We start from the raw sequence: 57508 nt of genomic DNA, 5'->3' as shown, positions 1-57508 counted from the left end.
TCGCGCCCTTACCGGTGGAAGCGCTGTAGAAGAGGGTGTCCGGCTCGACCGCCTCGCCGGCGACCGCGTCGACGACGAGCTCGCCGTTCTGGTAGACCGCCACCTGCAGCCCGAGCTCGGTCCCGGCCAACTCGTCGAGGCGCTGCTGCACCTGCTCCTGGAGGTCAGTCGCGCTCGTCATCCTGTCTGTGAGAGGTCAGTCACCACCCAGGTCGGAGCCACTCGGCCGCTTTTGACACACCTTGTCGAAGCGGCCCTGGGTGCACGTGGGCTGACAGACTGCCCTCGTGGAGTTGCGGCAGCTGGAGTACTTCGTGGCGGTGGCGCATGAGCGCAGCTTCACGCTGGCGGCTCGGCGGCTGCATGTGGTCCAAAGTGCGGTCAGCGCTGCGATCGCCGCGCTGGAACGCGATCTGAAGGTCACGCTGTTCGAGCGCAGCGCCCAGCGGGTGGTGCTGACGGAGGCGGGTACGGCGCTGCTGCCGGAAGCGCTGGCCGTGATGGACGCAGTACAGGGTGCTCGTGATGTGGTCGACGAGCTCGGCGCGGGGATGCGCGGGTCGGTGCGGGTCGGGCTGTTGCCGGGGCTTGGGCTGATCAACCTGCCGGCGGCGGCCGGTGAGTTCCGGCGGCGGTATCCGAACGTCGAGCTGCAGTTGCGGGCCGAGGCCGAGGGGTCGGCCGGGGTGATCGCGGGGCTCCGGAACGGCGACATCGACTGTGGGTTCCTCGGGATCGCGGCCGGGAGTGCGCCGCGCGACCTCACCACGTGGGAGTTGCTCCGGGTCCCGCAGGTGCTTGCGGTGCCGGTCGGTCATCGGCTGGCGCGGCGGCGGTCGGTGACGCTCGCCGATCTGGCGGACGAGGCGTTCGTCGACTTCCCGCCCGGATCTGGGACGCGCACTTTGATCGACCAGAAGTTCGAGGCGGCCGGGATCGAGCGGAAGGTCGTGGTCGAAGCGCTCGGGATCGAGGGCGGGGTCCAGTTCGTCGCGCATGGCGTCGGGCTGGGGATCCTGCCCGGGTACGCCGTCGCCGAGATCGACTCGATCCGCGCGATCCCGGTCTCGGACGAGACGTTCCGCTGGACGCTCTACCTGGCCACGCTGAAGAAGCGCAAACCCTCCGCCGCCCTCCGAGCCCTCCTCGGCCTCGTCGGCACCCACCTCCAACACCCACCGGGCACCGAACTGGGCGCCGACGTGGATCAACAGAACTGATCCACCCATCCCCCTCCAACCCGCCCGAAGGGCGGTGCCTTGGATCAATCAAATTGATCTACCCATCGAGTTGATTCGTTGGACTTGATGCATCGCTCGCAGGAAGATTTTTGGTGTCAGCAAGAAACCGAAGATCTGAAGGAGCGGGACGATGAACAACACCACCACCGAGCGAGTCGCGATCGTGACCGGCGGATCGAGTGGGATCGGACGCGAGGCCGCCGCCCGGCTGGGCAAGGACGGCTACGCGGTGGTGATCGGCTACGCCGGTAACCAGGCCGCGGCCGAGGAAGCCGTCAAGGAGGTCGAGCAGACCGGCGGCCGGGCGATCGCGGTCCAGGCCGACGTCGCCGACGAGACCGCGGTGGCGGCGCTGTTCGACCGCGCCGAGCAGGAGTTCGGCGGCGTCGACGTGGTCGTGAACGCGGCCGGGATCATGCCGCTGTCGCCGCTGGCCGACCTCGACCTGGACGTCTTCGACCGCGTCGTGCGGACCAACCTGCGCGGCACCATCGTCGTCGACCAGCAGGCGGTACGGCGGCTGCGCTCGGGCGGCGCGCTGATCAACGTGTCCAGCTCGCTGACCAAGCTGGCCCGCCCGGGCTACTCGGCGTACTCCGCGACCAAGGGCGGCGTCGAGGCGATCACGCTGATCCTGGCCCGCGAGCTGCGCGGCCGCGACGTCACCGTCAACACCGTCGCCCCCGGCCCGACCGCGACCCCGCTGTTCTTCGAGGGCAAGCCGCAGGAGCTGATCGACCGGATCGCCGCCGAGCCGCCGCTCGAGCGCCTCGGTGAGCCGTCCGACATCGCCGAGATCATCGCCTTCCTGGCCGGCCCGGCGCGCTGGATCAACGGCCAGGTCATCTACGCCAACGGCGGCTCGGCCGCCTGACCATCCACCACCACCCTCTTGATGTGAAAGGACACCGACCATGAGCAAGACAGTTCTGATCAGCGGCGCCTCCAGCGGCTTCGGCGCCCTCACCGCCCGCGCCCTCGCCGACACCGGCCACATCGTCTACGCCGGGATGCGCGACCTCGCCGGCCGGAACGTGGCCGCGGCTGCCGACGCCAAGCAATACGCGACCGAGCACAGCGTGGACCTCCGTCCGGTCGAGCTCGACATCAGCTCGGACGCCTCCGCCCAGCAAGCCGTCGACACCGTGATCAGTGAGCAGGGGCATCTCGACGTACTGATCCACAACGCCGGGCACATGGTCACCGGGCCGGCCGAGGCCTTCACGCCGGAGCAGCTCGCCGAGCTGTACGACACCAACGTGCTCGGCACGCAGCGGCTGAACCGGGCCGCGCTGCCGAAGCTCCGTGAGCAGCAGGACGGGTTGCTGCTGTGGGTCGGCAGCTCCAGCACACGTGGCGGCACCCCGCCGTACCTGGCGCCGTACTTCGCGGCGAAGGCGGCGATGGACGCGCTGGCGCAGAGCTACGCGCTGGAGGTGTCGCGGTTCGGGATCGAGACCACGATCGTCGTGCCGGGCGCGTTCACCCACGGGACCAACCACTTCGCGCACAGCGGTTCGCCGGCCGACACCGACGTGGTCACGGCGTACGAGACGAAGTACGCCGGCCTGATGGAGCAGGTCAGCCAGAAGCTCGCCGAGCTGGAGCCCGAGTGGGCCGACGTCGCCGACGTCGCGAAGGCGATCGTCACCGTGGTCGGCACCGAGAAGGGTCAGCGCCCGTTCCGGGTGCACATCGACCCGTCCGACGACGGCGCCGCCGTGGTGAACGCGGTCGCCGACCGGGTCCGCACCGAGCTGCTCCGCCGCATCGGCCTCGAGGACCTCCTCCACCCGGTCGCATCATGACTTTGTTCGACCTCCACGCTCACTTCCTGCTGCCGGAGTACGTCGCCGCGGCGGAGCGGGCGGGACACCTTCGGCCAGACGGGATGCCCGGCTGGCCGGAGTGGTCTGTCCGCCGCCACCTCGAGGTGATGGACCGGAACGGGATCGACACCGCGCTGCTGTCGGTCTCGTCGCCCGGTGTGCACTTCGGCGACGACTTCCGGGCGCGGGTGCTCGCGCGGCGGGTCAACGAGAGCGCGGCCGAGCTGGGCCGGGACCACCCTGGGCGCTTCGGGTTCTTCGCCAGCCTGCCGTTGCCGGACGTCGAGGGCGCGTTGGTCGAGCTGGACTACGCGTACGACGTCCTGCACGCGGATGGCGTCGTACTGATGAGCAACGCGGGCGGTCTGTATCCGGGGGAGCCGTCGTGGGAACCACTGTGGCGAGCGCTGAACGCCAGGTCGGCTGTGGTCCTGCTGCACCCGACGTCGCCACCGCAGTGGCGTCAGGTGGCGCTGGACCGGCCGCGCCCGATGATCGAGTTCCTCTTCGACAGCGCCCGCGCCGTCACCGACCTGGCCCTGACCGGAATCTTCACGCGCTACCCGGCCATCAACTTCATCGTCGCGCATGGCGGCGTACTGCCTCTGCTCGGCGACCGGCTCGACCACTTCCGCCGTACCTATGCCCCCGACGCCCAGCCCAGCGTGACGCCCCAACTGGAAAACCTCTGGTACGACGTCGCCGGGACCCCGGACGCAGTCGCCGGCGACCGGGCCCTCTACGGCAGTGACTACTGCTTCACCCCACCAGACGCGATCGCCCGCCAACTAGCGGCCCTCGACACCCGCTCCCCAGACTGGCGCGAGCGCGTCCGGGCCAACGCACAAAGCCTCATCGGCGCCAAGGTCGCGACCTGAGAGAGACCCCGGCGGGCCCTGACAGCACCGCCGGGGTGACTGTTGATCTCTCAACAGCCACCGGATCGTACGCGGTAAGCCCTCTCCTGAGGAGGGCTCGTCTCAGGAAAAGGCAGCAGGCGGTGATCGGTCGCTGACGCAGCGGCATTATCGTTGGGTCCTGCAACCAGATACTGGCTGGGTGAGGACGGCGCTACAAGCTGAGCGACGGCCGGCGGACCGCCGACCACCTCAGGCAGACTGCGGCGGCCGAGGCGGACCAGTTGCTCGCCGAAGCCCGGTCGGAGGAGCACGAGATCCGCGAGCGGATCGCCGAGCTGGAAGCGGTCGAACGGCGCCTGCTCGGGAACATCCGCGACGGCCTGTCCGGCACCCCGATCCCGCGTCCGGCGGGCAACGGATACCCGGAGGTGGAGGTCGAGGCGCGCCAACCGTTCGGGTGATGATCGGCCTGTCGGCGCTGGATGGCATGCTCTCGGCGTAGAGGTGTCGTCGAGCGAGGAGTGCCGTGGGGCCGTGGGATGTGGATCAGGTGCTGGGGTTGGCGCCGGATCCCGCGTCCGCCAAGGCAGCCCAGGCTCAGGCGCGTCCGACGAAGTGGCCCGAGTCCGGCGCCTCCGAGCGAGCCGTCTGGGGGCTGTGTCAGGGGAGCGGCAAGCAGCCGTACCAAACCACGGTTGATCTGAGCGGGCCGGCGTACAAGTGCTCCTGCCCGAGCCGGAAGTTCCCATGCAAGCATTCGCTTGGGTTGATGCTGCTCTGGGCGACCGGCGAGGTCCGGTCAGGTGATGAGCCGGACTGGGTGAAGACCTGGGTGGACCAGCGCGCGGCCCGGGCCGAGCGACCCGAGCGGAAGCCCGGTGAGGTCGCAGATCCGTTGGCCGCTCAGCAGCGGGCGTCGAGGCGGGCGGATCGGGTCTCCGCGGGCATGGCCGAGCTGGCGAGCTGGCTCGACGACCAGGTCCGGCAGGGGCTGGGCGGCTTCGACCAGCGTGCGTACAGCGAGCTCAGTCGGCTGGCTGCGCGCATGGTGGACGCCCAGGCGCCAGGCGTTGCCGGAGCGGTACGGCGCGCCGCGGGTGTCGTCGGCCGTGGTCACGGCTGGCCGGGCGAGCTTTTGGAGGAGCTGTCACTCATCCACTTGATCGTGTCCGCGCACGGTCGGTTGGCCGACCTCCCGCCGTCGCTGGCCGACACTGTCCAGTCCAGGATCGGCTGGACGGTCGAGACCGCGCGGGTGCTGGCCGAGGGGGAGAAGGTGGAGGACGACTGGCTGGTGCTGGGTCGGGTGATCGAGCCCGACGACCGGCTGACGGTCCGCCGTGTCTGGTTGCGCGGAGCAACAACCGGCCGACTCGGCCTCATCCTCACCTTCGCCGCCGCTGGGCGTCCGCTCGACCCGCTCCCGGCCCGCCCGGGTGAGTACGTGCCCGGCGCGCTCTCCTACTACCCCGGCGCGCTCCCGATGCGCGCACTCCTCACGCAGACCGCTCCACGCTTGCCCGCACCGCGGCCCGCCGGACTCACCGCGCGCCAGGCGCTGGCGTCGTACGTCGAATCCGTCGCCGCCGACCCGTGGAACGAACGCTGGCCGCTGGTCCTGCAGGACGTGCGACCGGCCCGGTACGGCGAGGGCTGGGCGCTGGTGGACGCTGCGGGTGACGGGCTCGAGATCCTGCCGGGCCTTGATTCGGTGAAGCTGCTCGCGGTCTCGGCCGGTGATCCGGTCACGGTCGCAGGTGAGTGGAACCGGGCCGGGTTCCGGCCGATGACGTGCTGGCACGGCGACCGGCCGGTGATCGTGTGAAGGGCTGGGACGGGCTGGTCAGCTCGGCGCTGCTGGGGACCGATCGGCGGCCGGTGCACTTCGAGGACCTGCCGGAGCGCATCCAGGAGCGGTTGGGTGATGGCGGCCTGCTGGACGCGGCCGCATTGGCGACCGTCTACAAGCGCGCGGGCCGCAAGCCGTTGCGCGAGCTCGAACCGTTGCCTGCGGCCCCTGGTGAGGATCGTCCGCTGCCCCGGCCGGTCGCGATCCGCCGGCTGGCCGCGATGCTCGGTGGATTCCAGACGACCGCGCTCGGCGAGTGGTTGCGTGCGGCGGACGCCCGGGGGTGGGGTGTGCCTCCGGAACATCTGCCGGCGTTGGCCGACTACGCCCGGCACCGCGCGGAGTACCGGCCGCTCGTCATCGCCGCGGCCGGACGGCGAGCGACCTGGCTGGCCGACCTCAACCCCGAGTGGAAGTTCCTCCACGCAGCGGTTGCCGAGAGCAATGACATCGCGTTGTGGACGCACGGCACCTCACTCCAGCGACGTACGTGGTTGCGCACGACGCGCCAGCAGGATCCAGCCGTCGCACTCGAAGCCTTGCAGGAAGTCTGGCCGACCGAGTCCGCCGCGACCCGGGCCGAGTTCCTCGCAGTGCTCGCCGACGGCTTGTCGCTGGCCGACGAGGAGTTCCTGGAGACGGCGCTCGACGATCGCTCCAAGGACGTCCGCCGAGGGGCGGCCCGCCTGCTCGCCCAACTCCAAGGATCGCGGTACGGCGACCGCATGGCCGAGCGACTGTGGTCGCACCTGGTCGTCAGCCAAGGCGTGCTGGCAGTCGACCTGCCGAAGCGCCTGAGCGCGTCGATGGAACGCGACGGCCTCGACTCGCAGAACCCGGAAGGCATCGGCAAGCGGGCCTGGTGGTTCCTGCAGATCGTCGCGAACACCCCGCTCGCGGTGATGGATCCGGCCTGGCTCCAGCTGCCGGTCGAGGGTTGTGCACCTGAGGTCCTGCAGGCGGCGTGGGCCGAGGCCGCCGTACGGGAACGTTCGGAAGTCTGGGCGCGTGAGCTGCTGAAGGCGAATGCCTCGACTGGCACTCGCAGTGCGGCCGAGCTGCTGCGCGTCCTGCCTGCCGAGGAATGGGTCCGAGCCGTGCAGGCGCTGCAGGAGACCATCGACCTGGCCGACTTGGTGGGCGGGTTGCCGGTGCCGTGGCCGGCGTCGCTCGGCTCGCTCATCCTCGACCAGTTGGCCGCTGCCGGGACCGCCCGGTCCTCGGCTCGGCTCGCGAGTATCGCGGCCCGGGCCGTGCCACCCGACGTACTGAACCATCCGATCACCCGCGAGCCGACCGGTGAGGAAGACACCTGGCGACGGCGGCTGGTGGAGACCCTGACCTTCCGCCGTGAGATGTACGAGGAGCTGTCATGAGCACAGAAGTACTGCGGCCGCACGCCGAGGAGGAGTACGCCGGTGAGCTTGCCGCGCTGCGGGCAGCCGACGACCGGCCGCGTCCGCCGGCCTGGCGGCTCTCGCCGGCGGCGGTTGTCACCTACCTCCTCGGCGGACGCGCCGGCGACCTGGAGATCTCCCCCAAGTACGTCGGCCCGCGTCGGCTGATCGAGGTCGCGGTGGCCACCCTGGCGACGGACCGTGCGTTGTTGCTCCTCGGCGTACCGGGAACGGCGAAGACCTGGGTCAGCGAGCACCTCGCGGCCGCGATCAGCGGTGACTCGACCCTGCTGGTGCAAGGGACGGCGGGCACGGCCGAGGAGTCGATCCGGTACGGCTGGAACTACGCCCAGTTGATTGCCCAGGGCCCCAGTGAGGCGGCGCTGGTGCCGAGTCCGGTGCAGCGGGCGATGGCCGACGCGAAGATCGCCCGGATCGAGGAGCTGACCCGGATGCCGTCCGACGTCCAGGACGCGCTGATCACGATCCTGTCCGAGAAGGCACTGCCGATCTCCGAGCTGGGCACCGAAGTCCAGGCCCGCAAGGGTTTCAACGTCATCGCCACCGCCAACGATCGCGACAAGGGCGTCAACGAGCTGTCCAGCGCGCTGCGGCGGCGGTTCAACACCGTCGTCCTGCCGCTGCCGGACTCGGCCGACGACGAGGTCGAGATCGTGTCCCGCCGGGTCGCCCAGCTCGGGACGGCGCTCGAGCTCCCGCAACCGGACGACGCGCTGGAGGAGATCCGCCGAGTGGTGACGATCTTCCGCGAGCTCCGCTCCGGCCGCACCGAGGACGGGCGGACCGCGGTGAAGTCGCCGTCGGCCACGCTCTCCACCGCCGAGGCGATCAGTGTCGTCACCGGTGGGCTCGCGCTGGCGGCCCATTTCGGCGACGGCGTGCTGCGGCCGACCGACGTGGCCGGCGGCATCCTCGGTGCGGTGATCAAGGACCCGTCCGCGGACCGGGTCGTCTGGTCGGAGTACCTGGAGACCGTGGTCCGGGAACGCGACGACTGGGCGCCGTTCTACCGGGCCTGCCGAGAGATCACCGGATGACCGTTCACCTGCTGGGGATTCGGCACCACGGGCCGGGGTCGGCGCGCGCGGTCGCGGCTGCGCTCGCGGAGCTCCGGCCGGACGTGGTGCTGATCGAGGGCCCACCGGAAGCCGACAAGGTGGTCGAGTTGGCGGGGTCGGAGGAGATGGTTCCGCCGGTCGCGCTGCTCGCCTACGCGGTGGATGACTCGACCCGGGCCGCGTTCTGGCCGTTCGCGGTGTTCAGCCCGGAGTGGCGGGCGATCGAGTACGCGCTCGGCGCCGGCGTACCGGTGCGGTTCTGCGACCTGCCTGCCGCGCATCAGTTCGCGTCGTCCGGTGGTGAGGGGCGGCGTGGGTTGTCGATCGATCCGCTGGCCACGTTGGCGAACGCGGGCGGGTACGACGATCCCGAGCGCTGGTGGGACGACGTGATCGAGTCCCGGCGCGAGGGTGCCGAGCCGTTCACGGTGATCGCCGACGCGATGCGTGAGCTCCGGCACGGCGAGGAGGCGACTGGCCGGGAGGCGCAACGCGAGGCCTACATGCGGACGGTGTTGCGGAAGGCGATCCGTGAGGGGTTCGAGCGGATCGCGGTGATCTGCGGTGCCTGGCACGTGCCCGCCTTGGAGGTGCCGTTGCCTCCGGCAACCCATGACGCACGGATCCTGAAGGGCTTGCCGAAGCGGAAGGTCGCGTGCACCTGGGTGCCGTGGACCCACGGCCGGCTGGCGGCGTCGTCCGGGTACGGCGCCGGGATCACGTCACCCGGCTGGTACCACCACCTGTTCACCGCGCCGGACCAGATCACCGCACGCTGGTTGTCGAAGGTGGCGCAGGTGCTGCGCTCCCAGGACCTGCCGGTGTCCAGCGCCCACGTGATCGAGGCGGTCCGGCTCGCAGACACCCTGGCCGCATTGCGAGAACGGCCACTGGCCGGGCTCAGCGAGGTCACTGAGGCGACTCGGGCCGTGCTGTGCGGCGGGAACGACGTACTGCTCGACCTTGTCACTCGGGAAGCGGTCGTCGGCGAGCTGCTGGGATCGGTGCCGGGGGAGACGCCGCAGGCTCCGGTCGCCGCCGATTTGGCGGCGCAGGCGCGGCGGCTGCGGATGCGTCGGGACGCGACCGAGCGGGTGGTCGAGCTCGACCTGCGGAAGCCGAACGACCTGGAGAAGTCGCGGCTGCTGCACCGGCTGCGGATCCTCGGGGTGCACTGGGGTGTGCCGACCGCCGACGAGCGACGCGCGCAGGGCACGTTCCGGGAGATCTGGCGGCTGACCTGGGATCCCGGGCTCGAGGTCGAACTGGTCGCCGCGGGGGCGCACGGCACGACGGTCCTCGGCGCCGCGACGACCGTGATGCTGCGGGTCGCCGACGAGTCGTCCACCCTCGCCGACGTGACCGCCGCACTGGAGAAGTCGCTGCTGGCGGATCTCGCGGAGGCGCTGCCTTCCTTGCTGCGCGGTGTGGACACCCGGGCGGCGGCCGATGCGGATGTCGGTCATCTGATGGCGGCGCTGCCCGCGTTGGCGCGATCTTCGCGGTACGGCGATGTGCGTGGCACCGACACCGCGGGGTTGGCCGCGGTCGCCGGCCGGATGGTGTCCAGGGTCTGTGCCGGCCTCGGGCGAACTGTGCACGGACTCGATCCGGATGCGGCGGCCGCCGTACAGGAGCTGATCGACGGAGTGCAGGACGCGACGGTCTTGCTGGCCGAGGAGGTCCGGGCGGAGTGGCTGGCGACGCTCGAGGGGTTGAGCGATCGGTCGTCGGTGCCGCCGTTGATCCGCGGGCGGTTGACCCGGTTGATGCTGGACACGTCGCGGCTACCGGATCACGAGGTGGCGCTGCGGCTCGGGCGGGCGTTGTCGCCTGGCACGCCGACCGCCGACGCTGCCGGGTATGTCGAGGGATTCCTGGCCGGCGGCGGGTTGTTGCTCGTGCACGACGAACGGCTGCTGGCGCTGGTGGACGCGTGGCTCGCGGCGATTCCGTCCGACGCGTTCGTGGAGGTGCTGCCGCTGCTTCGCCGTACCTTTGGCACCTTCGCGTCGCCGGAGAGGCGGTCGATCGGCACCCGAACCCGTGCGCTGAGCGATCCCGCTGCCGTGGTTGTTGCTGATGACAACGACCTCGACACCGAGCTGGCCGCGACCGTCCTGCCCGTCGTGGCGCAGTTGCTGGGGGTGTGATGACCGACGACGAACGCATGCGCCGGTGGCGACTCGTGCTCGGCGGCGAGGCCGACGACGAGCTCGGTACGACGCTGTCCGCCGAGGACCGATCCGTCGACGCGGCGATGGCGGCGCTGTACGACACGACGCCCGGCGAGTCCGGCGGGACTCAGCGAGCGGCCGGGCTGGGGTCGTCGGCGCCGCGGGTGGCGCGGTGGCTGGGCGACATCCGGCGGTACTTCCCGAGCACGGTCGTCCAGGTGATGCAGCGGGACGCGGTCGAGCGGCTCGGCATCACCCGGATGCTGATGGAGCCGGAGTTGCTCGGGGCAGTCGAGCCCGACGTACACCTGGTCAGCACGCTGCTCGCGCTGAACGAGGTGATGCCGGAGGAGACCAAGCAGACTGCGCGGGACGTGGTCGGGCGGGTCGTCGCTTCGCTGGAGGAGCGCCTGGCAGAGCGCACCCGGGCGTCGGTCACCGGCGCACTCGACCGGGCCGGGCGTACCGGGCGGCCGCGGCACTCGGACATCGACTGGGATCGGACGATCCGGGCCAATCTCAAGCACTTCTCACCGGCGCTCGGCACGATCGTCCCGGATCGGCTGGTCGGGTACGCGCGGCGGAACCACAGCGTCCAGCGCGACATCGTGCTGGCGATCGACCAGTCGGGTTCGATGGCGGAGTCGGTGGTGTACGCGTCGCTGTTCGGCGCAGTACTCGGGTCGATCCGCACGCTGCGGACGAGCCTCGTCGTGTTCGACACTGCGGTGGTCGACCTGACCGATCAGCTGGAGGATCCGGTCGACGTGCTGTTCGGGACGCAGCTTGGTGGTGGCACGGACATCAACCGGGCGCTCGCGTACTGCGAGGACCTGGTGACCAAGCCCGCCGAGACGGTGATGGTGCTGATCTCGGACCTCTACGAGGGCGGCGTCCGCGAGGAGATGTTGCGGCGGGCGCGCTCGCTGGTCGAGTCGGGTGTGCAGCTGATCGCTCTGCTCGCCCTGGCCGACTCGGGCACCCCGTCGTACGACGGCGAGAACGCGGCCGCCCTCGCCGACCTCGGCGTACCGACCTTCGCCTGCACTCCCGACCTGTTCCCGGACCTGATGGCCGCGGCGATCAAGCGGGAGGACATCACCGAGTGGGCCGGGAAGTATCTGGGCCGCTGAGTGGTTGCTGCTCGACATGACGACAGTTGAGCTGACCCGCTTCCGGGTGCGCCCTGCGCAGGTCTCCGAACTCCTGGCCGCGCGGCCGGCCATGCTTCAGGACTTCGAGGCCGACCGGGAGGGGTTCCTGAGCGCCCGCCTGGTCCGGCTGCCGAACGACGAGTGGCTCGACATCGTCGAGTGGAAGACCCCGGAGGACTTCGCCGCGTCCCGCGCGAAGGGCCCCAACCTGCCCGGCATCGCCCGCTTCTTCGCCGCCATCGACTCGCTGGTCGTCGCCGAGGAAGGCACCCTCGCGGACTGACCCTGCGGTGGGACAATGCCGTCATGAGTGAGCCTGTTCGGGTGATTCGGGCCGGCGAGTTGGTGGCGGCGGATCCGACGCCGGGGATGTTCCGGACCCGGGCGTTCGAGCTGCCGATCCTCTGGGCCGGTCAGGTCGTGACCGCGCCGGGGGCGTTGTCCGGCTGGCACCACCATGATCGGAACGAGTCGAGTCTGTACATCGTGTCCGGTGTGCTGCGGCTGGAGTTCGAGGGGTACGACGACTACCTCGACGCCGTCGCGGGCGACTTCGTGCACGTCCCGTCGTACACCGTGCACCGGGAGAGCAACCCGACCGGCGAACCCTCGGTCGCGATCATCGCTCGGGCGGGCGGCGGCATCCCGACGGTCAACGTGGACGCGCCGCCGGGGCGTTGAGGCGTCGGACGAACCGTCCTCGGTCAGTCGGCCAGTTCGAGGATGTCGATCGGGGTGTTCGGGTCGGCTTCGGCGAACCGGAGCGCCCACTGAACCGCCTCGGCCTTCGACTCGACCCGGATGATCGAGACGCCGGCGATCAGCTCCTTGGTCTCCGCGAACGGCCCGTCGACCACCCGCGGCTCCTCACCCGGCGCCGGGAACGTGATCCGCGCCCCCCGCGAACTGGGCATCAACCCCTCAGCGGCCAGCAACACCCCCGCCCGCCGCATCTCCTCGAGCACCGCATCCGCCCGAGCCAACATCTCCGGATCCGGCGGCTCCCCCGCCTCCAGCCTGTCATTCGTCTTGTGAAGCAGCATGTACCGCATAGATCAGACCTTAGTGCCGTTCCAGTTCGGTCCAGAACTTTGTGGGGATTTCGTGGTCGAGCCAGGCTGCTACTTCGGTGATTTCTTGGGGGTTGCGGGCGCCTACTACTACGGCTGGTACGGCGGGGTGGGACAGCGGGAACTGGACGGCGGCGGCCAGGAGGGGGACGTCGTGCCGGCGGCTCAGCTCGCGTAGGCGCTCGATGCGTCGTACGAGGGCTTTGGGGAGCGGCTGCTGGCCGTGTGGGGCGCCCTCGGCGAGCACGCCGCCTTGGAAGACGCCGGCCGCGAGTACGGCGACGCCGAGCTTCTCGCAGAGCGGGAGGAGCTCCTCAGCACCGGACTGGTCGAGCAGCGTGTAGCGACCGGCCAGCAGGATGCAGTCGGGCCCCTTGGCGCCGGTGTCGCGCAGGAACCGGGCGGCCACGTCGGCGTGGTTCACCCCGAGCGAGATCGCCCGGATGGTGCCCCGGCCCCGCAGCTCGGCGAGCGCACGCATGGCGTCCGTCGACGCGGTCGCGTAGTCGAGATCGGGGTCGTGGATGTGCAGGATGTCGATCCGGTCGATGCCCATCCGCCCGAGGCTCTCCTCGAACGACCGCATCACCGCCCGGTACGAGTAGTCGAGCCGCGGCCCCACCCCAGCCGGCGGCTCGGCCCAGATCGGCTGGATGTCCGGCCCGCCCGGCTCGATCAGCCGCCCGACCTTGCTGCAGAGCACGAACTCCTCCCGCGGCCGACCGCGAAGCGCGATCCCGGCCCGCTGCTCGGACAGCCCGTACCCGTACACCGGCGCGGTGTCGAACAGCCGAATCCCCAGCTCCCACGCCCGGTCGATCGTCGCCACGGCGTCCGGCTCCGGTACGGCGGCGAACATCCCCCCGATCGAGGCAAGCCCCAGCCCCAACCTGCTCACCCGCATCCCCGTCCGCCCCAGCTCCACACTCCGCATGCCGCCGACCCTAGAAGCCCCCGCCGACAGTTCCGGTGGTCAGCGTTCGGTCAGCGGGGTACGTCGCCCCGCCACGCGCCGGTCGCCCCCGGGCGCTCCTCGATGAAGTGCTTGAACCGCTGCAGGTCGCCCTTCACCCGGCCCTCGACGACGCCGAGCTTGTCGCCGGCCTTCTCGACGATCCCCTCGGGTTCGATGTCCATCTGCGCGGTCACCCGGGTCTGGTTCGGGGACAGCTGGTGGAAGGTGATCACGCCGCCGTGCTGCGGCCCGGAGTCCGACCGCCAGGCCACCCGCTCGTCCGGGTGCTGCTCGGTGATGGTCGCGTCGAACTCGCGCGTCTTACCGCCGATCTTGGTCACCCAGTGGGTGTGGGTGTCGTCCAGCTGCCGGACTTCCTCGACGCCCTCCATGAACTGCGGGAAGGACTCGAACTGCGTCCACTGGTTGTACGCCGTCGTCACCGGCACGTCGACGTCGACGGACTGGGTGATGCTGCTCATCTGCGTTCCCTCCTCGATTCGCTGAAACCGGCCCAGTACCCCGAGCGGTCTGTCATACGCCTGCTCTTTTCACGTCGGTGGGGAGGCGGCAGTATGCGGAGATGGGTGAGATCGCGGAGCGGTACCGCCGGCGGGCCGAGGCGTTCGAGCAGAAGGTCGCCGCCGTACGGGCGGACCAGTGGGACAACCAGTCGCCGTGCGAGAAGTGGACGGCCAAGGACGTGGTGGACCACATCGTGATGATGCACGGCGTGATGCTGATGCCGGTGGCCCGCAAGCTGGAGCCGGCGGACGACCCGCTGACCGCGTTCCAGGAGGCCCGCGCGGCGGTCGAGGACGTCCTCGACGACCCGATCCTCGCGCTCACCGAGACCGACACGCCGGCCGGCCGGCTGACGACCGAGGCGCACATCGACCAGGTGATCTCGGACGATCTCGTCCTGCACGGCTGGGACCTGGCCCGCGCGACCGGTCAGGACGAGACGATGGACCCGGATGACGTCGAACGCCTGTGGGCCACCGCGTCCGCCGTACCTCCCGACGTGATGGAGAAGTTCCGTACGCCGGGTGCCTTCGGCGAAGGTGTCGAGGTCTACGGACCCGAGGTCCAAGTCCCGCCGAGCGCCCCGCTGCAGGACCGCCTACTCGGCCTGATCGGCCGCCAGCCGTGAGAGGTCGCTCGGCGCGTAGTACGTCTCCGGCGTCGGGCACAACGGCGCGCCGGTGAGCTGGGCCGGCTTGGTCATCAGGAGGGCATGGCCGCTGGAGATCGGGCGTTCGAGGTACTCGTGGCCGGGGAGGTTGGCCACCGCCGTACGGCAACCGAGCGCCATCCCCTCGAACAGCGCGGTTGTGGACACGCCGACCTGGTAGGTGGCGGCGGCGAGCAAGTCGAGCGTGCTGCCTTCCGTGGACAGCCGGACGCCGTCCGGGATCGTGTAGTCCGCCGCTCGCTCGCTCGGGTGCAGCCTGAACACGACATCCAGCGCCGGGTGCTCCTTCGCGACCGACTCCGCGACGTGCAGCAGCTCGGCGCCGATCGTGCCCTGCGACAGGAAGACCGCCAGGTTGGTGTCCTTCGCGGTCGTCTCAGGCAGGTACGACGCCCCGATCACCGATGTACTCATTCCGGCCGGAAGGTCGGCGATGTCGGTCCAGTACGAGCCGAAGCACCACAGCTCGTCCGGCTGGTCGGCGACGGCCGGACGACCCGGGTAGCTGTAGCCGAGGTGGAACGGGCTGATCGCGCCGTGCTGGAGCTCGACCACCCGGACCCCGAGATCGCGAGCGGCGCCGACGATGTGCTGGTGGAAGTACGCGACGACCACGTAGAGGGTCTGGATCCGGTGCTTCCGCAGCAGCGCTCGGTAGAGCGCGCGCAACCGCTCGTGCTTCGGCACCTCCCGGGCCAGCAGCGCCCCGACCGGCACCCGAAAACCGGTCAGTTGCTCGAGGGCCTCGGCGATACCGCGATCGTCCACCTGGCGCTTGTGCACCGCGCCGGCCGCCGAGGTGAAGAAGTCGAGGTTCCTGCTGCCGGGGAGCGGGCTGCCGTTGATCCCGGAGTCCAGGACCAGTGCGCTGGTTCCGAGCGCCGTGCGGAGCTCGTCGGTGTAGATCTCGACACCGCCCGGTTTCCGCGGGTGCGGGACGACCATCGCGTCGTACGAGCCCAGGAACGGGTTGCGGGTGACCAGGCCGGCCAGGTGCCTGCCGACCAACCGCGCTTTGTCGTACGGCGTACGTCGTACCGGATGGGAGGCGCCGTGGATCCCGCTGCGGCGGGTCAGCTCATGGAAGATCCGCATCCGGATCACGGGCCAGGGGCTAACGTCCCCGATCCGCCAGTCGAGCAGACTCAGGTCCCGCTCCACCTGCCAGATCGCCCGGCACAGGCTCGCCACCGTCGGGCCAGTGCTCGGCCCCGTGCCGTTCCCGGTACTCGTCATGGTTGATCCCAACTATCCCCGCGAGACTCCCGACGCCCGAGAAGAACCGGCGGACAGCCTTCAGCAGGTGCGTCTTGCGGCCGAGCAGCAGCCCGGCCAGGGCGAACCCGATCGCCGAGACCACCCGGGCCGAAGCATAGGCCAGCACCAGCAGGTAGCTGACCGCGCCCGGCCGGATCAGCAACCGGCTGATCGTGTCCCCGCTGCCGGAGCGGAAGGCACGCCGTACCAGCCAGCGCAGGGTCGTGCGCCCGGCCGGGACCTCCTCGGCGATACACGCCTCCTCGCACCAGACGATCCGGAATCCGGCGCGGTGCACCCGGAGGAAGAAGTGCAGGTCACTGGAACCGGTGTAGCGGAACGCGGGGTGAAATCCGGGCGTGACCGTGTGGTAGACGCGGCGGCTGACCAGGGTGTTGTTCGTGTACGCCTTGCGCAGCTCCTCGCCGGTGGTGTGCTTGCCGGTCGAGTCGTGGACGTCGCTGTAGTGGTTCCAGGGCGGGGCGCCGGGCGGGAGGTTGCCCTTGACGGGCCCGGTGACAACGTCGGCGCCGGACGTCTCCCACGCGTGCAGCAGCGTGGCCAGCCAGCCGGGCGGGGCGACCTCGTCGTCGTCCACGAAGACGAGCGCGTCGTCGTTCCAGCACAACTCGACTGACTTCTCCCGGGCGAAAGGGATCCCAGGCTCCGGTTCGACCACGGACTCGATCGGGTACCGCGCGTCGTCGAACCCCCGGACGACCGCCGCCGCCGTACCCTCGGCGTCGTTGTCGACCACCACGATCCGGATCGCGTAATCCGAATCCTCCGGAAGCTCCTGGGCCTGCAGGCTGGTCAGCAGAGCATGCAAAAGAGCAGGTCGCCGGAAGGTGATGACCGCGATGGCGACGCTGGTGCTCATGGCGCCCGAGACTATCGGTCCCGCCCAACAACCGCCCATGCAACCGGCACGAGAAAGGTACGGGGAGTCGGACTCGACGGCCTGGATCAGGGCGGCAGCCGCCTTCGCCGGGCTCAACGACCATTTGTACCTCGTGGTAGGTACAGTCGGGACGTGGAGACGGTGGAGCGGTTGATTCGCAGTACGCAGGAGTTGTTGTGGGAGCGGGGGTACGTCGGGACCAGTCCCAAGGCGATTCAGCGGGCCGCGGAGGCCGGCCAAGGGAGTATGTACCACCACTTCAGCGGGAAGTCGCAGCTCGCGAAGGCCGCGATCGAGCGGTCCGGGGTGGAGTTGCGGGAGGCCGCCGAGGAGCAGTTCGCGGGTGCGGGTACGGCGACCGAGCGGATCACGGAGTACCTCGAGCGGGATCGCGACGTCCTGCGTGGCTGCCGGATCGGCCGGCTGACGGCGGATCCGGACGTGATGGCCGATCCCGAGTTGCGCCGACCGGTCGCGGAGACCTTCCAGTGGTTGCGCGAGCGGCTGGCCGAGATCGTTGCTGAGGGCAAGCGGAACCACGAGTACCCGGAAACGCTCGATCCGGAGCAGACCGCCGCGACGATTGCAGCTGTGCTGCAGGGTGGGTACGTGCTGGCCCGCGCGGCCGACTCCGACGAGCCGTTCGAACTCGCCGTGCAAGGGCTGATCAACCTGCTCGAGGAGGCCGTGAAGTGAAGATCGGCGCGGTGTTCCCGCAGCTGGAGATCGGGGCGGATCCGGAGCTCGTCAAGGAGTGGGCGACAACGGTGGAGCGAGCCGGCTACACGCACGTGCACGCGTACGACCATGTGCTCGGCGCGGATCCGGCGAACCGGCCGGGGTGGAGCGGGTACACGGACAAGTCCTTGTTTCACGAGGTTTTCGTGCTGTTCGGCTACCTTGCAGCGATCACGAGCAAGGTCGAGTTGGTAACCGGCGTGCTGGTGTTGCCGCAGCGGCAGACGGCGTTGGTCGCCAAGCAGGCCGCAGAGGTTGACGTACTGAGCGGCGGCCGGATGAGGCTGGGCGTGGGCATCGGGTGGAACCAGGTCGAGTACCAGGCCCTCGGCGTACCGTTCAAGCAGCGTGGCGCCCTGCTGGAGGAGCAGGTGGACGTGCTGCGCCGCCTATGGACAGAGCCGGTGCTCTCGTACGACGGCAAGTTCCACCAGATCGAGGAAGCCGGACTCAACCCGCTCCCCAAGACCACGATCCCGATCTGGTTCGGCGGCAGTGCGGACGGCGCGCTGCGTCGTACCGGACGGATCGGCGACGGCTGGATGCCGCAGGGCAGGCCCGACGACCGGGCCCGCGCCCAGCTCGCCACGATCCGCGAAGCAGCCAGAGCGGCCGGACGGGATCCAGCGACCATCGGCGTCGAGCCCCGCCTCACCCTCGCCGAGATCCCCGAGCAGGACTGGCCGGACTTCGTCGACGGCTGGCGTGAGCTGGGCGCGACCCACCTGGCCGTCAACACGATGAAACTGGGCCTGTCCAGGCCCGAGGATCACGCGGCCCTGCTCCAGGAGGTCCTCCCGACGTTAGCGCCCACCGGTTGAGCCCCGGACCACCAGTGGGCAGGGCAGCGTGATGATCTCCGTCGGCCGATCCGGGTCCTCGATGCGGCGGCGGAGCAGGTCGATGCCCTTCTCCACGATCGCGTGGATCGGTTGCGAGACCGACGTGAGGTCGAACGCCTCCCACGCGGCCAGGGACGTGTTGTCGAAACCGATCACCCAGACGTCGTCCGGCACCCGGACGCCGAGCGCGCGAGCGCCGTCCAGGATTCCGAAGGCGAGCAGGTCGGTGACGGTGTAGATCGCGGTCGGCGGCTTCTTCCGCGACAGCAGCTTCTGCGCCGCGGCATGACCGTCCGCGTGCGGTACGCCGACCGACACGACGTTGCTGGGTTTGATCTTCACGCCGGCGTCGGCGAGCGCGGCCCGGAAGCCGAGGTCGCGGTCCCGGGAGGTGTTCCCGGTGTGCGTCAGCGTGACCAGGCCGATGTCGGTGTGGCCGGCTTCGACCAGGTAGCGGCCGGCGTCGTACGCCCCCTGCCAGTTGTCGCCGACCACCTGGTCGCAGTCCAGGCCGTCGATCCCGCGGTGCAGCAGCACGGTCGGCGTGCCGGACTCGACCGCCATCGTGTGCAAGGACGAGTCGTACGTCGCCGACGTGAGCAGGAACCCGTCGACGAGGCGCTGCTGCAGCACCTTGCCGACCGACTCCTCCGGGTCGTGCTCGATGTTCCACAGGATCATGTGCAGCCCGAGCGCGCTCAGCACCCGGCCGATCTCGTCCAGCAGCTCGGCGTGGAACGGGCTGGTCACCCGGGTCATGAACACGCCGATGGTGTCGGTCCGGCCGGTCTTCATCGCCCGGGCCAGCGCGTTCGGCGTGTAGTTCGCGTCCTTCAGCACCTGCAGCACCCGGGCGCGGGTCTCCGCGTTGACCTTCGGGTTGTTGGTCAGCACTCGCGAGACCGTGGCCTGTGAGACCCCGGCCAGGCGCGCCAGATCACGGCTCGTCGGTGGTCGCGTCATGATCGGCCCTCCCCTCTGATTTCGAATCCGAAACCCTACTGAAGAGTGTCACCTCTCGCCGTTGACCACGCCGCCCGAGGTGTGTATACGTATTCATTGTATACGTATTCATCCCTCGCGGATGGGAGATTCCGGTGCAGACATTCCACTCCAACCTGAGCCGCCGCAGGTTTCTCGCCGGACTGACGGGACTCGCGGCCGGCGGCATGCTGGCCGGCTGTGGTGGCAACGGCAACGCAAGTGGTGGCGGTGACGGGAAGGGCCTGACCTTCCTCAACTGGCAGCAGGTCAAGGGCACGCCGCTGGAGCAGGCGATCCAGGCCTACGAGAAGTCGTCCGGCGCGAAGGTCACGGTGCAGCCGGCCGTCACCCAGGAGTACGACACCAAGATGCGCACCCTGCTGGCCGGCGGCAGCCCGCCGGACGTGATGCGGATCAACGACGACTTCGTCCGGGGCTTCTCCGAGCAGGGAGCGCTGCTCGACCTGAAGCCGTACCTCGACAAGGACGGCGTGGACACCGCGGCGTTCGCCAAGGAGGCGTTCGAGTTCCCCAAGCAGCCGGACGGTTCGCACACCGCCTGGGTGCTCGGCTACGAGCCGCGGCTGATCTTCTACAACGTCGACCTGTTCAAGCAGGCCGGGGTGCCGCTGCCGCCGACCACCTGGTCGCCGGACGGCTGGACCTGGGCCGACTTCGCCGACCGGGCCAAGAAGCTCACCGACCCGGCCAAGAAGCAGTACGGCGCCCTGGTCTACCTGGACACGGGGTACGAGCAGACGTTCACGGTCAACCACGGCAGCGAGACCGGCATCTACTCCAAAGACGGCGCGCAGTTCACGCTGCCCGGCGCCAAGGAGGTCGAGGCGCTGCAGTGGGCGACCGACCTGACCTGCAAGGACAAGGTGCAGCCGCCGTGGTCCGCGCTGCAGCAGGACAACGTGCAGAACCAGCTGTTCGCGCAGGGCAAGATCGCGATGATGTTCGCGACCTTCGGCACCGTGCCGTACATGCGGACCACGATCAAGGACTTCACCTGGGACGTCGCGCCGCCGCCGGCCGACGTCCAGCAGAAGACCGAGGCCAGCGTGATCGTGTTCTGCATCCCGAAGGCGGCGAAGAACCCGGACCAGGCCTGGCAGCTGCTCAAGTTCCTGGCCGGTGAGGAGGGCGGCAAGATCCTCCTGCAGGGTGGCGCGTTCACCCCGATCAACAAGAAGGTCGCCGCCCAGCTCGCGCCGGACGGGAAGATGCCCGAGCACATCGGGCTGTTCGGCGAGGCCGCGGAGCACCTCACCGCGACCAACCAGACCAAGAACACGCTCGGCGCCCGCGAGCTGTACCGGCCCGCGCTGGACCAGGCCTACAACTGCGAGAAGCCGGTCGGCGACGTCCTGAACCAGATCAAGCCGCAGGTGGACAACGCCTTGAAGGGTTGATGCCAATGGCAACGACAACACCCACGAGGCAGCCGGTCGCCGAGGTCGTGGCGCCGAACCGCGAGGCCGAGGTACGGCGGGCGCGCCGCCGGCAGACCCTGGTCGGGTGGCTGTTCATCAGCCCGATCGTGGTCGGTGTGGTGGCGTTCCAGTTCTTCCCGATCCTGGTCTCGATCGGCGCCTCGCTGACCGACTGGAACGGGATCTCGGCGCCGAGGTTCGTCGGGCTGGAGAACTTCGCCGACCTGTTCGGCGACGACCCGCTGTTCCTGCAGACGTTCAAGAACACGATCTACTTCACGCTGGCGAGCATTCCGCTGACGATCGGGATCGGCCTGGTGCTGGCGCTGCTGTGCGCCCGGCCGATCCGCGGGGTGGCGTTCTTCCGGACGGCGTACTTCGCGCCGTACGTGACGAACGTGGTCGCGATCGGCTTCGTCTGGTTCTGGTTCTTCCAGCCGGACAACGGCGTGGTCAACGGGCTGCTCGGCCAGGTCGGGATCACCGGGCCGCAGTGGCTGTCGAGCTCGACCTGGGCGATGCCTGCGGTGATCATGGTCAGCGTCTGGCAGGGCATCGGCTACCCGATGATCATCCTGCTCGCGGGGTTGCAGGGTCTTCCGAACGAGTACTTCGAGTCCGCGAAGATCGACGGGGCGAACGCGCTGCAGCGGCTGCGGTTCATCACGCTGCCGTTGCTGACCCCGCACTTCCTGTTCCTGCTGATCACGCAGTTCATCACGTCGTTCCAGGTGTTCGGCCTGATCTACGTGATGACCAAGGGCGGACCGGGCCACGCCACCAGCGTCTACATCTTCAACATCTACCAGAACGCGTTCAGCTTCGGGAAGGTCGGCTACGCCTCGGCGATGGCGTGGATCCTCTTCGCGGTGATCGCGGCCGTCACCTTCGTGCAGTGGAAGCTCCAGAAGAGGTGGGTGTTCTACTCATGAGGCTGGTGAGCAGGACCTCGCAGTACGTCGTCATGTCGCTGTTCGCGGTGGTGTTCCTGGCGCCGCTGGTCTGGATGATCAGCGCGTCCCTGCGGCCGGAGGCGAAGGTGCTCTCGGTGCCGCCGCAGTTCCTGCCGAAGGACGCGCAGTGGGAGAACTACCGGCAGATCTTCGAGCTGATCCCGGTGTTCCTCTGGAACAGCGTCAAGCTGGCCGGGCTGAACGTGGTCGGCATCCTGATCGTCGCGTCGATGGCGGGCTACGCGTTCGCGCGGCTCAGGTTCGCCGGCCGGGACTTCGCGTTCATGGTGCTGCTGGCCACCTCGATCATCCCCGGGATCGCCTACCTGATCCCGCAGTACATCGTGTTCCGCCAGATCGGCTGGGTGGACACGCAGTACCCGCTGTGGGTGCCGAAGGTGCTCACACCGGTGTTCGCGACGTTCCTGATGCGGCAGTCCTTCCTGACCATCCCGCAGGAGCTCGAGGACGCGGGCAAGATCGACGGGGCGTCCACGTTCGGCATCTACTGGCGGATCATGCTGCCGCAGACCAAGCCGGCGCTGGCCGCGATCGGGGTGTTCACCTTCCTCGAGTCGTGGAACGACCTGTTCGGTCCGCTGATCTACATCAATTCCGAGAACCTGCAGACGTTGCCGGTGGCGCTGGCCCAGTTCCAGGGCGAGTACTTCACCCAGATCAGTCTGCTGATGTGCGGGGCGACCGTGTCGGTGGTCCCCGTCATCGCCGTCTTCCTCTTTGCACAGCGCTATTTCATCCAGGGCATCACGATGACAGGAATGAAGGGGTGAGCACCGTGCCGGACCGGCTCGTTGCCATGCAGATCGGAGCGGTTTCGTTCGTCGACGAAGGCGTCGACCAGACACTGGACATCCTGGCCGACCGCGGCGCGGTGAACGCGCTGTTCCTGGCCACGCCGACCTGGACCCGGGGCACCGGCGGCCGGCAGATCCCCGGCCACCCGATTCCCGACCACGGCGGCGCCGAGTACGACCTCGGCTGGGTCGGCGGCAACTACGCCACGCCGCACCCGCAGTACTACGGCAACACCGTGCTCGGCGCGGTCGGCAAGGCGCCGGAGAATCCGGAGTTCGACCTGCTCGGCGAGGTGGTGCCGAAGGCCCGCGAGCGCGGGATGAAGTCGTTCGCCTGGATGGAGGAGAGCGGTGGCGCCCGCCAACTGCGGACCTACCCGAACTTCGTCAAGGTGCTCGAGGTGGACGCGTGGGGCCGGCCCGGCCGCCGGCCGTGCTTCAACAACCCGGACTACCGCAACTGGCACCTGGGGTTCGTCGAGGACTACCTGCAGAGCTACCAGCTGGACGGACTCGCCTGGTGCTCGGAGCGGCCGGGCCCCCTGAACATGCTCATGCAGGGCACCGTCGACGTCCCCGAGATCGGCTGCTTCTGCCCGCACTGCCGGCAGATCGCCCGCGACCGCGGGATCGACGTCGAGCGGGCGATGCGGGGCTACCGGGAGCTGGTCGAGTGGAACCAGCGCGTCGGCGCCGGTGAGCGGCCGGTCGACGGCGCGTTCGTGACGTTCTGGCGGATCCTGCTGAACTTCCCCGAGGTGCTCGCCTGGCAGACGCTGTGGACCGAGAGCCAGCGCCAGCTGTACCGCGACATCTACGGAGTGGCCAAGGCGATCTCACCCGAGGTGCAGGTCGGCTGGCACGTCTACCACAACATCTCGTTCAGCCCGTTCTACCGGGCCGACCAGGACTACACCGAGATGGCGAAGTTCTCCGACTTCATCAAGGTGGTCATCTACAACAACTGCGCCGGGCCGCGGTTCTTCACCTGGGTGAAGAGCATCTGCGGCGCGCTGTTCGCCGACGCGGACCCCGAGGACGTCTACCCGTTGATGATGAAGCTGCTGCAGCTCGACGAGGGCGACTACGAGAAGCTGCCGCAGACCGGGTTCACCGCCGACTACGTCCGCCGGGAGACGGAGCGGGCCGTCGCGGGTGTGGCCGGGCAGAGCGCGATCTACCCCGGCATCGACATCGACATCCCGGTCGGCGTCACGAAGCAGCGGCTGGAGCAGCCCCGCGACCTCGGGACCAAGATCAACTGGGACGACAACGAGGGTGACCTGACCCAGTGCACCCGCGAGTCCGTGCGGGACGCGACGCTGGCTGCGTTCGAGGGTGGCGCGGAGGGCGTCGTACTGAGCCGGAAGTACTCCGAGATGCTGCTGGAGAACCTGTCCGGGGCGGGGGACGCGGTCCGGAGTCTCCCGTGAAGCCTTGGCACCGGCGGACCCTGCGGTGGGCGCAGACCAACCTGACCGAGAAGGACCCGGTGCGGTACGACGCCGAGTGGTGGCGGGACCACTGGCGTCGTACCAAGGTCCAAGGCGTGATCGTGAACGCCGGCGGGATCGTCGCCTACTACCCGAGCAGGTTCGAGCTGCAGCACCGCGCGGAGTTCCTCGGCGATCGCGACCTGTACGGCGAGATCGTCGAGCTGGCGAAGCAGGACGGCCTCACGGTGCTGGCCCGGATGGACTCCAACCGGGCCCACCAGCCGTTGTACGACGCGCATCCGGACTGGTTCGCGATCGATGCCGACGGCAACCCTTACCGGGCCGGCAAGCTGTACGTCGCCTGTGTGACCGGGCCGTACTACGAGGACTTCCTGACCGGGATCCTCGAGGAGATCATCGAGCGGAGCGCGCCGGACGGGATCACCGACAACAGCTGGAGCGGTCTCGGCCGGGACAGCATCTGCTACTGCCCGAACTGCCGGGACAGCTTCGGCCAGGACCTGCCGGCCGGCGTCGACTGGGCGGATCCGGCGTACCGGCAGTGGATCCGCTGGAGCTACGAGCGGCGGCTCGCGGTCTGGGACCTGAACAACGAGGTGACCCGGCGCGCCGGTGGCCCGGACTGCCTGTGGATCGGGATGAACGGCGGCGAGCTCGTTGCGCAGAGCAAGCGACTGCGGGACGACGTGGAGATCTGCAAACGGACCCCGATCTTCATGCTCGACTCGCAGTGGCGGCACGAGGAGTCCGGCTTCCAGGCGAACGCCGACAGTGGGAAGCGGCTGCACGGCCTGCTCGGCTGGGACACGCTGATCCCGGAGAGCACGGCCATGTACGACGCCGGGACGCCGACCTTCCGCCTCGGCAGCAAGCCGGAGCCAGAGGCCCGCATGTGGGCGGTGGAGGGGTTCGCCGGCGGGATCCAGCCGTGGTGGCACCACATCGGCTCGGTGCACGAGGACCGGCGGCAGTACGCGACGGCCGAGCCGCTGTTCGGCTGGCATGCCGCGAACGAGGCCTACTTGGTCGACCGCGAGCCGGTCGCCACGGTCGGGTTGCTGTGGAGTCAGCGCAGTGTGGACTTCCACGGCAAGGACACCCCGGAGACCACGAGCCAGTTGCCCTATCGGGGGTGGGTCGACGCCCTGGTCCGGGCCCGGATCCCGTACCTGCCGACCCATGAGGTCGACTCGCGCTTCGCCGTACTGGTCGTGCCGAACGTCGGGGTGCTCACCGACACGCAGTGCGAGGCGTTGACGGCGTATGTCGAGAACGGCGGCCGGCTCGTGATCACCGGGGAGTCGAGCCTGTACGACGAGTGGGGGGATCGGCGGGACGACTTCGCGCTCGCCGAACTGCTCGGCGTACGCCATCAGGGCAAGCGGCTCGAGGCGGGGAAGGTCGACTGGGAGACGTACGACGCCCACACGTACCTGCGGATCGAGGACCGGGCGGTGGCCGACGGCTTCGACGACACGGACCTGCTGCCGTTCGGTGGGCAGCTGGAGCTCGTCGAGGCGACCGGGGCGGCGCTGACCTACGTACCGCCGTTCCCGATCTACCCGCCGGAGCTGTCGTGGATGGCCGAGCCGCGGAGCGACATCCCGGCGCTCGTGGTCGGGGAGCGCACGACGTACCTCGCGGCGGACCTCGATCGGCAGTACGCGCTGCACCACCATCCGGACCACGGCCGGTTGCTGGCGAACCTGGTGCGGCACGACGGCATCCCGCTGCAGGTCGAGGGCGCCGGCGTCCTCGACTGTCAGCTCTACCGGCAGGGCGACGCGCACATCCTGCACCTGGTCAACCTCGACCAGGGCGGGGCGTGGCGGGGCCGGCTGGAGGAGCTCACGCCGGCCGGGCCGTTCACCGTCCGGGTGCGGGCAGCCGGCACCCAGGCCCGCTTCCTGGTCGCCGGGGCGGAGGCGGAGGTGACCGCCCAGGACGGCTGGATTACGGTCGGAGTAGACCGGATCACCGATCACGAAGTCGTAGTACTCAGCTAAGGAGCCTTCTGTGTCAATCGACGTCACCGGGCCGATCAACGAGCGGTACGACGAGATCCTCACCGAGCGTGCGCTCGGGCTGATCGAGACGTTGCACCGGGAGTACGGCGCTCGCCGGCTCGAACTGCTCGAGCGCAGGCGGGAGCGGGTGGCGGCGATCGCAGGCGGGGCTTCGCTGGGGTTCCTGCCGGAGACCAAGGACGTGCGGGACGACCCGGACTGGCGGGTCGCCCCGGCGGCGCCCGGGCTGGTGGACCGGCGGGTGGAGATCACCGGGCCGACCGACCGGAAGATGACGATCAACGCGCTGAACTCCGGCGCCAAGGTCTGGCTGGCCGACCAGGAGGACGCGAACACCCCACTGTGGGAGAACGTCGTCGGCGGCCAGCTGAACCTGCTGGACGCGATCACCCGGCGGATCGACTTCAGCACCGACACCAAGAGCTACGCCCTGAAGCCGGACGACGAGCTGGCCACCATCGTCGTCCGGCCGCGGGGCTGGCACCTGCCGGAGAAGCACATCGTGGTCGACGGCGAGCCGGTGTCCGGTTCGCTGGTCGACTTCGCGCTCTACCTGGCCGCCTGTGGACAGCTGCAGCTCGACCGCGGCCAGGGACCGTACTTCTACCTGCCGAAGATGGAGTCGCACCTGGAGGCGCGGCTGTGGAACGACGTGTTCGTGACCGCGCAGGAGTACCTCGGGATCCCGCGCGGAACGATCCGGGCCACCGTGCTGATCGAGACCTACCCGGCCGCGTTCGAGATGGAGGAGATCCTCTACGAGCTGCGGGAGCACTCGGCCGGGCTGAATGCGGGTCGCTGGGACTACATGTTCAGCGTGATCAAGACGCACCGGACCCGGGGTGCGGACTTCCAGCTGCCGGACCGCAACAGCGTCACGATGACGGTGCCGTTCATGCGCGCGTACACCGAGCTGCTGGTCCGGACCTGCCACAAGCGCGGCGCGCACGCGATCGGCGGGATGGCGGCGTTCATCCCGAGCAAGGACCCGGCGGTGAACGAGCAGGCGTTCGCGAAGGTCGAGGCGGACAAGCGGCGCGAGGCCGGTGACGGGTTCGACGGGTCGTGGGTCGCGCATCCTGGAATGGTCGAGACCTGCCGGACCGTCTTCGACTCGGTGCTGGGTTCTGAGCCCAACCAGCTCGGCAAGCTGCGCGAGGACGTGTCCGTCACCGCGGCGGACCTGCTCGACGTCGCGGCGACACCGGGTGAGGTGACCGAGGCCGGTCTGCGGAACAACGTGAGCGTCGCGATCCAGTACCTGGCGGCCTGGCTGGAGGGGACCGGCGCGGTCGGCATCTTCAACCTGATGGAGGACGCCGCGACCGCGGAGATCTCGCGCTCCCAGATCTGGCAGTGGCGGCAGAACGGCGTCGTCCTGGACACCGGCGACACCGTCACGACCGACCTGGTCCAGCGGATCGCCGACGAGGAGATCGCCAAGCTCGGCGACGACCCCGACCGCTTCAAGGCGGCTCGCGAACTCTTCCTGGAGACGGCGCTGGCCGACGACTACGCCGACTTCCTCACGCTTCCGGCGTACGAACGCATGGCCTGAGCGTCAGCGTGGCGGACCCGGGGGCGGCGGGCCGAGGCGGATGCGCGTCTGCGCGTCCGCCACGGTGAGCGCTTGGGTCAGCAGCCAGTTGACGCCGTGGCGCTCGTAATCCCGGAGGCTTGGCTGTGTGGGTTCGGTGGCGTCGGCGTTCCCGATCAGGACCAGGTCGAACGGCCGGGCGGATCGGGTGGCCTGCAGGTCGGCAGCGATCGCGGCGTACGTCTCGGGCGGGATGACGACCGTCGGCCACTGCTCGCTGGCGGGCGCGAACCCGTCCCAGCGAGCGGCTCGGCGGCGAGGAGCGCGGTAGGAGCCGCCTGCGCCGATCCAGATCGGGATTCGTGGCTGCTGGACCGGGGTGGGCCGGAGGGCGACGCCGAGGCAGTTGTAGTAGTTGCCCTCGAAGTCAACGCGCTCCCCGGTCCACAAGCGAGTCACCAGGTCGAGGAACTCGTCGACCATCGTGGCCCTGGTCTTCAGGTCCGCGTCGATGCCGAAGGCGGTGAACTGGTCGTCCGGATGGCCGAGCCCGACGCCAAGGATCAGCCGGCCGCCGGACAGCTGGTCCAGGGTCGCCGCCTGCCGGGCGAAGGCTTCCGGCCGCAGCCGGGCCACCGCGGTGACGAGCGTGCCGAACCGAATCCGTTCGGTCGCCGCCGCCACCGCTGTCAACGCCACCATCGCGTCCGCAGCATCGTCGGAGTCGCCGAGCGTCGCCGCGACCGCCTCGTTGTGGGCGTGCAACGGCAGCAACTCGTCCCACACGAAGAACCCGTCCCACCCCGCCGCCTCGGCCGCCTGCGCGAGCTCGACCAGTACAGCGGGATCCGCGAACGACCCCTGGTTCGGCAAGTAGATCCCGTGCCGCATCCGCCCCACCCCCACCGGCCAGCCTACGCCGGGGCCCTGGCCGGACCGGGCCCCGGCGAGGTGGTCAGCGCGTGGGGTAGGCCGCGTCGACCTCGACTTCGACCAGCCAGCCGTTGACCGGGAGGTTCTCGATCTCGAGAGCGAAGCGGGACGGACGGGCCTTGTTGACCACGAACGGTTTGGCGGGCGCCGCCGTACCGAGCGGGACGGGGACGTAGTTCCCGGTGGTCAGGTCGGTGTTGGCGAAGTACTGGCGGTAGGCGCGGTTCCAGCCGGCGAAGTCGGCGGTGGCCGCGCCGGACGGGTTCTGCAGGAAGACGCGCATCGTGTAGACGTCGGCGTACGACAACCCCTGGGCCTGCAGGTTCTCGCCGATCCGCCGCAGCACGTTGATGCCCTGGGCCTCGGTGATGGTGACGCCGGCCGGCAGCGTCCCACCCGGGAAGACGACAGTGTCGATGTACGACGCTTCCGTCCCGGCCGGAGCGCCCGTGTTGAGCGCCGACGGCCCGAGTCCACTCGTCTTGTAGATCGGTGTGTTGGCCCCGATGCCGACGCCGCTGGCGATCATCGGGTTGGCCTGGCCGGCAGGCAGGACAGGTGCGACCGTGCCCGGTCGTGGCGGCTTCGGCTTGTCCCACCAACCGGCCGCCGTACCCGCGCCGGCACTGAAGGAGATCGCGACCGCGGCCACGCCGGCGATCAACGCACGCTTCCTCATCGGCTCGTCACCACCCGGCTGTGCAGAGCGGTCACAGTCGCGCGGGCCGACGTCATCGCGCCGTGCTGCCAGGCGATGGCGTGCGACAGGTGGTCACCGGCGAAGTAGATGTTGCCGGTGGCATCGAGCAGCCGGGCGTAGACTCCGTCGGTCTGGGACGGCCAGCTGACCCAGGCTCCCTCGGAGTACTTGGTGCCGAGCCAGTTGACCGAGAAGGCCGCCTTGACGTCCTTGCGGTACACGTCGCCGTGGATCTTGGTGCCTTGCATCAGAGCTCGCTCCAGTCGGGCGGCCGGTGTCAGAGCGCCGTACACGTTGGCGTTCGCGCCGGTGTTGTAGTAGCCGATGACGGTGCCGCGGCGGCCGTGGAAGCCGGTGGACGGGTACCAGGTGTTGACCGTGTCCAGGTTGCTGTTGGTGATCCCGCCGTAGATCCGGTGGTCCTCCTCCCACCAGCGCCGGCCGTACTCGATGCCGATCTTGCCCGCGTTCGTCGGGCGGGCGTACTTCAGCGCGTCGACGATCGGGGTGGGCAGGTTCGACGGGACCTTCGCGGCCAGGTGCGGCGGCAGCGTGCAGATGGCGTAGTCCGCCGCGAGCACCCGGGTCCGCGTCCCGGTCTTGTAGGTGACCTCGACGCCGGCTGTGGTGTTGCGCAGGCCGGTCACCTCGGCGCCGTACTGGATCTTCTCCTTGCCGATCGCCTTCTCGAACGCGTACGGGATCCGGTCCATCCCGCCGACCGGCTGGAACATCATCATCGCCTGGTCCCAGCCGAACTCGAACGAGAAGTAGTTGCCGACCCCGCTGGCGAACACGTCGCTCAGCGCGTACGGCGCGGCCGTCGTGCCGCCCTCCAGGCCGGCGCCGGGCTCGACCGTGTAGCCGCGGCGGCCGTCGGTCCCGGTGTAGGCGAACCCGTCCACCTTGCTCCCGATCGCGCCGAAGCTCCTGAGGAAGCCGATCAGCGCCTCCTTGTCGGTCGCGGTCAGCCGGGCGTCGAGCGCGCCCTGGTCGGTGGCCTTGGCGAGCATCTCGGCGACGTAGCCGTAGGCGTCCGCCTTGGCGGTGCGGTGCCGGATCGGCTTGTTGGACAGGGCTGTGGTGCCCTCGCGGTAGAGGTAGGCGTCCGCGTTCTGGTTGACGAACGGCTCGATCGGGACGCCGAGCTCGCGGCAGTAGTCGAGGGTCACGTGGTGCTGCGGCAGGCGGGCCGGGCCCGCGTTCATGTACTGGCCGGACGAGAACGTGGCCCGCTGGGTGTTCCCTGCCAGGTCGGTCTCGACGGTGCCGCCACGCACCGTCCAGTTCCGGCCGCCGGGACGGGTGCGAGCCTCGAGCAGGGTGACCTGGTAGCCGGCCTTCAGGAGTTCGTACGCCGACGTCAGGCCGGCGATCCCGGCGCCGAGGATGACGACGTGCTTGCGGCCGTGGCCGTTCAGTTCGACTCGCGACGGGGCGGCGTACGCGGGCGTCTCGGCGACGCCCGTGAGGCCGAGCGCCGACATCGTGGAGTACATGACACCGGCTCCACCGGTGATACCGACCTGTTGCAGGAACTGACGTCTGGTCTGCGCCATGCCTTCTCCTCACTGGGCAACGAAGTAGCTGACCAGAAAGGTAAAGACATGGTGTTTTCCCGCTGTGTCCGAGCAGTGACGACCTGGGACCGGTACTGACAGGTATGTTTCGGGTTAACGAACCTGTTGAGCGAGGGTCTCAGCAACTGGCGCGATTTCCGCGTAGACACCGGGAAAATCGGGTTCCGCGCAGCCCTTGCCCCAGGACACGGTGGCCAGCAGGCGGCCGTTGAGGACGAGGGGTCCGCCGGAGTCGCCCTGGCAGGCGTCGGTGCTGCCGTTGCCGGCGCAGACGTTCGAGGCGGCGGCGTACCCGTTGGCGACGTACTCCTTGTTCGCCAGACAGACGTCGTCGCCGAGATCGGGTACGGCGGCCTTCTGCAAGGTGTCGTCCGGCCCGGTGTCCGCGGTGTCGCCCCAGCCGTAGACGGTCGGTACGACGCCCCGCCGGTCGGCCTTGGGGTTCGTCTCGAGCGCGATCAGCGGCACCTGCGTGAACGGCTTGGCCAGAGTGAGGACGGCGAAGTCGTTGCGGTTGTTCTTCGTGCTGTACCCGGGGTGGATCCAGATCTTGCTGATCCCGGACACCCGCCCGGTCGAGATGTCACTGAGGTCGGCGCGGCCTTGGATCGCGCCGTACGTCGCCACCGGCTTGGTCATGCAGTGCGCGGCGGTCAGCACCTTGTCGGGCGCGAGCAGCACGCCTCCACACCACCGCCCGGTCGGCCGCGAGGACTGCGTGTTGGTCAGGACCACCGCCCACGGCGCCTCGCTGACGCTCGCCAGCGTCCCGCCGACGACCAGTCGCTTGTCCGGCGACGCGGCGACCGTCCCGGCGGAGACGAGCATCAGGATCCCGGCAAGCACAGCAGCCCGTTTCAGCATGACAACGAACCTACTCCAGGTGACTGGTTGATTACACGGAGATCAGTACGACGGTGAGCGCGGCGAGTCCCAGTCCGACCAGCAGACGCCGCGTCACCGGCTCACGCAGTACGACGATGCCCGCCAGGACCGGCACCACCGGGTAGAGCGACGTGAGCACGACCGCGATCGACAGGGCCTGGGCGCGACTCGCGAACCAGTAGGAAGCGATCGCCACCGTACCGAGCACACCGGAGACCACAGCGATGCCCAGTGTGCGTCGCTGCATCCGCAGTCGGCCCGGACGCGCGGCCCACGGTGCCACGGTCAACACTGCAGCTATCCGGTTGAACACCAACGGCCAGAGCCCAGCCGCAGGGTCAGCCTGCGCCAGAGCCAAGTACTGCAAGGAGAACGCAGCACCGGAGAGCAGTGCCCAGCGCGCCCCGGCAGCGGAGCCGCCACGCGGACCCGTCTTGCTGGTGATCAACCAGAGCGCTGGAACAGACAGCGCGAACCCACACCATGCCGCGAGCCCGACGTGGTCACCCAGCAGAGCCACTCCGATAAGCACTGGGATGGCGACCCCGGCCACGTCGCTCAACGGGACCACGACGCTGAACCGGCCGGTGGCCATCGCCTGGAACAGGAATGCGGCTCCCAGTCCGGTGCCGATGCCGGCCAACGCGCCCCAGCCCAGTGATGTCCACGTGACGGAAGGCGCAGCCACCAGCAGGGCGGCGACCAGGGTCAGTACGACGCCGGACAACTGCCCGATGAACGCCACGACCGCTCCGCCCACGCGCCGGGCCGCGAGCCCCGCGGCGATGTCCGACAGGCCGAACGCGAGCGCCGACAGCAGAGCAAGCGCGATCCCCATGGCCTGCGCTGTACCCAACGCTGTGTAGCTCACCGTGTCGCGGGGCACCGCGAAGGCATGAGGCTGACGGAGACCGCGGATGTCTGGTGGAAGAACGCAGTGGTGTACTGCCTCGATGTCGAGACCTTCTTCGACACCGACGGCGATGGGCGGGGTGATCTGCGCGGCGTGAGCCAGCGGATCGACCACTTGGCCGAGCTGGGCATCACCTGCCTGTGGCTGATGCCGTTCTACCCGACACCGGACCGCGACGACGGGTACGACATCACCGACTTCTACGGCGTCGACCCGCGGCTGGGGACGCACGGCGACCTGGTCGAGCTGATCACGCTCGCCCAGGACCGCGGGATGCGGGTGATCGCCGACCTGGTCGTCAACCACACCTCCGACCAGCACCCGTGGTTCCGGAGTGCGCGCGCGTCGCGCGAGTCGCCGTACCGGGACTGGTACGTCTGGCGGGACGAGCCGCCGCCGGACGCGGGCAAGGGCATCGTGTTCCCGGACCAGGAGCAGAGCCTGTGGCAGTACGACGAGGAGGCCGGGCAGTACTACCTGCATCGGTTTTACAAGCATCAGCCGGACCTCGACATCACCAACCCCGCCGTGCGCGAGGAGATCATGCGGGTGATCGGCTTCTGGCTGCGGCTGGGCCTGTCCGGTTTCCGCGTGGACGCCGTACCGTTCCTGATCGACCCGGCGGGCTCACTCGATGCTGCGGAGCTGCCGGACCCGCATGACTACCTCCGCGACCTGCGGGCGTTCCTGTCCCGGCGGAGTGGGCAGGCGATGCTGCTCGGCGAGGTCAACCTGCCCTACAAGGACACCCGGCAGTTCTTCGGCGACGAGGACGGCGACGAGCTGACCATGTCGTTCGACTTCATCGTCATGCAGCGGCTCTACCTGTCGCTGGCGCGCAACGACCCGGCTGAGCTGATGAAGGCGTTGCGGGAGCGGCCAGACCCGCCGGAGGAGGCGCAGTGGGGCACGTTCGTGCGCAACCACGACGAGCTCACGCTGGACAAGCTGTCCGACGAGGAACGGCAGGAGGTGTTCGACGCCTTCGGTCCCGACGAGGACATGCAGCTCTACGGACGCGGCCTGCGCCGCCGGCTGCCGCCGATGCTCGGCAACGACCCGGACCGGCTGAAGCTGGTCTACAGCATGCTCTTCTCGCTGCCCGGTACGCCGGTGCTGTTCTACGGCGAGGAGATCGGCATGGGCGAGAACCTCGCCGTCGAAGGACGGAACGCGGTCCGTACGCCGATGCAGTGGACAGCCGACCCGAACGGTGGCTTCTCGACCGCGGACCCGAACGACCTCGCCGTACCCGTCACCGAGGGCGACTTCGGGCCGGAGCAGGTCAACGTCGCGGCACAGCGTCGTGATCCCGACTCCCTGCTCAGCTGGATCAAGCTGCTGGCGCAGCGCTACCGCGAGTGCCCGGAGCTGTCCTGGGGCAAGTACACGATCCTCGAGCACGAGGCGCCGTCGGTGTTCGCCCAGCTCTCCGAGCACGAGGGCGGCCGCATCGTCGCCGTCCACAACTTCGCCGACGAACCCGCCCACGTGACCCTCGCGGTCGCCGGCAACGGAGTCGGCATCCGAGCCGTCGACATCCTCCAGGACGGTACGGCGAGTGTCCGCGAGGACGGCGTACTCGAACTGGACCTGGCCCCCTACGGCACCCGCTGGCTTCGCATCACCCAACTAGGCGACCGCTACATCCTCTGACGAGCAGCGCCCCGAACTGAAGGTGGTCACCCCGGCCACGCATGCCGGGGTGACCACGTCTCACAGCCTAGGCCCTGTAGGCGGTCCACATGTTGCTGATGCGGGTGCTCTGGTCCGGGGTGAACTGGTTGTAGCAGGAGTCGTAGGAGTAATCCATGTAGTTGTGGATCGGGTCGAGGCCCGGCAGCGAGCACGAGTCGCGGCCCACTGGGCAGCCGTTGGTGGCGCTGCTCTGCGCCGGAGTGTCCGCGACCTCGTCGTTCGTGGCGGTGCAGCCGCCCTGGAACGTGTGGTACAGACCGAACCAGTGCCCGGCCTCGTGAGTCGCGGTCTCACCCAGGTTGTAGTTGGCGATCCCGCCGCCCGGCAGCGAGTCGTAGTGCACGCGGATGCCGTCGACACCCGGGTTGCGGTCGTAGTCCCACGGGAACGTGGCGATCCCGAGGTAGGCGAAGTCGACCAGCCAGACGTTCAGCGCGTTCGCGCCGCCCTTGCGGGTCTGCTTGCGGTACGACGCGCTCTGCTTGTCCTTGTGCCACTGGTTGTTGTTGTAGCGGAACGTCCCGGCCAGCGTGAAGGTGAAGCCGGTGTTGGCCGCGGCGGACGACTCCTGGCCGGCGAACGTCTTGTTCAGCACGTCCATCTGCTGCGCGATCTGGCTGTCGGTGACGTCACCGTTGCCGGCGGCGTCGCGCATCACGTGGAAGTACACGGGTACGTTCGCGGCCGCCAGCGCACCCTGCGGCACGCCGATACCACGGGCAGCCTTGGCCTTCAGCAACTGCGCGGTCCGGGCCTCGATCGCCTTCTGCTCGGCGGCCGACACCTCCCGGGTGTCCGGGCCGTGCCCGCCCTTGGCCGACGCGCCGGCCGGTGGGACGAAACAGTCGGGGGACTCGGCGGGGAGCCGGGCGGAGGCCTGGCCGCTGAGCGAGGTGAACATGAGCGCCGTTCCGGCCAGCAGGGCTGCCGCGACGCGGGGACGGGTGATGAGAGATCGCATGGACTGCGCTCCTCCGGGTCGGGCCGCTGGGCGGGCGGCCGGTTGCCGGAGATCTTCCGTGGGCGAGTGTCTGATCCGGAAGCCATCACCGGGGAATTTCGCGTGGTCTAGGGAAAACCTTCGGTCCGCGCGGGGGCGTGCAGACTTCCGTAGCGTTCCATCCTTTGCCAGCGCAGCCGGGAGCCGGCCAGTGCGGTGAACACGGACTGAATGACGACCAGGTACATCAGTTGCCGGTAGACGAGTTGCTGCAGCGGCAGCGTCCACAGCGGCCCGGCCCGTTCACCGTCGAGGCGGAACGCATACACGCCCATCCCGAACTGCAACGCCAGGAAGCCCACCCAGACCACGCCCACCCGCAGTGGATCGAGGAAGAGCAGGCCGTAGAGCGCGAACACGTCCACCACCGGGGCCAGCAGCGGCAGCAGGACCTGGAACAGCAGCAGGTAGCTCAGCCCGCGCCGACCCAGCTTGCCCGCCTGGCCGCGCTGGACCCACGCGCCACGGTGCTTCCACATCGCCTGCAGCGTCCCGTAGCACCAGCGATACCGCTGCCGCCACAGGGCACCCAGTGATGCCGGCGCCTCGGTCCACGCGACCGCACGCTCCTCGTAGACCACGTGCCACCCGTCCCGGCACAGCGCCATCGTCAGGTCGGTGTCCTCGGCCAGTGTGACGTCGCTGAGCCCGCCGATGCGTTCCAGCGCCGTACGACGGAAGCCGCCGACCGCACCGGGGACGGTCGGCATGCACTCGGCCAGGTCGAACAGCCGCCGGTCGAGGTTGAAGCCGATCACGTACTCGATGTGCTGCCAGCGCCCCAGCAGACCGCGCCGGTTGCCGACCTTGGCGTTGCCCGACACCGCGCCGACGGACGGGTCCGCAAAGGGCTGGATCAGCATCCGCACGGTGTCCGGCTGGAAGACCGTGTCGCCGTCGACCATGACGACCAGGTCGAAGTGGGCCGCCTGCAGGCCGGTGTTGAGGGCGACCGGCTTGCCCGCGTTCGGCTGCCGGATCACCCGGACCCCCGGGATCCGCATCGCCTCGACGAGGTCCGCCGTACCGTCGGTCGAGCCGTCGTCGACGACGATCACCTCGATCGGGTGGTCCGAGGCGACCAGCGAGCGGATGGTGGCCTCGATCCCGGCGCTCTCGTTGTACGCCGGGACGATCACGCTGACCGGCTCGGTGACGGGATCGCCCCAGGACCAGTCCCGCTGGCGCGCGTGCCGCCGGGCCGCGACCACTGTAGTGATCGCCCGCAGCACACTCAGCGCGCCGGCGGCGTACAGGAACCAGGTCAGCAGCGTCAGGACGCCGTCGCTGATCCGCATCGCCCAGATCGCGGCCAGACCGCGTCCGCGCTCGACGAGGCTCGCCTCGTGGACCGGCTGCGGCAGCCCGACGGCGTCGCTTACGGTGGCGAACGCGAACCCGCGCCCCTTCAGCGTCGGGATCAGCTTCGCGAGCGCGGCGACAGTCTCGCTCCGGTCGCCACCCGCGTCGTGCATGAGCAGCACCTGGCCCGCGGTGCCGCGCGGCATCGAGTTGGCGATGACCTTCGTCGTACCCGGCCGTCGCCAGTCCTCGCTGTCCTGCGTGCTCAGCACGGTGAGGTAGCCGTCTTGGCGGGCTGCTTCGATGGCGGTCCAGTCCGCATCGGTGAGCGCGTCGGGCTCGGACGAGTACGGCGGCCGGAGCAGCGGCGTGCTCATCCCGGTCGCGCCGGCCAGGATCAGCTGGCTCTGCCGGAGCTCGAGCGATCGGCGCCAGCCGGCCGCCGTACCCAGGTTGGCGTGGGTGAACGTGTGCACGCCGATTTGGTGGCCCTCGGCAACGATGCGGCGGGTCAGGTCCGGATGCGCGGCGACCTCGGTGCCGACGACGAAGAAGGTCGCCTTGACCTGCTGCGCCTTGAGCAGGTCGAGAATCCTCGGGGTCCAGACCGGATCCGGACCGTCGTCGAACGTCAGCGCGATCGTGCGGGCCTTGGGCGCCACGGACCGCGGCCGATCGGGCGCGGCGTCGACCACCGGCCCGCCCTTGACGATCGCCTGTGGCACCGACCCGGCCGGGCCCACGGCCTTGACCGCACCGTCGGGCTCGGCGCCGAACATGTGGTGCGTGTAGCCGTTCAGCAGCAACATGCTCGAGAGGCAGACGAGCAGCACGGTCAGCACGACCCAGTGCGTGCGCAGCGGGACAGGTTTCGCGCGCCGCGCGACCGGTCGACGACTCACGGCTTGGACGGCGACTTGGTCCGACCAGGCGGCGCGGTCGGCTTGTTGCTCGGGTGAGCGGTGGTCGGCTTACCGGGCGGAGTCGTGGGCGAACCGGTCACCCGAGTGGACTGCGCGATCGTCGGGGTGGGTACGACGGTCGGCGTGCTGCTGGGCTGCGGCGTACTGCTCGGGGTCGGCGTGCTCACGCGCTGCGGGGTGGCCGCCGCCACGCTCGGGCGCACGGACTGCACGGCGGCCGGACCAGGCGTGACCACCGGCTTGTTGGGCGCCGGCTTCGCCGCCTCCGGCAGCGGAACCAGCGGCGTGTCCAGACTCGGCCCACCGAGCACGCTGCTGACCACCAGGATCAGATAACCCGCAGCCGGTACGGCGAGAACCGCACCGGCCCGCCGAATGGCGCGATGGCGACGCCCGGTCGAGTCCAGAAAAACCGGCCGCCGAGCGGAAGGCGACTTCACAAGCGCGAGATCCTACTAGCCTCGCCCCTTGGGAAGAACCCGGGTCCGAACGTCAAACGCTTGTATTACAAGGCGATCCGGGTTGCCTCGAGCAGCAAGCCGAACAGGTGCTCGGGGCCCTTGGCGGCGGGGTCGAGGGCCTGGGTGACGAGCTGCTCGTCGGCCGCGAGGCCGGCCTGGGTGGCCCAGGCGAGGAACGACTCCACGGACGTGGCGAGCGGGACTCCGTCGTCCGGCATCTCGTACGAGTTCATCGCCATCGACTTGGCGAGGGTGCCCGACCAGTTGGAGCCCTGAGGCTCGGCGGCGGCCACAGGCCCACAGTCACTGTCGAGGACCAGGGCAGCGAGAGCGGGATGCCCGGTGGCCTTGGCGAGAAGCTGCGCGCCGACCAGCGGATTCTCGTTCGCCCCGGCAACCCACGCCAGTTGCCAGCCGTCGCGCAACGCCTCGACCTCGAGGTACTCGTCCCCGAACGCGGCGAGCTCGGCCAGTTTGCCCAGTGGTCCGTCGCTCTTGGCCGCGACGAGATAGCCCCAGTAACCCATCGGCGCACCCTACTGCCCCCACAACCCCCAAGCGAACCTCAAACGCTTGCACCACAAGCCGCCCCGTCGCGCGTGATCGCAAAAGCACCCCGCGGCGTTACACCGTTTGCAACAAGTGACATGACCGCCCGGTAACGATTCCGTCGCCCACCGTCAACGTGTGACCATTCACGCGCCCGGACCCCTCACCGAGCCATCTCCGCCCACGCCGACAACCACTCGGCCTACCTGGAGAACGTCTACGCCTACACGTTCGACCCGCTCGACCGGGTCGCGAAGGTGGAGAAGAAAGACGCCGGTGGCTCGAACGTGGTGTCGTCGGAGAGCTACACGCACGATGCCGCGGGCAATGTGGTCTCCCAGGTCGTGAAGGACGTGCCGACCACCTTCAGCTACGACCGGAACCGGTTGCTCACCGCAACGAGTAGCGGCTCTGTGAACCTGGCTGCTCCCAGCTGTCGTGTGTTCGTTGCGTCCTTCAAATGACTCTTCGGTGTTGAAAGTGGGTTTGCCGTGGAAGGCGTTGCGCCGGAGGACTGGCCGTGTGGGTCGCTGATGACGATCGTGGACGTCGGACTTGAGGGCGGTATGGCATATGCCAACGGCCTTCGGGTGTGGTTCGACGTGATGATGGCGCCGGTGTTCGGTGAGTTGATTCAGCGGTACCGCCGGGGGCGAGCGGGTCAGCGCGAATCTGTACATGCTGTGGTCCGAGTGGCTCGACGAGTACGACGTAGCAGCAAGCGAGCGCGTGTTCCGGACCTTGGCATCCGTGCTGCCAGCCGGCTCGGTCGAACCTGTCTGGGGAGAGGACTGGCCGCGCCTGGTGAAGGACGACGCGTCGCGGCACCGCTGAGTGCCGCTGCCCGGCTTGCGTCGTACGGCGTACGACCGGGACCGGCTCCGGGGTGTTGCGCGGTGCGGAAAGCGCCTACCCGTGGGTGCCGGGACACTTCGACGATCCGGTGGCCTGTTCGGACTGATGAACACTTCGCAGCAAAACACCCCGGCATGTCTCGTGTGAGTGCCGGGGTGGCTACTGTCGTCAGGTGCAGAAATGGCCTGGCCGTCCTTACCCACTCGGAGCCACGTACGACGGCTCCGGGACGAACTTCGCGCTGTTCTCGGAGGTAGCTGAGCGAGTAGACCTGGCCCTGATCGGCGACGACGGGTCCGAGCAGCTGGTGCAGCTGACCGAGGTGGACGGGTTCGTCTGGCACGGGTACCTGCCGGCGGTGCAGCCGGGGCAGCGGTACGGGTTCCGGGTGCACGGGCCGTACAACCCGGCCGAGGGGCACCGGTGCAACCCGTCCAAGCTGCTGCTGGACCCGTACGCGAAGGCCATCGACGGCCAGGTCGACGGGGACGAGTCGCTGTTCAGCTACCGGTTCGCCAAGCCGGACGAGCTGAACACGATGGACAACCGCGAGCACACGATGCTGTCGGTGGTGACCAACCCGTTCTTCGACTGGGGCAACGACCGCCCGCCGGGGCATGCGTACCACGAGACCGTCATCTACGAGGCGCACGTGAAGGGCCTGACCAAGACCCACCCGGCGCTGCCGGAGGAGATCCGCGGCACCTACGCCGGAATCGGGCACCCGGCGACCATCGAGCACCTGAAGGAGCTCGGGGTGTCGGCGATCGAGCTGATGCCGATCCACCAGTTCGCCCAGGACGGCCATCTGCAGGAGCGCGGCCTGTCGAACTACTGGGGTTACAACACCATCGGTTTCTTCGCGCCGCACAACGACTACGCCGCCGGCGGCACCCTCGGCCAGCAGGTGACCGAGTTCAAGACGATGGTGAAGGCGCTGCACGAGGCGGACATCGAGGTGATCCTCGACGTGGTCTACAACCACACCGCCGAGGGCAACGAGTTCGGCCCGACGCTGTCGTTCAAGGGCATCGACAACGCGGCGTACTACCGGCTGGTGGACGCCGACAAGCGGCACTACTACGACACCACCGGGACCGGGAACAGCCTGCTGATGCGGCACCCGCACGTGCTGCAGCTGATCATGGACTCGCTGCGCTACTGGGTGACCGAGATGCGCGTCGACGGGTTCCGGTTCGACCTCGCGGCCACCCTGGCCCGCCAGTTCCACGAGGTCGACCGGCTGTCGGCGTTCTTCGACCTGGTCCAGCAGGACCCGGTGGTCAGCCAGGTGAAGCTGATCGCCGAGCCGTGGGACGTCGGCGACGGCGGCTACCAGGTGGGCAACTTCCCGCCGCTGTGGACGGAGTGGAACGGGAAGTTCCGTGACACCGTGCGCGACTTCTGGCGCGGCGAGCGGTACACGCTGGCCGAGTTCGCCTCCCGGCTGACCGGCTCGTCGGACCTGTACCAGGACGACAGCCGCCGCCCGCTGGCCAGCATCAACTTCATCACCGCGCACGACGGGTTCACCCTGCGCGACCTGGTCTCCTACAACGACAAGCACAACGAGGCGAACGGCGAGGGCGGCAAGGACGGCGAGAGCCACAACCGCTCCTGGAACTGCGGCGTCGAGGGCGCGACCGACGACGCCGGGGTGCTCGAGCTCCGGGCCAAGCAGCAGCGGAACTTCCTGACCACGCTGCTGATCTCCCAGGGCGTGCCGATGATCGCGCACGGTGACGAGCTCGGCCGGACCCAGAGCGGCAACAACAACGTCTACTGCCAGGACAACGAAATCTCGTGGGTGGACTGGAAGCTCACCGACAGCCAGAAGGACCTGCTGGCCTTCACCCAGGCGCTGGTCAAGCTGCGCAACGACCATCCGGTGCTGCGCCGCCGCCGCTTCTTCCACGGCGACACCGGCGTCGACGGCCTCGGCGACCTGGTCTGGTTCACGCCGAAGGGCACCGAGATGCAGAACGGCGACTGGCAGCGCGACGACGCCCGGGCGATCGCGGTGTTCCTGAACGGCGACGCGATCTCCGAGCCGGACCCGCGCGGTGAGCCGGTGGTGGACGACTCGTTCCTGATCCTGCTGAACAGCAACCACGAGCCGATCGACTTCCTGCTGCCGCCGAAGCAGTACGGCGAGACCTGGACGGTGGTCGTGGACACGACGACCGCACAGGGCAGCAACGGTGACGAGCCGCACCCGGCAGGCAGCACCATCCGGCTGGAGTCCCGCAGCACGCTGGTCCTGACCCGCCCGAGGCAGGCCGCGGAATGAACTCGGCTCCCCAGGCCACCTACCGACTGCAACTGCACGCCGGTTTCGGGTTCGACGACGCCGCCGCGGTCGTCCCGTACCTGCAGAGCCTCGGGATCTCGCACGCCTACCTGTCCCCGATCCTCCAGGCCGCGCCCGGTTCCACCCACGGGTACGACGTGGTGGACCACAGCCGGTTGTCCGAGCCGGCCGGCGGACGGCCTGCGTTCGACCGGCTGGCCGCACGGCTGTCCGATCACCGGATGGGCGCGGTGGTGGACGTCGTACCGAACCACGTCGCGGTGCCGACGCCTGCGCGGCTCAACAAGGCCCTGTGGTCGGTGCTGCGGGACGGGCCGGGGTCGCCGTACGCGGAGTGGTTCGACGTGGACTGGGGTGCGGGGAACCAGCCGTTGCTGATGGCCGTGCTGGGTCAGCGGATCGGCAAGGTGCTCGCGGACGGCGAGTTGTCGGTCGACGGCGACGTACTGCGCTACTACGACCACGAGTACCCGCTGCGGCCGGGGACCAGCGACCTGCCGCTGGCGGAGTTGGTGACCGAGCAGTGGTACCGCCTGGCGCATTGGCGGGTCGCTGACGAGGAGCTGAACTACCGGCGCTTCTTCGACGTGGACACGCTTGCTGCGGTCCGAGTGGAGACGCAGGAGGTCTTCGAAGCCACGCATGAGTTGTTGCTGGAGCTGCTGCACGAGGGCAAGCTCAACGGCTTCCGCATTGACCACCCGGACGGCCTGGCCGACCCGCGTGGGTACCTGCGCCGGCTGGCTGAGCGCACGGGCGGTGCGTGGGTCGTGGTCGAGAAGATCCTCGAAGGCGACGAGGAGCTCCCGAACGACTGGCCCTGCGCCGGCACGACCGGATACGACGCCCTGCTGCGCGTCGGCGGGCTCTTCGTAGACCCCGCCGGTGCTGCGCCGCTGGCAGCGTTCCACTCCGAGCTGACCGGTGAGCCTGCCGATTTCGGTCCGGTCGTGGAGGAGGCCAAGCGGGAGGTCGTGAAGCACGGGCAGTACGCCGAGGTGCACCGGCTGGTCGAGTTGCTGGCCCGCATCTGCCAGGACGACGTCCGGCTGCGCGACCACACGCGGCGTGCGTTCCACGAGGTGGTCGTGGAGCTGCTGGTCCACTTCGAGATCTACCGGGCGTACGTCGTACCGGGGGAGCAGCCGTCTCCGACCGCGGTCGCGGCGTTGGAGCGGGCGGCCGAGAAGGCGCGGGCGAACCTGGACGAGGACCGGCAGGAGACGCTGGACGTCGTACTCCACCTCCTGCTCGGCCAGGAGACGAGCCCGATCGACGAGCACGCGCGGCACGAGCTGATCGTCCGGTTCCAGCAGACGTGCGGGCCGGTGATGGCCAAGGGGGTCGAGGACACCGCGTTCTACCGGTGGTTCCGGCTCGCGTCGCTCAACGAGGTCGGTGGGGATCCGGAGCACTTCGGCGTCACGCCGGAGGAGTTCCACGGCTTCGCGGCCCGGCTGAACCAGCACTGGCCGAAGACGATGACCACGCTCTCCACGCACGACACCAAGCGGTCCGAGGACGTTCGCGCCCGGCTCGGTGTGCTGTCCGAGCAGCCTGCCACCTGGTCGGAGGCCGTCCGGGAGTGGCGACGGCTGTCGGAGGACCACCGGAGCCCGCTGCTGGACGGCAGCACCGAGTACCTGTTCTGGCAGACGCTGTTCGGCACCTGGGACGACGGCCCGCTGCCGGAGGATCGCCTGCAGGCCTACCTGCTCAAGGCGATCCGCGAAGCCAAGCGCCACACCACCTGGACCTCCCCGGACGAGGAGTACGAGCAGGCCGTCGCCGCGTTCACGACCGCAGTCCTCGCCGACAGCGCCGTACTAGACGCGGTACGGCGCTTCGCCGCAAGACAAGCCGAGTTCGTCCGAGCGGCCACGCTCGGCCAGAAGCTGGTGCAGCTCACGATGCCCGGCGTACCGGATGTCTACCAGGGCACCGAGCTGGTCGACCTGTCGCTCGTCGACCCGGACAACCGGCGTCCGGTGGACTACGAGCAGCGGATCGCCCGGCTGCGGGGACTGGACGAGGGCGCGAAGCCGGACGACCTGTCCGACGAGAAGCTGCTGGTCACCAGCAGGGCACTCCGCCTCCGCAGGCAGTACCCGGAGGCCTTCGCCGGCAGCTATACCCCGCTCCCGACCTCCAACGGCCACGCGGTCGCCTTCGCCCGCGGCGACTCGGTCATCACGGTCGCGACTCGCCTGCCGGCCGCGCTGCAGCGGCTGGGCGGCTGGGGAGACAGCACGGTGGTGCTGCCGAGCGGCCAGTGGAAGAACGTGTTGACCGGCCGCGAGGTGGGTAGTGGAGCAGCCCGGATCCATGAGCTGCTGGAGGATCTCCCGGTGGCGCTGCTCGTAAGGAGCTGAATGCACACCTTCCGCGTCTGGGCGCCGAACGCCGAGTCGGTCGACTTGGTCCTGCGCGACGGCCGGCTTCCCCTGCATCAGGCCGGCGCCTGGTGGGTGCGGGACGTCGTCGAGGCCCACCACGGCACCGACTACGCGTTCACCGTGGACGGAAGCGAGCCGCTGCCCGATCCGCGCAGTGCGTGGCAGCCGGACGGGGTGCACGGCTTCAGCAGGGTGTTCGACGAGAACCGTTTCCGTTGGACGGACGGCGACTGGGCGGGCCGTGACGCGCGGGGCTCGGTGTTCTACGAGCTGCACATCGGCACGTTCACCGAGCAGGGCACGCTGGACGCGGCGACCGAGCACCTGGACTACCTGGTCGCGCTCGGCGTCGAGGTGGTCTCGCTGATGCCGGTCGCAGCCTTTCCGGGGCGGCACGGCTGGGGCTACGACGGTGTGCACCTCTACGCCGTCCACGAGCCGTACGGCGGCCCCGAGGCGCTGCAGCGCTTCGTCAACCGCTGTCACGAGGTGGGCTTGGCTGTCTGCCTCGACGTGGTCTACAACCACCTCGGCCCGAGTGGGAACCGGCTGGGCGAGTTCGGGCCGTACTTCACCGACCGGCACACCACGCCGTGGGGACCGGCGGTCAACCTCGACGACACCGGCAGCAGCGAGGTACGGCGGTGGATCTGCGACAACGCGCTGCGGTGGTTCCGGGCGTTCCACATCGATGCTCTGAGGCTGGACGCCGTACACGCGCTGGCTGACGACAGCCCGACGCACGTGCTGGCCCAGCTGTCGTCGGAGACCGCTGACCTGTCGAAGCAGCTCGGGCGGCCGCTGGGGCTGGTGGCCGAGTCGGACCTCAACGACGCGCGGATGGTCGAGCCGGTGTCCGAGGGCGGTCTGGGCATGACCGCGCAGTGGAGCGACGACTTCCACCACGCGCTGCACACGCTGCTGACCGGCGAGCGCGCCGGGTACTACGTGGACTTCGGCGAGCCCGGGGTGTTCGCCAAGACCCTGACCCAGGTGTTCTTCCACGACGGGTCGTACTCGACCTTCCGGGGCAAGGACTGGGGACGGCCGGTCGACCCGGCCCGGCATCGCGGCGGGGAGTTCCTCGCGTACACCTCGAACCACGACCAGGTCGGCAACCGCGCGCTCGGCGACCGGCCCGCGCTGACGCCCGGCCAGCTGGCGATCGGCGCCGCGCTGGTGATCACCTCGCCGTACACGCCGATGCTGTTCATGGGCGAGGAGTGGGGCGCCTCGACGCCGTGGCGGTACTTCACCGACCACGAGGAACCCGAGCTGGCCGAGGCGGTCCGGACCGGCCGGCGGCGGGAGTTCGCGGGCCACGGCTGGGACGCCGACGAGATCCCGGATCCGCAGGACCCGGAGACCTGGCACAGCTCGGTGCTCGACTGGACCGAGCTGGACGAGTCGCCGCACCGCGAGCTGCTGGCCTGGTACCGCGACCTGCTGGCCCTGCGGGCCCGGACGGCGGCCCTCCGCGACGACCGCCTGTCCTCGGTCGGCATCGCGTACGACGCCGACGGCGACTGGATCGTGGTCACCCGCGGAAACGTGAACGTGGTGGTCAACCTGGCCGCCGGGGAGGCCGTCGTACCGGTCGACGGCGGGGCTTCGCACGAGCTGCTGACCTTCGGCACGGCGGCGGCGGTCACGGATGGTGTCCGGCTCTCCGGGCACGGCGTCAGTCTGAGAACGTCAAGCATTTAACGGTTTTGGCCCAGATTTGTGCGGAAACCGAACATATCCCGCTGTTCGAATCCGTTTGTCGATGGGGATTTCCGGAATTGCTTGTGTCGCAGGCCACTCGTGGCGGACTGTGGAAACCGCCAGCAGGGTCGCGGGGGTTGACGGGAGGACATAGATGACAGTCGGAGGCGTCGACACTTACTACGACTACGAAGAGAAGCAGTGGAAGAGCCGGCGGCTGGGCGGTGGTCCGATCCACCGCGGGCCGGTCTGCCCGTCACCACGGACAGCCGACCACACGCAGCCTCACGAACGCCATCCGGCCGGACGTGAGCATCTGAGCAGGGACGAGAAGAAGACCGTTCTCGGCTGACGATCCGGTGGCAGGGCCCGCCAGACCAGGTCACCGCAGTTCGCCGAGCAGTCACCACAGCGGCCGTCGAGCCGGAACCCGACGGCCGCTGCGGCATGCCTTACCGGCTGAACAGCGTCCGTAGCTCGAGGGACGCTTGCAGGCGGTCTGGCCAGGGGCGGGACCGGAGCGCCTTGCGGAGGTCGCGCACGCCCGACCAGGCCTGCTGACTGAGGTCCGGGCCGCTGGGCCCGCCCGACCAGACGGCATGGTCGACCGCCCGGGCGACGCGGGTGAGGCCGGGCTCGGTGTCCGGGAGCTCGCGGGCGGCATGTGCCAGGTCGCGGACGGTCATACCGGGGGTCACCGGCACGCCGTGCGCCCGCAGCTGGTCGCGGGCCTCAGCCCACGCCCCGACCACCGACGCACTGCCGGTACGGCGCCGGCGTCGGAGCGCCCGCACCGACTTCAGCAGCGGTACGCCGGCCAGCCACAGCAGCAGCAACGCCGCCGAGCCCAGGAAGATCCACAGCAGCGGGATCCGGACGCCGCTCCAGCTCCGGCCGGAGCCGCCGTCGTCGGTCGAGGGTGGAACCTCCGGGTCCTCGATCTGCTCGACCGGCGGGACCGCCGCCCGGGCCTGCTCGGTGATCTCGGCGGTGGAGCCGGCGATCGACGCCTTCCCGGTCTTGGCCTGGTCGACCGGGTCGAGCGGCCACCAGCCGACCCCTTCGACCGCGACCTCCGGCCAGGCGTACGCGTCGCTGTCGCGGATCGTGTAGAGCCCGTCCGGGTCGGGCTCGGCGGGTGCCCGGAACCCGACGACGAGCCGGGCCGGGATCCCGTTGAGCCGGGCGAGGACGACGTACCCGGCGGCGAACTGTTCGCTGGTGCCGAACCGCTGCTTGGTCAGGAACGCCCGCAGCTGCGGCCAGCCGTGGCCGGTCGGCAGCGGGTCGCCGGCGGCCTGCTGGTAGTTGATCCGCATGTACTTCTCCAGCGCCAGCGCGGTGGAGAAGGTGGCGCGCTTGCCCTGCAGCGGGTTGAGCTCGGCGATGTCCGCCGGCACCGCGCCGAGGTCCGACAGGCCACCGGGCGCGTCCGCGTCGACACCCGCGCCGAGCAGGTACGAGCTGTCGACCGTCGGCTCCTCCCAGGTCAGGTCGTAGTGACCGGGCCGGTTCGGCGCCAGCAGGGTGCCGCCGATCGGCTCGACCTGCGGTTCGGTCACCCCAGTGACTGCTGTCGGGAGCAACTGTCCGGGCAGCCACGGGCCCTCCAGGTCCGCGAGCTGGACGGACGCGCGCTGGGTGGCAGTCCCGACCTGTACCTCGGCGCCGGGCGCAAGCTGAGCGCCCATCCGCAGGACCGGGTGGCCGGTGTTCCAGTTCACCCCGTCGAAGCTGTCCAGCGCGACCAGCCGCCACCGGTCGACCGGCTCCGACGCGCTGTACCGGAACAGCACCTTGTCCTTCTCCGTGCCGCGCACACTGAGCCGGCTGCCGAGCTCGTCGAGCGGACTCGCCACCCGCGACCCGGGCGCGGTCGCCGCTTGCACCTTCTGCAGCGAGTACGGCGTACGCCCGACCGGATCGATCCCGCCGACGACCAGCCCGCACACGATCGCGGCAACGGTCACCGCGGCGGTCGCCGCCCAGGGTGCGAGCCGGCGGTACTCCATGCCGTCGGGGACCAGCAGCGCGATCACGACCAGGCAGAAGCCGGCGGCGATCAGTACGGCGGTCAGCCCGGTGGCGGCGATGTACAGCTGACTGACTACCAGGACCGCGACCCCGGGCAGCAGAGCGATCAGCGGAGCTGCGCGATCGAGCAACTCCAGGGCGAGCACGCAGGCCACGAGCACCAGCAGCGGGACGAAGACCACGAGCTCCGGATCCGGCCGGGCCGGCCAGGTCGACTCCAGCGTCAGCTTCCACGACGTGAGGCCACGACCCAGCGCCCGGACCGATGCGAGCGTCGGCAGCCCGGCGAGAGTCGTTGCCCTCAGCACGGTTTCCACCACGGCCAGCAGCCCGGCCACGACCACGAGCAGCGGCCGCCACACCGCGAGTCCCGGCCACTGCCGGCCCGCCTCGGTGACCAGGTAGGCGACCACGCACACCGCGGCGACCGGAAGCCACAGGTTGCCGAGTCCGAAGACCGGACCGAAACAGAGCCCACCGATCAGAACGCCGGTCAGCGCCGCGATCGTCCGCCGCCTGCTCACTGCAGCACTCCCGTCCACTGCTGAAGGGCCTCGGGCGCGCTGCCGCCCAGGATGACCTGGGCGCCGAGAATCGGGGCGACGCCTTGCGCGTCACCGAGGCCGAGGACGGTCACGGACGAGTAGCGGCTGAGCAGCGGAGCCAGCTCGGCGGCCGAGCCGCGGACGCCGGTAACGACCACGATCGCCCCGCCGGCCGACGTGCCGGTGGTGAGGACTGGGGGCAGCAGGCCGCCGGAGCGGTCGTCGCGCTGGCCGACCACGCACAGCTCGTCGAGGAACAAGCGGGAGGCGACCGCGCCGCCGGGTGCGGCGACGTCGACACCTGAGGTGGTGACGAGCCGGCAGCGGTGGCCGGCGGTCGACGCCGCGAACAGGATCGAGGCCGCGACCTCGGTCGCCTCCTCGAAGGTTGCCGGGGACAACGGCTCGCGCCGGGTGTCGAGCAGGACCGTCAGCCGGGGCTGGTCGGGATCGGCGTAGTCGCGGACCATCAGCTGCCCGGTCCGCGCGGTCGCCTTCCAGTGCAGGTGCCGGACCTCGTCGCCGACGACGTACGGCCGGACGTCGCGCAGGTCGGCCGAGCCGCGCAGCGAGTCGTCGGCGGTCCGCCCGATGTGGTGGTGTCGCGGCCGTCCGGCCACGACGGTCTTGGTCGGGTGCCGCTTCGGGTGCACCCACAGCGTCGCGACCTCGCCGGTCGCCCGGCTGTTCCGGGCCAGGCCGAGCGGGTCGCGCCGCTCCAGCGTCAACGGACCGACCGCGATCTTCCCGCGCTTCGAGGTCGGCAGCTCGTACCGGTACGTCGCCTCGCTGCCCGGACCGAGGCGCCGGATCCGGACCTCCTGCCGCTCGTCCCCCGCGGAGTCGTGCGCCGCGAACGACGCCTGCCACCGGGTGCCCTCGTTCCGGACCCGCAACGTCGCCAGCGCCGGCCGGCCGCGCTCGACGCGGTCCGGGGAAAGCACCCGTTGCACGGTCACCTGCGGCTGCCGCACGGTCAGCACGGTCGCCGCGATCAGCGCGCCCAGACCGATCCCGCCGAGCGCGCGGAAGACGGCGTACCCGGCGATCTCACCCAGTGCGTACGCCGCGATCGACCCGATCAGCACCGCGACCCCGCGTCCCGTCAACCGCATCCCGTCAGCCGGCGCTCGCGCCTGCGGTCGGGGCTGGGGTCGCGGCCAGAACCTCGTCCACCACCGACGACGGCGGCCGTTGGCTCAGCTCGGCGTCGGGAGTCAGGACGAGCCGGTGCGCGAGGACCGGCTGCGCCACCTGCTTCACGTCGTCCGGGGTGGTGAACGCGCGCCCGTCGGTCGCGGCGAAGGCCCGGGCGGCCCGGACCAGCGCGATGCTGCCGCGCGGGCTGGCGCCGTACCGGACGGCCGTGTGCTCCCGGGTCGCGGCCGCGAGCTTGACGGCGTACGAGCTGATCGCCGGGTCGACGTGGACCGACCGGACCGCGGCGATCGCGTTCCGCAGCGCCGGTACGTCGATCACCGGGCTGAGCGAGTCCGGACCGATCCGGCCGGTGTCGCCGAGCACGATCCGGACCTCGGCGTCGTGGTCGGGGTAGCCGATCTCGATCCGCATCAGGAACCGGTCCAGCTGTGCCTCGGGCAGCCGGTAGGTGCCCTCCATCTCGATCGGGTTCTGGGTGCCGACGACCAGGAACGGGTCGGGTACGGCGCGGGTGTTCGAGTCGACCGTGACCCGGCGCTCGGCCATCACCTCGAGCAGCGCGGACTGGGTCTTCGGCGTGCCGCGGTTGATCTCGTCGGCGACCACCACGTTGGCGAAGATGCCGCCCGGGTGGAACTCGAACGACTCGCTGCCCTGGTGGTAGACCATCACGCCGGTGATGTCACCGGGCAGCAGGTCCGGGGTGAACTGGATCCGGTTCCAGGTCGCGTCGATGCTGCGGGCGATGCACCGGGCCAGCGTGGTCTTGCCCAGGCCGGGCACGTCCTCGATCAGCAGGTGCCCCTCGGCGAACAGGGCGGTGAGCGCCAGCCGGATCACCTCCGGCTTGCCGTGGATCACCTTCGCCAGGTTGTCCGCGACCAGCCGGTACGCCTCGCCGGGCGGGATGGTGGCACTCATGTGGTCTCCCCAGGTGTACGCCGGACTGCACTGTGTGACCCTACTCAGCCGCGGTCCAAACGCCGTACAGAACCGGTCCAGGCTGGATCACTACTCCGAGGTAGGCAAACGGAACTCGAAGATCGCGCCGCCCTCGTCGGCGTTGTGGACCTTCAGGTCGCCGCCGTGGGACAGCGCGACCCAGCGGACGATGGACAGCCCGAGACCGGACGAGCCGCCGCCGCTGGTGAACCGGTCGAACAGGTCCTCGCCGACGGCGGGGTCGATCCCGGGACCCTGGTCGGCGACCGTGACCCGGCCGTCGGCGACCGTGATCGTGACGATCGCCTGGTCGGCGCCCGGCGCCCGGCCGTGCCGCATCGCGTTGTCCAGCAGGTTGCCGATCGCCCGCTGGATCAGGGTCGGGTCGGCCCGCACCATGGTCGGCGCGGTGACCAGTGAGATCCGCGCGCCGTCGGTCGGCAGGTCCTCGACCACCCCCGCGACGAGCTGGTCCAGCCACACCGGCTGTACGGCGAGCTGCTCCACGCCGGCCGCGAGCCGCGCCCGGACCAGCAGGCCGTCGATGATGTCGCCCATCCGCCCGGCGAGCCGAACAGTCCGCGGCAGCAACTCGGCCCGCTGCTCCGGATCCTGGGCCGCTGTCTCCGCCAGGGCTCGCAGGGCGGCGACCGGCGTACGAAGGTCGTGCGCGGTCTCGGCGAGCAAGGTCTCCTGCTGTTCGAGCGCAGCCATCGCCGGCCGGATCGCCCGGCCGGACAACCAGTAGCCGGCCAACGCCGCCGCGCCGATCAGGACCGCGCAGACGACCAGGACAACCAGCACCAGCCGCTGATGCTGTGCCGCCTGCTCCTCGGTGTCGACCCACGCCACCACTGCGCCGATGACTGTGCCGTTCTGGTCCTTGAACGGCTGGGCCGCCACCCGGATCGGGTCGCCGTTCGCGGCGTTGCGATCGGCGAACAGGCTCGTGCCGGCGCCGGTCGTCGCCTGCTTCACCAGCTCGTCCAGGACCGCGCGATCGACCTGCGTGCAGTCGAGTGCGCTCTCGTGTCCCTCGAAGCCGCCGGGCCGGCTGGGCAGGATCTCGAACTGCGGGCAGTCGGCATTCAGCGGATCGGCGCCGACCTCGCTGAACCTCAGCGCACCGGTGTCGTTCTTGATCAGCCGCAGCACCGGCGCGGTGACGACGGTCAGCTCGTTGTCGACCTGCGCCGTACGGCGGTCGGAGTCGAGCGTGATGACGACCGGGGCGAGGATGATCAGGCCGATCGTGTTCATGACCGTGAACAGCACCGTCAGCCACGAGCGCAACCGGCGCAGCCGCTCGACCGAGGGCGCACGCATCAGGCGCCGCCGGTCAGCCGGTAGCCCTGGCCCCGGACCGCCTGGATCAGCTCCGGACCGCGCAGCTTGCTGCGCAGCCGCTTGATGGTCACGTCGACGACGTTCGACATCGGGTCCGCCGCCGCGTCCCAGCAGTGCTCGATCAGCTCGGACCGGGTCACGGCCTGCTCGGGCCGGACCATCAGGTACTCCAGCACGGAGAACTCCTTCGCTGTCAGGGTCAGCAGGACGCCGGCCCGGCGGACCTCGCGGCGACCCGAGTCCAGCTCGACGTCGGCGTACCGCAGAACCGGCGGGCGGCCGATGCCCGCGCGACGGCACAGGCTGAGCACCCTAGCGGTCAGCTCGGCCACCGCGAACGGCTTCACCAGGTAGTCGTCGCCGCCGTGCTCGAACCCGTCCACCCGGTCGCCGAGGGTGTCGCGGGCGGTCAGGAACAGCACCGGCACCGCCCAGCCCTCCTGCCGGCGGCCGCGGACGTAGCCGATCGAGTCGCCGTCCGGGAGCATCCGGTCGAACACCACGCAGTCGTAGGAGTTCACCCACAGCGCCTCGTCCGCGGCCGCGATGGTGCCCGCGACGTCCACCGCGAGCGCCGCCGACCGCAGCGCGGCCGGCACCGCCACCTGCAGGTCCTCGTCGTCCTCTACCACCAGTACGCGCACCGGCACCCTCGTGTGTCATCGAAATGTCATCGTCGACACGGATCGTATGTGTCATGAACGGTCACTCAGCGCACGCACCGGCCCGGTTGTCCTTCCGCGTGCTGGGCCCGCTGGAGGTCGACGGCCCGGACGGACACCCGCTCGACGTCTGCGGCGGCAAGCCCGCCACCGTGCTGACGTTGCTCCTGCTGCACCGCAACGCCTGGGTCAGCACCGAGCAGCTGATCGACGCCGTCTGGGCCGGCCGGGACATCCCGGCGTCGGCGCAGAACAACCTGAAGACCTACGTCTGGCAGCTCCGCCGGGCGCTCCCGGACGAGCGGATCGAGAGCCGTCCGGGCGCGTACCGGGTCCGCGTGCTGCCGGGCGAGCTGGACGCCGACATCGCCGCCGGCCTCCGCGACGAGGTCCGCGACCTGCTCGTTCGCGGCGCCGCCGCCGAGGCCGCCGGGATCGTCGAGCGTGCGCTCGGCCTCTGGCGCGGTTGCCCGTACGACGGTCTGACCGTCGACGCGACCTCGGCCGTCGACCGTCTCACCGAGCTCCAGCGGAGCCTGCGCGAGGATCTGGCCGACGCGCAGCTCGCGCTCGGACGTCCCGGCGAGGCCATCGCCGTACTGCGGGCGCTCACCGAGGAGGAGCCGCTGCGCGAGCTGGCGTGGGCCCGGCTGATGACGGCGTACCGGAAGACCGGGCGACGCCATGACGCGCTGGCGGCGTACCAGCGGGCCCGGACCGCGCTGGTCCGCGATCTCGGGATCGAGCCGGGCGCCGAGCTCACCGCGCTGCACCAGCAGATTCTGAGCGAGGAGGCGCCGCGGCCGGTCACGCCGCCGGTGAGCTCGAACCTGCCGCCGCGGATCCCCGGCTTCGTCGGCCGCACCGCGGAGCTGAGCTCCCTGCACGGCGCGACCGGCGTGGTGACCATCGACGGGATGCCCGGGATCGGGAAGACCGCTTTTGCACTCGAAGTCGCGGCCGCCTCGGGCTTCGAGACTCAGCGCTACCTGGACCTGCGCACCGGCACGTCGTTGCCTTCAGCAACCGGCCTGCTGATCCTGGACAACGTCGAGCACGCCGACCAGGTACGGCGGCTGCTGCCCAACGACCCGGACACGCTGGTCCTCGTGATCAGCCGGCACCGCCTGACCGGCTTGGACCGCACCGGCGCCGTCACCCTCGACGTACTCGCCGTCGACGAGGCCGAGCAGCTCACCGACATCGAGCAGATCCTGCGCTGGTGCGAGGGACATCCCGGCGCGATCCGGCACCTGGTCGAGCGGATGCGCAACCGGCAGCCGTGGACGGTCGCCCGGATGGCCGCCAGGCTCGACGACCCGGCGGCCCGGTGCCGCGCGCTGGCCGAGGTGCTGGCGGCGTTCGACACCGCGTACGACGCGCTCCCGCGGCCGGTTCAGAGGTTCTACCGGCGAATCGCGACGACACCGCAGTTCGACCTGCGCCGCGCTGCCCGGCTGGCCGGGGTCGGTCAGGACGAGGTCGAGTCGATGGTCGACCTGCTGATGGATCTCAACCTGGTCGCCGAGCCGGCGCCCGGCCGGTTCGTCCTGCTCCCGGTGGTCCGCGACCACGCGCACCGGCTGCTGCTCGCCACCGAGTCGAAGGCCGAGCTGGTCGCATGAAGCCGCACGCCGCGGCAGCCGCCGCCCCACAGCGCGAGGCCGTCCAGGTCGGGGTGACCAGGGCAGTCCCGCAGGCGACGTCGGTGGGTGTTCCGGTCGCCCGGCCGCGGCCTCCGAAGTTGCCTGCGGCACCGACTGCGCAGCCGGCGCCGGCGCAGCGACTCACGCTGCTGGAGCAACCTCCCGCGCCCGCGCCGGCGACCGACACCGTCGAGCGGCCGGACCGGTCGATCCGGGTCGGTCAGATCGTCTGCTGGCAGTTCGCGGTGGTCGCGGTCGGTGCGGCAACGGCCGGCTCGCGGACGGCGCTGATCCTGACCTCGGCCGCTGCGGTGTCCCTGGTGGCGCTGACCGCGATCCGCATCCGTGGACTGTGGCTGTACCGGTGGCTCGGCGTCCTGCTGGTCTTCCTGGTCCGCCGGCGGCGCATCGACCTCGGCGACAGCATCGCGGTCAACCTGGTCAGCGCGTTCCTCGGCCGGACCGGCACCGACGAGGTGACCGTCCGCGAACAGCCGTACGGCGTCCTCAGCCGACCGGCCGGAGCGAGTCTCGCCCTCCGGCTCGGCCCGGACGCACAGCACGAGGTGCTCCGCCGACTCGGCTCACTGGCCGACTCGGCGGACGAGCAGCCGGTCGAGGTCGGCGTACAACTCGTCTTGCACACCGGCGTGAAGCAGAATCAGCCGCCGCGGGCGTGGATCGCGGTCGCGGCCGAGCGCACGCCGGACATCGCCACCGACGACCAGCTTCGCCAGGTGCTGGCGAACACGGTCCGCCGGCTCGTCCGCCGGTTCGACCGGGAGGGCGTCGAGTGCCTGCCGCTCGACCACTCCGACGTACTCGCGTCCCTCGGTGCGCTGGCGCACGCCAACGCGGGTCGCGGCCAGATCCACGAACGCTGGTCGACCTGGTCCTGCGGGCCGGTCCGGCAGCTGTGCGTCCGGCTGTCCGGGTCCGCGTCGCTGCCTGCAGCAAACCTGCAGGCGCTGGCCGCGGTGCTGCTCGGAACCGGGACCGGCGCCGCGCAGACCATCGCCATCACGGTGACGGGGTCCGCCGACCACCACCTGCCCACTCGCCACGACGCCGTACTGCGGCTGGCCGCTTCACATCCGGCCACCCTCGACACGGCCTACTCCGTACTGAGCAACCTGGCCCGGTCCTTCGGGGTCGAGCCCGAGCGCCTCGACGGCCGGCACGCCGCGGGCGTCGCCGCCACGCTACCTCTGGGGGTCCCTCTCTCATGACTGTCACCATGCTCAACCGGCCCTCCGGTTTCCACCAGATCCCTGCCCACGGAGGCATCGCCGAGCTGCTGGCCGCCGCCGAGGACGAGGTGATTGCGATGAGCAACCTCACCCCGGCCGGGCCCGCGTTCGGGCCGCGGGACGTCCGGCCCGGCCTGCGGTACCGGGCGATCTACCCCGACACCGCCCGGACGGCTCCGACCGCGTGCCGGCACCTGGGTGCGATGTCGCTGGCCGGGGTCGCGGTGCGGACGATGCCGTACATCCCGATGAACGCCCTGGTGATCGACGGCTCGATCGCGGTGCTGCCGGCGGACACGGCGAACGGCAGCGTCGCCGTACTCCGGCTGACCAGCGTGGTCACCACGGCCATCGAGCTGTTCGAGCGGATCTGGCCGGACGCCGTACCGCTGGCCGGCGACGACCTGCCGGACGACACCGACCTGTCCCTGCGCGAGCAGGAGATGCTGCGGCTGCTCGCCCTCGGCGCGACCGACGAGGTCGCCGCGGCCCAACTCGGCATCTCGGTCCGGACGGTACGGCGGATGGTCGCGCAGATCATGAACAGGCTCGGCGCCCGCAGCCGCTTCCAAGCGGGTGTGAAGGCAGCCGACCGCGGCTGGCTCCTCGAACGAGCCAGCTGATGCGGTGCTATCGGCCTCGCCTCCGGCTCGGCGGGTCATGGGGCTTTGACTCCCGGCCTTCCCTCGTCACTCCGGTCGCTTCGCTCCCTCCGCTCCTCAGTCCAGGCCGGGAGGCCCCATGACCACGTCGACCCGTGTCCTGACTGTCGCCGTGGACCGTCCCGGCGCCTATCCGACCATCGGTTCCGCCCTCCTCGAGGCGCCGGACGGGGCCGCGATCGCGATCGCCGACGGGACGTACGCCGAGACGCTCGAGCTGACCGGCCGTTCGGTCACCCTCCAGGCCGAGGACGGGGCGACGGTGGTTCTCGACGGTTCCGGCGCCGACTGGCCGACCGTCCGGGCCGTCGACGGCGCGCTGACGTTGCGCGGTCTCGACGTACGGGCCGTGGAGAGCATCGCCGTCTCGGTCGACCGTACGGCGCTGTCCGTCGAGCAGTGCACCGTCAGCGGCCGGACCCGGCCGGCGATCAGCGTGCACGCGAGTACGGCGTTCACGATCGACCGGTGCACGGTCCCCGGCGCCGAGACCGGCATCGTCGTCGAAGGCGCCGGCGGGCGGATCCTGGACACCACCGTCCGGGAGATCTCCGGTGACGGTATCGTCGTTGCCCTGGGCGCCGATCCGGTCATCCGCGGCGGCACGGTGTCCGGCTGCGGTGGCCGCGGCGTCTACATCTACCAGTACAGCCGGCCGGAGCTCGCCGACCTCGAGATCGCCCACACCGGCACCGAGGGCATCGGCGTCGCGCACGGTAGTACGCCGGTGATCCGCCGAGTGACCGTGCACGACACCCGCGGCTCCGCGATCACCGTCGCGCCGGGATGCGGCGGCATGATCGAGGGCAGCCGGTTCTCGAACACCGCCGAGCCCGCGTTGGCGCTGGCCGACGGGGCCACGGTCGAGGTGGTCGAGCAGGCACACGCCGTCGCCGCCGGCGGTGGCGGGCCGGTCGACGAGCTGCTCGCCGATCTCGACGCGATGGTCGGCCTGCCCGGCGTGAAGGCAGAAGTGCACGCGCTGGTCGACGAGATCCAGGTCAACGAGTGGCGCCGTACCGCCGGACTGTCGGTCGGGGCGGTCAGCCACCACCTGATCTTCGCGGGCGCGCCGGGCACCGGGAAGACCACGGTCGCGCGGCTGTACGGCAAGATCCTCAAGGCGCTCGGCGTGCTGCCGCACGGCGGGTTCACCGAGGTGTCGCGGCGGGACCTGGTCGGGCAGTACATCGGGCACACCGCGGAGAAGACCGCGCAGGTGTTCGAGAAGTCGCTCGGCGGGGTGCTGTTCATCGACGAGGCGTACACGCTGTCGCGGTCGGCCGGCAG

The 57508-nt window shown here is 70.0% G+C and carries 53 protein-coding genes (1 of these 53 cut by a window edge); 32 read left to right on the top strand and 21 right to left on the bottom strand.

From position 1 onward, the window contains the following. Positions 1–181 carry the 5' portion of a serine hydrolase domain-containing protein gene (locus ACWCOV_RS23130; protein ID WP_449831369.1) on the bottom strand. Its footprint begins 590 nt before the window's first position, so only the first 181 of its 771 coding nucleotides appear in the window; its start codon is at positions 179–181; its stop codon lies beyond the left edge, outside the window. Between the two features lie 106 nt (positions 182–287). On the opposite strand from ACWCOV_RS23130, the gene ACWCOV_RS23125 reads away from it, so the two are divergent. The 12 genes from ACWCOV_RS23125 (at position 288) to ACWCOV_RS23070 (ending at position 12267) form a co-directional block, all read left to right on the top strand. Then, positions 288–1220: a LysR family transcriptional regulator gene (locus ACWCOV_RS23125; protein ID WP_449831368.1), complete on the top strand. Its 933-nt coding sequence runs from the start codon at positions 288–290 to the stop codon at positions 1218–1220. A gap of 151 nt (positions 1221–1371) precedes the next feature. Next, positions 1372–2115 carry an SDR family oxidoreductase gene (locus tag ACWCOV_RS23120; protein WP_449831367.1) on the top strand — a complete coding sequence of 248 codons (744 nt, stop codon included), beginning with the start codon at positions 1372–1374 and terminating at the stop codon, positions 2113–2115. Positions 2116–2155: 40 nt separating this feature from the next. Continuing rightward, positions 2156–3049, top strand: coding sequence for an SDR family oxidoreductase (locus ACWCOV_RS23115; protein ID WP_449831366.1), 894 nt, complete (start codon positions 2156–2158; stop codon positions 3047–3049). Next, a complete protein-coding gene (locus ACWCOV_RS23110; protein WP_449831365.1) occupies positions 3046–3948 on the top strand; it encodes an amidohydrolase family protein in 903 nt (300 codons plus the stop codon). Before ACWCOV_RS23115 ends, ACWCOV_RS23110 begins: the two co-directional genes overlap by 4 nt. 263 nt (positions 3949–4211) lie before the next feature. Beyond that, complete coding sequence (locus ACWCOV_RS23105; RefSeq protein ID WP_449831364.1) at positions 4212–4391, top strand: hypothetical protein; 180 nt, start codon at positions 4212–4214, stop codon at positions 4389–4391. A gap of 65 nt (positions 4392–4456) precedes the next feature. After that, on the top strand, positions 4457–5755 hold the full coding sequence (locus ACWCOV_RS23100) for an SWIM zinc finger family protein (protein ID WP_449831363.1): 1299 nt from the start codon (positions 4457–4459) through the stop codon (positions 5753–5755). Continuing rightward, entirely contained in the window at positions 5752–7155 is a 1404-nt protein-coding gene (locus ACWCOV_RS23095; RefSeq protein ID WP_449831362.1) for a DUF5691 domain-containing protein, read from the top strand. Before ACWCOV_RS23100 ends, ACWCOV_RS23095 begins: the two co-directional genes overlap by 4 nt. Then, the gene (locus tag ACWCOV_RS23090) at positions 7152–8234 is read left to right on the top strand and encodes an ATP-binding protein (RefSeq protein ID WP_449831361.1); all 1083 of its coding nucleotides are present in this window, start codon (positions 7152–7154) and stop codon (positions 8232–8234) included. Before ACWCOV_RS23095 ends, ACWCOV_RS23090 begins: the two co-directional genes overlap by 4 nt. Continuing rightward, positions 8231–10408 (top strand): DUF5682 family protein, encoded by a 2178-nt coding sequence (locus ACWCOV_RS23085; protein WP_449831360.1) that lies wholly within the window; start codon positions 8231–8233, stop codon positions 10406–10408. Before ACWCOV_RS23090 ends, ACWCOV_RS23085 begins: the two co-directional genes overlap by 4 nt. Then, positions 10408–11565, top strand: a complete 1158-nt coding sequence (locus tag ACWCOV_RS23080; RefSeq protein WP_449831359.1) for a VWA domain-containing protein — start codon at positions 10408–10410, stop codon at positions 11563–11565. The genes ACWCOV_RS23085 and ACWCOV_RS23080 overlap by 1 nt, the downstream gene beginning before the upstream one ends. Before the next feature lie 16 nt (positions 11566–11581). Further along, on the top strand, positions 11582–11869 hold the full coding sequence (locus ACWCOV_RS23075; RefSeq protein ID WP_449831358.1) for an antibiotic biosynthesis monooxygenase family protein: 288 nt from the start codon (positions 11582–11584) through the stop codon (positions 11867–11869). 23 nt (positions 11870–11892) lie between these two features. Next, on the top strand, positions 11893–12267 hold the full coding sequence (locus ACWCOV_RS23070; protein ID WP_449831357.1) for a cupin domain-containing protein: 375 nt from the start codon (positions 11893–11895) through the stop codon (positions 12265–12267). Positions 12268–12290: 23 nt separating this feature from the next. Here the strand turns inward: ACWCOV_RS23070 and ACWCOV_RS23065 are convergent, their stop codons facing one another. Genes ACWCOV_RS23065 through ACWCOV_RS23055 form a run of 3 tightly spaced genes read right to left on the bottom strand, consistent with a single transcriptional unit; the run spans position 12291 to position 14093 of the window. Next, positions 12291–12638, bottom strand: coding sequence for a YciI family protein (locus ACWCOV_RS23065; protein ID WP_449831356.1), 348 nt, complete (start codon positions 12636–12638; stop codon positions 12291–12293). Positions 12639–12648: 10 nt separating this feature from the next. Continuing rightward, a complete protein-coding gene (locus tag ACWCOV_RS23060; protein WP_449831355.1) occupies positions 12649–13590 on the bottom strand; it encodes an aldo/keto reductase in 942 nt (313 codons plus the stop codon). Positions 13591–13640: 50 nt separating this feature from the next. Further along, the gene (locus tag ACWCOV_RS23055) at positions 13641–14093 is read right to left on the bottom strand and encodes an SRPBCC family protein (protein ID WP_449831354.1); all 453 of its coding nucleotides are present in this window, start codon (positions 14091–14093) and stop codon (positions 13641–13643) included. A gap of 101 nt (positions 14094–14194) precedes the next feature. Here ACWCOV_RS23055 and ACWCOV_RS23050 point away from each other — a divergent pair, with 101 nt between their 5' ends. Beyond that, positions 14195–14764, top strand: coding sequence for a TIGR03086 family metal-binding protein (locus ACWCOV_RS23050; protein WP_449831353.1), 570 nt, complete (start codon positions 14195–14197; stop codon positions 14762–14764). Here ACWCOV_RS23050 and ACWCOV_RS23045 read toward each other — a convergent pair. Both ACWCOV_RS23045 and ACWCOV_RS23040 read right to left on the bottom strand, forming a co-directional pair. After that, positions 14735–15901, bottom strand: a complete 1167-nt coding sequence (locus ACWCOV_RS23045) for a hypothetical protein (RefSeq protein WP_449831413.1) — start codon at positions 15899–15901, stop codon at positions 14735–14737. The two genes, ACWCOV_RS23050 and ACWCOV_RS23045, sit on opposite strands and share 30 nt — an antisense overlap. A 19-nt stretch (positions 15902–15920) precedes the next feature. After that, entirely contained in the window at positions 15921–16943 is a 1023-nt protein-coding gene (locus ACWCOV_RS23040) for a glycosyltransferase (protein WP_449831352.1), read from the bottom strand. Positions 16944–17096: 153 nt separating this feature from the next. Between ACWCOV_RS23040 and ACWCOV_RS23035 the strand changes: the two genes are divergently transcribed. Together ACWCOV_RS23035 and ACWCOV_RS23030 are read left to right on the top strand one after the other, a co-directional pair. Then, positions 17097–17660: a TetR/AcrR family transcriptional regulator gene (locus tag ACWCOV_RS23035; protein ID WP_449831351.1), complete on the top strand. Its 564-nt coding sequence runs from the start codon at positions 17097–17099 to the stop codon at positions 17658–17660. Continuing rightward, the gene (locus ACWCOV_RS23030) at positions 17657–18523 is read left to right on the top strand and encodes an LLM class F420-dependent oxidoreductase (protein ID WP_449831350.1); all 867 of its coding nucleotides are present in this window, start codon (positions 17657–17659) and stop codon (positions 18521–18523) included. The genes ACWCOV_RS23035 and ACWCOV_RS23030 overlap by 4 nt, the downstream gene beginning before the upstream one ends. Here the strand turns inward: ACWCOV_RS23030 and ACWCOV_RS23025 are convergent. After that, a complete protein-coding gene (locus ACWCOV_RS23025) occupies positions 18506–19507 on the bottom strand; it encodes a LacI family DNA-binding transcriptional regulator (RefSeq protein WP_449831349.1) in 1002 nt (333 codons plus the stop codon). The two genes, ACWCOV_RS23030 and ACWCOV_RS23025, sit on opposite strands and share 18 nt — an antisense overlap. 134 nt (positions 19508–19641) lie before the next feature. Here ACWCOV_RS23025 and ACWCOV_RS23020 point away from each other — a divergent pair, with 134 nt between their 5' ends. Genes ACWCOV_RS23020 through aceB form a run of 6 tightly spaced genes read left to right on the top strand, consistent with a single transcriptional unit; the run spans position 19642 to position 27777 of the window. Further along, positions 19642–20946, top strand: a complete 1305-nt coding sequence (locus ACWCOV_RS23020) for an ABC transporter substrate-binding protein (protein WP_449831348.1) — start codon at positions 19642–19644, stop codon at positions 20944–20946. Between the two features lie 5 nt (positions 20947–20951). Then, positions 20952–21899, top strand: coding sequence for a carbohydrate ABC transporter permease (locus ACWCOV_RS23015; protein ID WP_449831347.1), 948 nt, complete (start codon positions 20952–20954; stop codon positions 21897–21899). A gap of 5 nt (positions 21900–21904) precedes the next feature. Next, complete coding sequence (locus tag ACWCOV_RS23010; protein ID WP_360518238.1) at positions 21905–22711, top strand: carbohydrate ABC transporter permease; 807 nt, start codon at positions 21905–21907, stop codon at positions 22709–22711. Beyond that, positions 22708–24168: a hypothetical protein gene (locus ACWCOV_RS23005; RefSeq protein WP_449831346.1), complete on the top strand. Its 1461-nt coding sequence runs from the start codon at positions 22708–22710 to the stop codon at positions 24166–24168. Before ACWCOV_RS23010 ends, ACWCOV_RS23005 begins: the two co-directional genes overlap by 4 nt. Next, positions 24165–26198 carry an alpha-amylase family protein gene (locus ACWCOV_RS23000; protein WP_449831345.1) on the top strand — a complete coding sequence of 678 codons (2034 nt, stop codon included), beginning with the start codon at positions 24165–24167 and terminating at the stop codon, positions 26196–26198. Before ACWCOV_RS23005 ends, ACWCOV_RS23000 begins: the two co-directional genes overlap by 4 nt. Before the next feature lie 10 nt (positions 26199–26208). Beyond that, positions 26209–27777 carry a malate synthase A gene (gene aceB / locus ACWCOV_RS22995; RefSeq protein WP_449831344.1) on the top strand — a complete coding sequence of 523 codons (1569 nt, stop codon included), beginning with the start codon at positions 26209–26211 and terminating at the stop codon, positions 27775–27777. A gap of 3 nt (positions 27778–27780) precedes the next feature. Here the strand turns inward: aceB and ACWCOV_RS22990 are convergent, their stop codons facing one another. The 5 genes from ACWCOV_RS22990 to ACWCOV_RS22970 form a co-directional block, all read right to left on the bottom strand. Then, positions 27781–28647, bottom strand: coding sequence for a TIGR03619 family F420-dependent LLM class oxidoreductase (locus ACWCOV_RS22990; RefSeq protein ID WP_449831343.1), 867 nt, complete (start codon positions 28645–28647; stop codon positions 27781–27783). A 64-nt stretch (positions 28648–28711) separates the two neighbouring features. Beyond that, positions 28712–29368, bottom strand: coding sequence for a Rid family hydrolase (locus ACWCOV_RS22985; protein WP_449831342.1), 657 nt, complete (start codon positions 29366–29368; stop codon positions 28712–28714). After that, a complete protein-coding gene (locus tag ACWCOV_RS22980) occupies positions 29365–30948 on the bottom strand; it encodes an FAD-dependent oxidoreductase (RefSeq protein ID WP_449831341.1) in 1584 nt (527 codons plus the stop codon). The genes ACWCOV_RS22985 and ACWCOV_RS22980 overlap by 4 nt, the downstream gene beginning before the upstream one ends. 114 nt (positions 30949–31062) lie before the next feature. Then, positions 31063–31833 (bottom strand): S1 family peptidase, encoded by a 771-nt coding sequence (locus ACWCOV_RS22975; protein ID WP_449831340.1) that lies wholly within the window; start codon positions 31831–31833, stop codon positions 31063–31065. Between the two features lie 31 nt (positions 31834–31864). Then, the gene (locus ACWCOV_RS22970; RefSeq protein WP_449831339.1) at positions 31865–32692 is read right to left on the bottom strand and encodes an EamA family transporter; all 828 of its coding nucleotides are present in this window, start codon (positions 32690–32692) and stop codon (positions 31865–31867) included. Between the two features lie 57 nt (positions 32693–32749). On the opposite strand from ACWCOV_RS22970, the gene ACWCOV_RS22965 reads away from it, so the two are divergent. After that, the gene (locus ACWCOV_RS22965) at positions 32750–34423 is read left to right on the top strand and encodes an alpha-amylase family protein (protein WP_449831338.1); all 1674 of its coding nucleotides are present in this window, start codon (positions 32750–32752) and stop codon (positions 34421–34423) included. Between the two features lie 67 nt (positions 34424–34490). On the opposite strand, the gene ACWCOV_RS22960 is transcribed toward ACWCOV_RS22965, so the two are convergent. The 4 genes from ACWCOV_RS22960 to ACWCOV_RS22945 form a co-directional block, all read right to left on the bottom strand. Beyond that, entirely contained in the window at positions 34491–35426 is a 936-nt protein-coding gene (locus ACWCOV_RS22960; protein WP_449831337.1) for a zinc metalloprotease, read from the bottom strand. A 107-nt stretch (positions 35427–35533) separates the two neighbouring features. Continuing rightward, positions 35534–37669, bottom strand: a complete 2136-nt coding sequence (locus tag ACWCOV_RS22955; protein ID WP_449831336.1) for a bifunctional polysaccharide deacetylase/glycosyltransferase family 2 protein — start codon at positions 37667–37669, stop codon at positions 35534–35536. Then, positions 37666–38130 (bottom strand): hypothetical protein, encoded by a 465-nt coding sequence (locus tag ACWCOV_RS22950; protein WP_449831335.1) that lies wholly within the window; start codon positions 38128–38130, stop codon positions 37666–37668. The genes ACWCOV_RS22955 and ACWCOV_RS22950 overlap by 4 nt, the downstream gene beginning before the upstream one ends. Before the next feature lie 65 nt (positions 38131–38195). Continuing rightward, positions 38196–38678 (bottom strand): hypothetical protein, encoded by a 483-nt coding sequence (locus ACWCOV_RS22945; protein ID WP_449831334.1) that lies wholly within the window; start codon positions 38676–38678, stop codon positions 38196–38198. A 279-nt stretch (positions 38679–38957) separates the two neighbouring features. Here ACWCOV_RS22945 and ACWCOV_RS22940 point away from each other — a divergent pair, with 279 nt between their 5' ends. From ACWCOV_RS22940 to ACWCOV_RS22915, 6 genes are all read left to right on the top strand, one after another. Beyond that, a complete protein-coding gene (locus tag ACWCOV_RS22940) occupies positions 38958–39164 on the top strand; it encodes a hypothetical protein (RefSeq protein WP_449831333.1) in 207 nt (68 codons plus the stop codon). Positions 39165–39378: 214 nt separating this feature from the next. Next, a complete protein-coding gene (locus ACWCOV_RS22935; protein WP_449831332.1) occupies positions 39379–39534 on the top strand; it encodes a hypothetical protein in 156 nt (51 codons plus the stop codon). Between the two features lie 193 nt (positions 39535–39727). After that, a complete protein-coding gene (glgX, locus tag ACWCOV_RS22930) occupies positions 39728–41845 on the top strand; it encodes a glycogen debranching protein GlgX (protein ID WP_449831331.1) in 2118 nt (705 codons plus the stop codon). After that, complete coding sequence (gene treY, locus ACWCOV_RS22925) at positions 41842–44238, top strand: malto-oligosyltrehalose synthase (protein WP_449831330.1); 2397 nt, start codon at positions 41842–41844, stop codon at positions 44236–44238. Before glgX ends, treY begins: the two co-directional genes overlap by 4 nt. Further along, on the top strand, positions 44239–45969 hold the full coding sequence (treZ, locus tag ACWCOV_RS22920; RefSeq protein ID WP_449831329.1) for a malto-oligosyltrehalose trehalohydrolase: 1731 nt from the start codon (positions 44239–44241) through the stop codon (positions 45967–45969). Positions 45970–46123: 154 nt separating this feature from the next. After that, positions 46124–46321, top strand: coding sequence for a hypothetical protein (locus ACWCOV_RS22915; RefSeq protein WP_449831328.1), 198 nt, complete (start codon positions 46124–46126; stop codon positions 46319–46321). Between the two features lie 100 nt (positions 46322–46421). On the opposite strand, the gene ACWCOV_RS22910 is transcribed toward ACWCOV_RS22915, so the two are convergent. The 5 genes from ACWCOV_RS22910 to ACWCOV_RS22890 form a co-directional block, all read right to left on the bottom strand. Next, positions 46422–48527 carry a transglutaminase TgpA family protein gene (locus ACWCOV_RS22910; protein ID WP_449831327.1) on the bottom strand — a complete coding sequence of 702 codons (2106 nt, stop codon included), beginning with the start codon at positions 48525–48527 and terminating at the stop codon, positions 46422–46424. Then, positions 48524–49663 (bottom strand): DUF58 domain-containing protein, encoded by a 1140-nt coding sequence (locus ACWCOV_RS22905; protein ID WP_449831326.1) that lies wholly within the window; start codon positions 49661–49663, stop codon positions 48524–48526. Before ACWCOV_RS22905 ends, ACWCOV_RS22910 begins: the two co-directional genes overlap by 4 nt. A gap of 4 nt (positions 49664–49667) precedes the next feature. After that, on the bottom strand, positions 49668–50630 hold the full coding sequence (locus ACWCOV_RS22900) for an AAA family ATPase (RefSeq protein WP_449831325.1): 963 nt from the start codon (positions 50628–50630) through the stop codon (positions 49668–49670). A gap of 90 nt (positions 50631–50720) precedes the next feature. Next, complete coding sequence (locus ACWCOV_RS22895; RefSeq protein WP_449831324.1) at positions 50721–51977, bottom strand: sensor histidine kinase; 1257 nt, start codon at positions 51975–51977, stop codon at positions 50721–50723. Further along, entirely contained in the window at positions 51977–52642 is a 666-nt protein-coding gene (locus ACWCOV_RS22890; protein WP_449831323.1) for a response regulator transcription factor, read from the bottom strand. The genes ACWCOV_RS22895 and ACWCOV_RS22890 overlap by 1 nt, the downstream gene beginning before the upstream one ends. A gap of 53 nt (positions 52643–52695) precedes the next feature. Between ACWCOV_RS22890 and ACWCOV_RS22885 the strand changes: the two genes are divergently transcribed. The 4 genes from ACWCOV_RS22885 to ACWCOV_RS22870 all read left to right on the top strand — a co-directional run. Further along, on the top strand, positions 52696–54285 hold the full coding sequence (locus ACWCOV_RS22885; protein ID WP_449831322.1) for a BTAD domain-containing putative transcriptional regulator: 1590 nt from the start codon (positions 52696–52698) through the stop codon (positions 54283–54285). Continuing rightward, positions 54282–55535 (top strand): type VII secretion protein EccE, encoded by a 1254-nt coding sequence (locus ACWCOV_RS22880; protein WP_449831321.1) that lies wholly within the window; start codon positions 54282–54284, stop codon positions 55533–55535. Before ACWCOV_RS22885 ends, ACWCOV_RS22880 begins: the two co-directional genes overlap by 4 nt. Continuing rightward, entirely contained in the window at positions 55532–56179 is a 648-nt protein-coding gene (locus ACWCOV_RS22875) for a LuxR C-terminal-related transcriptional regulator (RefSeq protein ID WP_449831320.1), read from the top strand. Before ACWCOV_RS22880 ends, ACWCOV_RS22875 begins: the two co-directional genes overlap by 4 nt. Before the next feature lie 118 nt (positions 56180–56297). After that, the coding region (locus ACWCOV_RS22870; RefSeq protein WP_449831319.1) for a right-handed parallel beta-helix repeat-containing protein at positions 56298–57508 on the top strand (1211 nt) is incomplete at its 3' end.

Source organism: Kribbella sp. NPDC002412 (assembly GCF_053592935.1).
This window is presented reverse-complemented; position numbering and strand designations above follow the sequence as displayed.

Coding starts and splice junctions, on each gene's coding strand:
- ACWCOV_RS23090 (WP_449831361.1), top strand. CDS start 7,152: ATGAGCACAGAAGTACTGCGGCCGCACGCCGAGGAGGAGTACGCCGGT.
- ACWCOV_RS22990 (WP_449831343.1), bottom strand. CDS start 28,647: ATGCGGCACGGGATCTACTTGCCGAACCAGGGGTCGTTCGCGGATCCC.
- ACWCOV_RS22915 (WP_449831328.1), top strand. CDS start 46,124: ATGACAGTCGGAGGCGTCGACACTTACTACGACTACGAAGAGAAGCAG.
- ACWCOV_RS22880 (WP_449831321.1), top strand. CDS start 54,282: ATGAAGCCGCACGCCGCGGCAGCCGCCGCCCCACAGCGCGAGGCCGTC.
- ACWCOV_RS23085 (WP_449831360.1), top strand. CDS start 8,231: ATGACCGTTCACCTGCTGGGGATTCGGCACCACGGGCCGGGGTCGGCG.
- ACWCOV_RS23040 (WP_449831352.1), bottom strand. CDS start 16,943: ATGAGCACCAGCGTCGCCATCGCGGTCATCACCTTCCGGCGACCTGCT.
- ACWCOV_RS22980 (WP_449831341.1), bottom strand. CDS start 30,948: ATGGCGCAGACCAGACGTCAGTTCCTGCAACAGGTCGGTATCACCGGT.
- ACWCOV_RS23060 (WP_449831355.1), bottom strand. CDS start 13,590: ATGCGGAGTGTGGAGCTGGGGCGGACGGGGATGCGGGTGAGCAGGTTG.
- ACWCOV_RS22895 (WP_449831324.1), bottom strand. CDS start 51,977: ATGCGTGCGCCCTCGGTCGAGCGGCTGCGCCGGTTGCGCTCGTGGCTG.
- ACWCOV_RS22975 (WP_449831340.1), bottom strand. CDS start 31,833: ATGCTGAAACGGGCTGCTGTGCTTGCCGGGATCCTGATGCTCGTCTCC.
- ACWCOV_RS23115 (WP_449831366.1), top strand. CDS start 2,156: ATGAGCAAGACAGTTCTGATCAGCGGCGCCTCCAGCGGCTTCGGCGCC.
- treZ (WP_449831329.1), top strand. CDS start 44,239: ATGCACACCTTCCGCGTCTGGGCGCCGAACGCCGAGTCGGTCGACTTG.
- ACWCOV_RS23070 (WP_449831357.1), top strand. CDS start 11,893: ATGAGTGAGCCTGTTCGGGTGATTCGGGCCGGCGAGTTGGTGGCGGCG.
- ACWCOV_RS22970 (WP_449831339.1), bottom strand. CDS start 32,692: ATGGGGATCGCGCTTGCTCTGCTGTCGGCGCTCGCGTTCGGCCTGTCG.
- ACWCOV_RS23120 (WP_449831367.1), top strand. CDS start 1,372: ATGAACAACACCACCACCGAGCGAGTCGCGATCGTGACCGGCGGATCG.
- ACWCOV_RS23080 (WP_449831359.1), top strand. CDS start 10,408: ATGACCGACGACGAACGCATGCGCCGGTGGCGACTCGTGCTCGGCGGC.
- ACWCOV_RS23015 (WP_449831347.1), top strand. CDS start 20,952: ATGGCAACGACAACACCCACGAGGCAGCCGGTCGCCGAGGTCGTGGCG.
- ACWCOV_RS22945 (WP_449831334.1), bottom strand. CDS start 38,678: ATGGGTTACTGGGGCTATCTCGTCGCGGCCAAGAGCGACGGACCACTG.
- ACWCOV_RS22935 (WP_449831332.1), top strand. CDS start 39,379: ATGCTGTGGTCCGAGTGGCTCGACGAGTACGACGTAGCAGCAAGCGAG.
- ACWCOV_RS23075 (WP_449831358.1), top strand. CDS start 11,582: ATGACGACAGTTGAGCTGACCCGCTTCCGGGTGCGCCCTGCGCAGGTC.
- ACWCOV_RS22965 (WP_449831338.1), top strand. CDS start 32,750: ATGAGGCTGACGGAGACCGCGGATGTCTGGTGGAAGAACGCAGTGGTG.
- ACWCOV_RS23055 (WP_449831354.1), bottom strand. CDS start 14,093: ATGAGCAGCATCACCCAGTCCGTCGACGTCGACGTGCCGGTGACGACG.
- ACWCOV_RS22885 (WP_449831322.1), top strand. CDS start 52,696: ATGAACGGTCACTCAGCGCACGCACCGGCCCGGTTGTCCTTCCGCGTG.
- ACWCOV_RS23045 (WP_449831413.1), bottom strand. CDS start 15,901: ATGCGGATCTTCCATGAGCTGACCCGCCGCAGCGGGATCCACGGCGCC.
- ACWCOV_RS22960 (WP_449831337.1), bottom strand. CDS start 35,426: ATGCGATCTCTCATCACCCGTCCCCGCGTCGCGGCAGCCCTGCTGGCC.
- ACWCOV_RS23050 (WP_449831353.1), top strand. CDS start 14,195: ATGGGTGAGATCGCGGAGCGGTACCGCCGGCGGGCCGAGGCGTTCGAG.
- ACWCOV_RS22985 (WP_449831342.1), bottom strand. CDS start 29,368: ATGAGGAAGCGTGCGTTGATCGCCGGCGTGGCCGCGGTCGCGATCTCC.
- ACWCOV_RS22900 (WP_449831325.1), bottom strand. CDS start 50,630: ATGAGTGCCACCATCCCGCCCGGCGAGGCGTACCGGCTGGTCGCGGAC.
- treY (WP_449831330.1), top strand. CDS start 41,842: ATGAACTCGGCTCCCCAGGCCACCTACCGACTGCAACTGCACGCCGGT.
- ACWCOV_RS22905 (WP_449831326.1), bottom strand. CDS start 49,663: ATGCGGTTGACGGGACGCGGGGTCGCGGTGCTGATCGGGTCGATCGCG.
- ACWCOV_RS23025 (WP_449831349.1), bottom strand. CDS start 19,507: ATGACGCGACCACCGACGAGCCGTGATCTGGCGCGCCTGGCCGGGGTC.
- ACWCOV_RS23065 (WP_449831356.1), bottom strand. CDS start 12,638: ATGCGGTACATGCTGCTTCACAAGACGAATGACAGGCTGGAGGCGGGG.
- ACWCOV_RS22875 (WP_449831320.1), top strand. CDS start 55,532: ATGACTGTCACCATGCTCAACCGGCCCTCCGGTTTCCACCAGATCCCT.
- ACWCOV_RS23110 (WP_449831365.1), top strand. CDS start 3,046: ATGACTTTGTTCGACCTCCACGCTCACTTCCTGCTGCCGGAGTACGTC.